Origin of the sequence: Streptomyces sp. NPDC056527 (assembly GCF_042794475.1) — a bacterium.
In the GTDB taxonomy this organism is placed as follows: Bacteria; Actinomycetota; Actinomycetes; order Streptomycetales; family Streptomycetaceae; genus Streptomyces.
This window is the reverse complement of record NZ_JBHTTQ010000024.1, coordinates 1-57,671: the sequence shown is the minus strand read 5'-3', so window position 1 is coordinate 57,671 and position 57,671 is coordinate 1. Positions and strand designations below refer to the sequence as shown.

44 protein-coding genes (1 of these 44 running past the window's edge) are annotated in these 57,671 nt (G+C 71.2%); 19 read left to right on the top strand and 25 right to left on the bottom strand.

Annotation, left to right across the window (positions count from 1 at the left end):
- The 6 genes from panD to ACFQ7Q_RS15165 form a co-directional block, all read right to left on the bottom strand.
- On the bottom strand, window positions 1–256 hold the 5' portion of the coding sequence (gene panD, locus ACFQ7Q_RS15190; protein WP_383554480.1) for an aspartate 1-decarboxylase. The gene continues 170 nt to the left of window position 1, outside the view; the window shows 256 of its 426 coding nt (coding positions 1–256); it begins with the start codon at window positions 254–256; its stop codon lies beyond the left edge, outside the window.
- Between the two features lie 321 nt (window positions 257–577).
- Window positions 578–2,383, bottom strand: coding sequence for a choline/carnitine O-acyltransferase (locus ACFQ7Q_RS15185; RefSeq protein ID WP_383554477.1), 1,806 nt, complete (start codon window positions 2,381–2,383; stop codon window positions 578–580).
- Window positions 2,384–2,403: 20 nt separating this feature from the next.
- Window positions 2,404–3,249 carry a class I SAM-dependent methyltransferase gene (locus ACFQ7Q_RS15180; RefSeq protein ID WP_187621306.1) on the bottom strand — a complete coding sequence of 282 codons (846 nt, stop codon included), beginning with the start codon at window positions 3,247–3,249 and terminating at the stop codon, window positions 2,404–2,406.
- A 61-nt stretch (window positions 3,250–3,310) separates the two neighbouring features.
- The gene (locus ACFQ7Q_RS15175; protein WP_383554474.1) at window positions 3,311–4,180 is read right to left on the bottom strand and encodes an arpA protein; all 870 of its coding nucleotides are present in this window, start codon (window positions 4,178–4,180) and stop codon (window positions 3,311–3,313) included.
- On the bottom strand, window positions 4,177–5,094 hold the full coding sequence (locus ACFQ7Q_RS15170) for a trehalase-like domain-containing protein (protein WP_383554472.1): 918 nt from the start codon (window positions 5,092–5,094) through the stop codon (window positions 4,177–4,179). Before ACFQ7Q_RS15170 ends, ACFQ7Q_RS15175 begins: the two co-directional genes overlap by 4 nt.
- A 177-nt stretch (window positions 5,095–5,271) precedes the next feature.
- Window positions 5,272–5,706, bottom strand: coding sequence for a hypothetical protein (locus tag ACFQ7Q_RS15165; protein ID WP_383554469.1), 435 nt, complete (start codon window positions 5,704–5,706; stop codon window positions 5,272–5,274).
- 83 nt (window positions 5,707–5,789) lie between these two features.
- Between ACFQ7Q_RS15165 and ACFQ7Q_RS15160 the strand changes: the two genes are divergently transcribed.
- Window positions 5,790–6,467 carry a helix-turn-helix transcriptional regulator gene (locus ACFQ7Q_RS15160; RefSeq protein WP_383554542.1) on the top strand — a complete coding sequence of 226 codons (678 nt, stop codon included), beginning with the start codon at window positions 5,790–5,792 and terminating at the stop codon, window positions 6,465–6,467.
- Window positions 6,468–6,591: 124 nt separating this feature from the next.
- Here the strand turns inward: ACFQ7Q_RS15160 and ACFQ7Q_RS15155 are convergent, their stop codons facing one another.
- Window positions 6,592–7,764 carry a PP2C family protein-serine/threonine phosphatase gene (locus ACFQ7Q_RS15155; RefSeq protein WP_383554467.1) on the bottom strand — a complete coding sequence of 391 codons (1,173 nt, stop codon included), beginning with the start codon at window positions 7,762–7,764 and terminating at the stop codon, window positions 6,592–6,594.
- Between the two features lie 308 nt (window positions 7,765–8,072).
- Here ACFQ7Q_RS15155 and ACFQ7Q_RS15150 point away from each other — a divergent pair, with 308 nt between their 5' ends.
- Together ACFQ7Q_RS15150 and ACFQ7Q_RS15145 are read left to right on the top strand one after the other, a co-directional pair.
- The gene (locus tag ACFQ7Q_RS15150; protein WP_383554464.1) at window positions 8,073–10,739 is read left to right on the top strand and encodes a SpoIIE family protein phosphatase; all 2,667 of its coding nucleotides are present in this window, start codon (window positions 8,073–8,075) and stop codon (window positions 10,737–10,739) included.
- A 122-nt stretch (window positions 10,740–10,861) separates the two neighbouring features.
- Window positions 10,862–12,007 carry an ABC transporter substrate-binding protein gene (locus ACFQ7Q_RS15145; RefSeq protein WP_383554461.1) on the top strand — a complete coding sequence of 382 codons (1,146 nt, stop codon included), beginning with the start codon at window positions 10,862–10,864 and terminating at the stop codon, window positions 12,005–12,007.
- Between the two features lie 469 nt (window positions 12,008–12,476).
- Here the strand turns inward: ACFQ7Q_RS15145 and ACFQ7Q_RS15140 are convergent, their stop codons facing one another.
- The 5 genes from ACFQ7Q_RS15140 to ACFQ7Q_RS15120 form a co-directional block, all read right to left on the bottom strand.
- The gene (locus ACFQ7Q_RS15140) at window positions 12,477–14,294 is read right to left on the bottom strand and encodes a hypothetical protein (RefSeq protein ID WP_383554458.1); all 1,818 of its coding nucleotides are present in this window, start codon (window positions 14,292–14,294) and stop codon (window positions 12,477–12,479) included.
- A 32-nt stretch (window positions 14,295–14,326) separates the two neighbouring features.
- The gene (locus ACFQ7Q_RS15135) at window positions 14,327–15,961 is read right to left on the bottom strand and encodes a serine/threonine-protein kinase (RefSeq protein ID WP_383554455.1); all 1,635 of its coding nucleotides are present in this window, start codon (window positions 15,959–15,961) and stop codon (window positions 14,327–14,329) included.
- On the bottom strand, window positions 15,958–17,727 hold the full coding sequence (locus ACFQ7Q_RS15130; RefSeq protein WP_383554453.1) for an FHA domain-containing protein: 1,770 nt from the start codon (window positions 17,725–17,727) through the stop codon (window positions 15,958–15,960). The genes ACFQ7Q_RS15135 and ACFQ7Q_RS15130 overlap by 4 nt, the downstream gene beginning before the upstream one ends.
- An 18-nt stretch (window positions 17,728–17,745) precedes the next feature.
- A complete protein-coding gene (locus ACFQ7Q_RS15125) occupies window positions 17,746–19,449 on the bottom strand; it encodes a hypothetical protein (RefSeq protein ID WP_383554451.1) in 1,704 nt (567 codons plus the stop codon).
- A 729-nt stretch (window positions 19,450–20,178) separates the two neighbouring features.
- A complete protein-coding gene (locus tag ACFQ7Q_RS15120; protein WP_383554449.1) occupies window positions 20,179–22,101 on the bottom strand; it encodes a serine hydrolase domain-containing protein in 1,923 nt (640 codons plus the stop codon).
- A 115-nt stretch (window positions 22,102–22,216) separates the two neighbouring features.
- On the opposite strand from ACFQ7Q_RS15120, the gene ACFQ7Q_RS15115 reads away from it, so the two are divergent.
- Window positions 22,217–24,133: a sensor histidine kinase gene (locus ACFQ7Q_RS15115; protein ID WP_383554446.1), complete on the top strand. Its 1,917-nt coding sequence runs from the start codon at window positions 22,217–22,219 to the stop codon at window positions 24,131–24,133.
- Window positions 24,134–24,140: 7 nt separating this feature from the next.
- Here ACFQ7Q_RS15115 and ACFQ7Q_RS15110 read toward each other — a convergent pair whose 3' ends face one another.
- The gene (locus tag ACFQ7Q_RS15110; RefSeq protein WP_383554443.1) at window positions 24,141–24,749 is read right to left on the bottom strand and encodes a DNA-binding response regulator; all 609 of its coding nucleotides are present in this window, start codon (window positions 24,747–24,749) and stop codon (window positions 24,141–24,143) included.
- Between the two features lie 460 nt (window positions 24,750–25,209).
- Here ACFQ7Q_RS15110 and ACFQ7Q_RS15105 point away from each other — a divergent pair, with 460 nt between their 5' ends.
- On the top strand, window positions 25,210–25,803 hold the full coding sequence (locus tag ACFQ7Q_RS15105) for a hypothetical protein (RefSeq protein ID WP_383554441.1): 594 nt from the start codon (window positions 25,210–25,212) through the stop codon (window positions 25,801–25,803).
- Window positions 25,800–27,449, top strand: coding sequence for a transporter (locus ACFQ7Q_RS15100; protein ID WP_383554438.1), 1,650 nt, complete (start codon window positions 25,800–25,802; stop codon window positions 27,447–27,449). The genes ACFQ7Q_RS15105 and ACFQ7Q_RS15100 overlap by 4 nt, the downstream gene beginning before the upstream one ends.
- Window positions 27,450–27,544: 95 nt before the next feature.
- Here the strand turns inward: ACFQ7Q_RS15100 and ACFQ7Q_RS15095 are convergent, their stop codons facing one another.
- Entirely contained in the window at window positions 27,545–29,737 is a 2,193-nt protein-coding gene (locus ACFQ7Q_RS15095) for an MMPL family transporter (protein WP_383554435.1), read from the bottom strand.
- Window positions 29,738–29,846: 109 nt separating this feature from the next.
- Between ACFQ7Q_RS15095 and ACFQ7Q_RS15090 the strand changes: the two genes are divergently transcribed.
- The 3 genes from ACFQ7Q_RS15090 (at window position 29,847) to ACFQ7Q_RS15080 (ending at window position 32,424) form a co-directional block, all read left to right on the top strand.
- Window positions 29,847–30,449, top strand: coding sequence for a TetR/AcrR family transcriptional regulator (locus ACFQ7Q_RS15090; protein WP_383554539.1), 603 nt, complete (start codon window positions 29,847–29,849; stop codon window positions 30,447–30,449).
- A gap of 86 nt (window positions 30,450–30,535) precedes the next feature.
- The gene (locus ACFQ7Q_RS15085; RefSeq protein WP_383554432.1) at window positions 30,536–31,039 is read left to right on the top strand and encodes an SRPBCC family protein; all 504 of its coding nucleotides are present in this window, start codon (window positions 30,536–30,538) and stop codon (window positions 31,037–31,039) included.
- Window positions 31,036–32,424: an NAD(P)/FAD-dependent oxidoreductase gene (locus ACFQ7Q_RS15080; protein WP_383554429.1), complete on the top strand. Its 1,389-nt coding sequence runs from the start codon at window positions 31,036–31,038 to the stop codon at window positions 32,422–32,424. The genes ACFQ7Q_RS15085 and ACFQ7Q_RS15080 overlap by 4 nt, the downstream gene beginning before the upstream one ends.
- Here the strand turns inward: ACFQ7Q_RS15080 and ACFQ7Q_RS15075 are convergent.
- The 6 genes from ACFQ7Q_RS15075 to ACFQ7Q_RS15050 all read right to left on the bottom strand — a co-directional run bounded on the left by ACFQ7Q_RS15075 (window position 32,410) and on the right by ACFQ7Q_RS15050 (window position 40,180).
- Window positions 32,410–33,672 (bottom strand): PucR family transcriptional regulator, encoded by a 1,263-nt coding sequence (locus ACFQ7Q_RS15075; RefSeq protein ID WP_383554427.1) that lies wholly within the window; start codon window positions 33,670–33,672, stop codon window positions 32,410–32,412. The genes ACFQ7Q_RS15080 and ACFQ7Q_RS15075 overlap by 15 nt on opposite strands.
- Window positions 33,673–33,820: 148 nt before the next feature.
- A complete protein-coding gene (locus tag ACFQ7Q_RS15070; RefSeq protein ID WP_383554425.1) occupies window positions 33,821–34,732 on the bottom strand; it encodes an alpha/beta fold hydrolase in 912 nt (303 codons plus the stop codon).
- A gap of 12 nt (window positions 34,733–34,744) precedes the next feature.
- The gene (locus tag ACFQ7Q_RS15065; RefSeq protein ID WP_383554422.1) at window positions 34,745–36,283 is read right to left on the bottom strand and encodes a flavin-containing monooxygenase; all 1,539 of its coding nucleotides are present in this window, start codon (window positions 36,281–36,283) and stop codon (window positions 34,745–34,747) included.
- 69 nt (window positions 36,284–36,352) lie between these two features.
- Window positions 36,353–37,780, bottom strand: coding sequence for a flavin monoamine oxidase family protein (locus ACFQ7Q_RS15060; RefSeq protein ID WP_383554420.1), 1,428 nt, complete (start codon window positions 37,778–37,780; stop codon window positions 36,353–36,355).
- Window positions 37,781–37,915: 135 nt separating this feature from the next.
- Entirely contained in the window at window positions 37,916–39,352 is a 1,437-nt protein-coding gene (locus ACFQ7Q_RS15055; protein WP_383554417.1) for a gamma-aminobutyraldehyde dehydrogenase, read from the bottom strand.
- 204 nt (window positions 39,353–39,556) lie between these two features.
- Entirely contained in the window at window positions 39,557–40,180 is a 624-nt protein-coding gene (locus ACFQ7Q_RS15050; RefSeq protein WP_383554414.1) for a helix-turn-helix domain-containing protein, read from the bottom strand.
- 203 nt (window positions 40,181–40,383) lie between these two features.
- Here ACFQ7Q_RS15050 and ACFQ7Q_RS15045 point away from each other — a divergent pair, with 203 nt between their 5' ends.
- The 7 genes from ACFQ7Q_RS15045 to ACFQ7Q_RS15015 all read left to right on the top strand — a co-directional run bounded on the left by ACFQ7Q_RS15045 (window position 40,384) and on the right by ACFQ7Q_RS15015 (window position 48,205).
- Complete coding sequence (locus ACFQ7Q_RS15045) at window positions 40,384–41,529, top strand: zinc-binding dehydrogenase (RefSeq protein ID WP_383554412.1); 1,146 nt, start codon at window positions 40,384–40,386, stop codon at window positions 41,527–41,529.
- A gap of 320 nt (window positions 41,530–41,849) precedes the next feature.
- The gene (locus ACFQ7Q_RS15040; protein WP_383554408.1) at window positions 41,850–42,023 is read left to right on the top strand and encodes a hypothetical protein; all 174 of its coding nucleotides are present in this window, start codon (window positions 41,850–41,852) and stop codon (window positions 42,021–42,023) included.
- Between the two features lie 45 nt (window positions 42,024–42,068).
- Window positions 42,069–44,312, top strand: coding sequence for a SpoIIE family protein phosphatase (locus tag ACFQ7Q_RS15035; RefSeq protein ID WP_383554404.1), 2,244 nt, complete (start codon window positions 42,069–42,071; stop codon window positions 44,310–44,312).
- Window positions 44,313–44,409: 97 nt separating this feature from the next.
- Window positions 44,410–44,544, top strand: a complete 135-nt coding sequence (locus ACFQ7Q_RS15030; RefSeq protein ID WP_383554401.1) for a hypothetical protein — start codon at window positions 44,410–44,412, stop codon at window positions 44,542–44,544.
- Window positions 44,545–44,890: 346 nt separating this feature from the next.
- The gene (locus ACFQ7Q_RS15025) at window positions 44,891–45,283 is read left to right on the top strand and encodes a molybdopterin-binding protein (protein ID WP_383554398.1); all 393 of its coding nucleotides are present in this window, start codon (window positions 44,891–44,893) and stop codon (window positions 45,281–45,283) included.
- Between the two features lie 92 nt (window positions 45,284–45,375).
- Complete coding sequence (modA, locus tag ACFQ7Q_RS15020) at window positions 45,376–46,185, top strand: molybdate ABC transporter substrate-binding protein (protein ID WP_383554396.1); 810 nt, start codon at window positions 45,376–45,378, stop codon at window positions 46,183–46,185.
- Window positions 46,186–46,261: 76 nt separating this feature from the next.
- Window positions 46,262–48,205 (top strand): ABC transporter permease, encoded by a 1,944-nt coding sequence (locus ACFQ7Q_RS15015; RefSeq protein ID WP_383554393.1) that lies wholly within the window; start codon window positions 46,262–46,264, stop codon window positions 48,203–48,205.
- Between the two features lie 76 nt (window positions 48,206–48,281).
- Here the strand turns inward: ACFQ7Q_RS15015 and ACFQ7Q_RS15010 are convergent, their stop codons facing one another.
- From ACFQ7Q_RS15010 to ACFQ7Q_RS15000, 3 genes are all read right to left on the bottom strand, one after another.
- On the bottom strand, window positions 48,282–48,701 hold the full coding sequence (locus tag ACFQ7Q_RS15010; protein WP_383554390.1) for a molybdopterin-binding protein: 420 nt from the start codon (window positions 48,699–48,701) through the stop codon (window positions 48,282–48,284).
- 166 nt (window positions 48,702–48,867) lie between these two features.
- On the bottom strand, window positions 48,868–50,124 hold the full coding sequence (locus ACFQ7Q_RS15005) for a glycosyltransferase (RefSeq protein ID WP_383554387.1): 1,257 nt from the start codon (window positions 50,122–50,124) through the stop codon (window positions 48,868–48,870).
- 46 nt (window positions 50,125–50,170) lie between these two features.
- Entirely contained in the window at window positions 50,171–51,586 is a 1,416-nt protein-coding gene (locus ACFQ7Q_RS15000) for an amidase (protein WP_383554385.1), read from the bottom strand.
- 297 nt (window positions 51,587–51,883) lie between these two features.
- Here ACFQ7Q_RS15000 and ACFQ7Q_RS14995 point away from each other — a divergent pair, with 297 nt between their 5' ends.
- Window positions 51,884–52,462: a snapalysin family zinc-dependent metalloprotease gene (locus tag ACFQ7Q_RS14995; RefSeq protein ID WP_383554382.1), complete on the top strand. Its 579-nt coding sequence runs from the start codon at window positions 51,884–51,886 to the stop codon at window positions 52,460–52,462.
- Between the two features lie 278 nt (window positions 52,463–52,740).
- The gene (locus ACFQ7Q_RS14990; RefSeq protein WP_383554379.1) at window positions 52,741–53,577 is read left to right on the top strand and encodes an endonuclease I family protein; all 837 of its coding nucleotides are present in this window, start codon (window positions 52,741–52,743) and stop codon (window positions 53,575–53,577) included.
- A gap of 40 nt (window positions 53,578–53,617) precedes the next feature.
- Here ACFQ7Q_RS14990 and ACFQ7Q_RS14985 read toward each other — a convergent pair whose 3' ends face one another.
- A complete protein-coding gene (locus ACFQ7Q_RS14985) occupies window positions 53,618–53,839 on the bottom strand; it encodes a hypothetical protein (protein ID WP_383554376.1) in 222 nt (73 codons plus the stop codon).
- 101 nt (window positions 53,840–53,940) lie between these two features.
- The gene (locus tag ACFQ7Q_RS14980; RefSeq protein WP_383554373.1) at window positions 53,941–55,158 is read right to left on the bottom strand and encodes a cation:proton antiporter; all 1,218 of its coding nucleotides are present in this window, start codon (window positions 55,156–55,158) and stop codon (window positions 53,941–53,943) included.
- A gap of 276 nt (window positions 55,159–55,434) precedes the next feature.
- Here ACFQ7Q_RS14980 and ACFQ7Q_RS14975 point away from each other — a divergent pair, with 276 nt between their 5' ends.
- Window positions 55,435–57,666: a SpoIIE family protein phosphatase gene (locus tag ACFQ7Q_RS14975; RefSeq protein WP_383554370.1), complete on the top strand. Its 2,232-nt coding sequence runs from the start codon at window positions 55,435–55,437 to the stop codon at window positions 57,664–57,666.
- Window positions 57,667–57,671 lie beyond the last annotated feature (5 nt).

Here is a 57,671-nt window from a genome sequence, read left to right as displayed (position 1 = left end):
TCACCAGATCGCCGGGGTGGACCAGATGGGCGGCCGCCCCGTTGATGCCGATCACCCCGGACCCCCGCTCGCCCTCTATGACGTAGGTCTCCAGCCGCGCGCCGTTGTCGATGTCGACGATGTGCACGAGCTCCCCGGGCAGCAGATCGGCCGCCTCCATGAGGTCGGCGTCGACGGTGACGGAGCCGACGTAGTGCAGATCGGCCTGGGTCACGGTGGCCCGGTGGATCTTGGACTTGAACATTGTCCGGAACATGAAGAAACTCCCGAAATGTCTGCTCCCTGCCTGCTTCCTGCAGGTCAAAGGCGGTCTTGGGAGGCTACATCGTTTCGCATGTGCGGTCAGCTGCTGTCCGGTGTTTCAGGACTCACACTGACCCGTTGCCGACCTTTCGGACGCCACGCCACTCGCACGAGCACGCGCGTCTTTGCGCTCGGCACGTTCTCCACACCAGGCAACAGCGAGTACCCGACCACCCATAGGGATACGCGATGCGATCGCCGAGTAGGCCAACGTCGGTGTCGGCCGTGCCCTTCCCCCCGGAGGGCACGGCCGACGGTCCGTTCCGTGCGCCGGTCAGTCCTCGGACCGCACGGACGTCAGCAGTTCGCGCAGTTCGGCAACCGCCTCGCGGAGGTGGCCGGCGAAGGCGTGCATCTGGTCGGCGACCGGCAGCGGGGTGCTCAGGTAGATGTTGAAGCGCTCGGGCAACAGCACGTACGCGACACCGATGCACCGGCTGCTCGTGGAGCCGAAGCCGAAGAACTGGATGTTGGCCGACGGCGCGGAGCTGGTGCTCAGGTAGTCGTCCCGCATCGTCAGCCAGCCCGGCGTTCGGTACACGGAGGGCTGCTCGTGCACCCCGAGCTCCGCCCCCCGGCGGCGCTGGATCAGCTCCAGCTCCCACAGGTGCTGCTCGGGCACCTGGCCGGCCTGGCTCTCCTTCGCACGCGCCACATGGGCGTCGGCGGCGGCACGGAAAGCGACGTGCCGAAGGTTGGTGTCCGTCGACGGGTCGTCCATCGCGGCGACGAACGCGAGCATCTCGGGGGTGACGACGCGCATCGCCTCCGTCCGCCCGTGCTGGTACTGCCGCGTCGCGATCGATTCGTACGTCGCACCGAGCCGGCCCTTCGCCCGCTGGTGGGCCAGCTGATAGGCGACCTGGACGAACGCGTCCGGCGAAACCCCCAGCGCCTTGGCCGCACTGCTGCCGAAGTCCTCGAAGGACACGGTGCTGGTCGCGGTGTTCCGCCCGTACGCGGCGAATGCGTCGGCGGCGGCGCGCACCTGCGTGCGCAGCGCGTCGTCGAGCGCGAACACGACCGGCTCCAGTACGGGCTGTCCCTGAGAGCGGGCCCCGGACCGGCGTGAGAACTCCTCGGCGGGGCTCGTGAGCAGGGCGTCGGTGAAGCTGAGGATGGTGGTGCCGTCCAGCTCGCAGTGCTCGACGTTGATGCCGGCGCGCCCGTCGGCGAAGACGACGAACGACACGGCCTTGTCGAACCACCGGTTGCCGCGGTCGCCGTACAGCAACTGGTCGCAGGCGTCCTGAGTGCTCTCCGGTGCGAAGTCCTCCAGACAGACGCAGAACAGTGCGGTCTCGACGGTGTCGAGCGCGTCGGCGTTACCTGGGTGGACGGCGACGAGAGAGGCCCGGGCTGCGGCCCATTCGGCACGAGCCATGGTGGTCAGGTGACCCACCGACGTGTCCTCGCCGGCTCGCTCGTCGCCCGCGTTCATCACCGCGCGAAGCCCCGCCTCGAGTTCGTCCAGGGCGTGCGGGACGCCGTCGGGACCGATGACGTCGAGCCGGAAGATCCGGCCACGGAAGAACACCACGATGTGAGGGGCGTCGGACGGACCAGGCCAGGCGTCGGTGTACGGGGCGCGGACGGTGTCCTGCTGTGCGCCGGGGATTCTGGTGGTGGAGAACAAGAACTTGTTCTGCACCATCGACTGGTGTGCTCCGCGCTGCACCACTGGCGCGATGAGCCCGTCGTCGAGCTGCCGCTTGTGGTCGAGGGCCCCCGCGATGAGCCCGGCCGCCCGCTCCACCTGAGGGCGGCCCGTGTCCCTGAACAAGAAGAAGAAGTTGGCGTTCAGAGCGATCCGGTCCCGGCGGCCCAGGTAGCGGTAGGGCCAGAAGGTGTCGAGCCAGCTGTGCACACCCTCCGTGGCGTCGTACTCCTCCAGCGCCGCGTGCAGGACCCGGCCGGGGCCACCGGGTCGGAGGAAGGCGGCCACCTCCGCCTCGGTCGCCGCCCGCTCGTCCGGCGTCAGCAGCGGCGCGCACCAGGCGAGGAATTTCTCGCAGCTGGCTTCCAGGGTGGGCAGCGGCACCCGCGGCAGGTCGGCCTCCCGGGCGAAGGTCGCGTTCACCACAGCATCCTGACTGGTCTTCAATTCTGCTCTCGATTCGGATCGTCGATACCTGGGGTGTCGTGCGGGCGGGAAAGATAGAGCTGTGCGTAGAGCCAGCCTTCCGTTTCGAGGCCCCTCGCATCCACTCCGGCGGCCGACATGCTCTCGAGCACGAGCGCCTGTTCCTGCGGGGAGGCGAAACGGCGCTGTTTGAACACCTCGTCGACGCGGATCGTGCGGTAGCCCAGTCCTCCCAGTGCCTGCTCCACGGGGTCGAAGGGGAACATTCGCAGCACGAAGTGCGCCATCCAGGGCCGCCGGGGGCCCTGCGCCTCGACGATCCGTACGAGTGTCCGCTCGGTGACGTAGCCGAGGCAGCCGGTCGAGATCACCAGGTCTGCCCCGGCGAGCTGGGCGCGCTGTCGCGGCGTGGGCTCGTTCGCCTCCAGGTCGGCGTGCACCGCGTCGTCGAGGAACCCGGCCTCGTGCGCGTAGGACAGTGCGTGATGGGAGGTGTCGAGGCCGGTGAAACGGATGCGCTGGGCGGGCTGGTGCGAGCGGGACAGCTTCCGGTCGCGGACGAGCAGGGCTTCGCGGCTCTTCCCGTCGAGGCCCTCGTCGTCGTAGCGGGCGTAGAGCTCGTCCATGGTCACGTCGTACTTGAGCAGTGCGGCGTTGATTCCGTACGAGCAGCCGATGTCCACGATGTGGGGCACGGTGACGTGCAGGGCCTCCCGGTACTCCTTCACGAGCTTCGCGAAGTAGGGCTTCGCCTGCTGTGGAACGCAGTAGCCGAGGGGGCGCAGCAGGCGGAAGTAGGCCCGGGGATCGGGCTGTGTGTAGATGTGGTCGAGCGTGACTTTCCCGGTCGCGTCGAAACGCACAGGGCTTACTCCTCGTCGATCGCAGAGTGGGGGGCGGCGGCTGTGCCGGTCGGTGGGTCGGTCAGTCCAGCAGCGCGTCGCCCCGGACGGCCCGGCCCTCGGCCGCCAGATGCTCGGGCAGTACGCGGCCGAAGAGCTGCCTGGTGCGGGCCACGCTGCCGACGACGCCGGGGCGCTCGCTGTAGGCGAAGATCGCAGAGTGGCGTGCGACGCCGCCCCGGACGGGGCTGACCCGGTGCAGCGAGTAGCGGCCCTTGAACAGCTGCAGGTCACCCGATTGCAGGGGGAGGCTGCGGACGAGTGCCCCGCCCCGGCCTTCGAGCACGGCCCGGACGTCGTCGAATCTCTCGTCGTGCGCGGACCGGATGCCCGGGCAGTATTCGAAGTCACCGCCGAACTCGGCCTGTTGGGTGAGCATGCTGACCGTGTACTCGTTGGTGTCGAAGTGCCAGGGGTGTTCCCTGTCCGGCGCCACGACGTTGAGGACGAGCCCGGAGAGCGGGTCCGCGAGTTCGTAGAGCTCAGGAAGTCCGAAGCACAGTGCGACGAAGCGGTGGAACAGTTCGTCGGAGTAGAGCCGGCTGATGACGGCGTCGTCGGGGATGCGGTCCCGGGCGACGAAGGCGTTGCCGCGCTCGAAGGTCTTCCGGCCCGGATGGTCGTCCGGCAGATCCGCGTCCACGGCGATGTTGTAGACGTTGACCGTTTCGGTGTCGAAGTGCGCCCGGGACGCGATGGTCGAGCACTCGCGGCTCAGCGTGTCGCGCAGTGACGGACGGATGAAGTCGGGCAGCACGGTGCAGCCGAGGGCGGACAGTTCACGCCGGGCACGGGACACCACTGCGCGGCCCTCGGCGCTGTCGAGTTCCGACAGGGGGTAGCGGGCGGTGTCGACGACCTGGTCCAGTGTTGCGGCTTCCAAAGAGCTCACTCGATCCTCTCCACGTGGCGGGCAGACCGTTCCGAGGTGTCCTGCCCCCACCTCGGCTCTTCAGTAACTGAACTGACTAGTAACTGAGTTGAAGCTCGCACATCGCCGCCGGATTGTCTGTGACACGCCCCACTGAACCCTGGGGTGTCATTGGGCGGAGCGCCGGTCCTCCCTCGACGCCGCGCCCTGCTCGCGCAGCCCCGGACGACGTCGTCGGCGCCTTGGGCCCCGGCGGCGTCGAGCGGCGTCACGTCGTCCCAGCCGACCCGGACGATGTCGGCTGCCGTGCTCGGGGAGCAGTCGGGCGGTGGACAGTCCTCCGCCATGGCAGGCCGCCCCAGAAGGCGCGGGTGATGTCCGCGGTGTGGGGGTTCGGCGGCGGAGAGGTACGCGCGGACCTGCCGGGCGCTGAGTCCGCACCATGCGCGGCAGCCACCGCCGGCACCATCAGCACCCGGACCGGCTGTCGCCACCGGCGCACCCGCGCGCCGGGCCAACCGCGTTGCACGGGCCCCGTAGCCGAATCGAGGCCGCACCCTCCACCGCATCGGCACGGCCCCCGATTCGTCGTCGATACGCCGTTGCAGCTCGCACATCGGGGCGAGCGCGCCCTCGTCGTGCAAGGTCAGCGCGTCGGTGACCCGCGCAGTGCCCTGCGGGGTGACGAAAGTCGTCTCCAGGACGTTCGTGCCGGGCAGATAGCGGCGTTCGCCGCGGTAGTGCACCGCCGGTTCGAGGAGGAACCGGCCGCCCCGGTCGGCGTCGAGCACGGCACCGAACACCGAGGGCGAGTCCAGATCCGGCAGTCCGAGCCAGTCCACCGACCCGTCGCGGGCGACCAGCGCCGCGGCGCGGCCATCGCCGATCACTGCGTAGTCGCGCAGCGGAACGTAGCCATCGCTCCGCGATACCACCGGGCGATGGTGATCGGCTCTGGGAGACGTTCACACGGCTTCACCACTCATCGGGCCCGCTCCATCGCTCTCGCACCCGGCTGAGAAGGATTCCAGGCGATCCGAGGAGGCCCGGCGCGGGCGGGTGGTTCCGTGAGGCTCCACCCGCCGGGTGGATTCAGTGCGCTCCGCGCCTGTTCACCGCTGCTGCTCGGTGTGGTAGCGCTGGGCGAGCCGGGCGAGCGCGACGGCGCCGAGGAGCAGTCCGAAGTCGCGCAGGGCGACGTCGTAGTGGCCCGGGATGGTCAGCAGGTTGACGATGATGCCGGCCAGCCAGCCGGCCACCAGCCAGCCCCCGAATCGGGGAGCCAGCGCCACGGTGACACCGGCCACGATCTCGATCGCACCCACCGCGTACATGGCCGCCTGGGCGCTGCCGGGAACGATGCCGTCGATCCACGGCGCGAGGTAGATGGGCCAGTCCACGAGCAGGTTGGTGAACTTGTCCAGCCCGAACACGATCGGCGCCACCGTGAAGCCGATACGCAGGATCACGAACGCCTGGTAGCCGGGGTCGGCCAGCGCCGCCCGCCGCCGGGAGGTGGCGCTGGTGCTTGTGGTTACGGAGGACATGTCCCTCTCCTTCTATCGGCAAGGTTCATTTCCTATAGAAGCCCCCTCTCGCTCTTTAGTCAATGGCCGTGGGTTTTACACTGGTGTTCGTGGACACCCCGAAGGAAGTGCGCGACCCCGACGTCTCCGCCATCGCCGCCCTCGACGAGCCGACCCGCAGGAGGCTGTACGACCACGTCGTGCGCCAGTCGAGCCCCGTCAGCCGGGACGAGGCAGCCGCCACCCTCGGACTGGCCCGGAAGACCGCCGCGTTCCACCTGGACCGGCTCGCCGACGAATCACTGCTCGACGTCATCTACGAGCGCCGCAGCGGACGCTCCGGCCCGGGCGCCGGAAGGCCGGCCAAGCTCTACCGCCGCTCGACGAAGCAGGTCGCCGTCAACCTGCCGGACCGCCGCTACGAGCTGGCCGGCCGGCTGCTCGCCCAAGCCGTGGAGGAATCCGACGCGACCGGTGAGCCAGTGCGCCAGGTGTTGCACCGCAAGGCCGAAGAACTCGGCACGCAACTGGGCGAACAGAGCAAGACGGACGTCTTCGAGCTGCTGGATCGGTACGGCTTCGAGCCACGCCGCGAGGACGATGCCATCGTTCTGGCCAACTGCCCCTTCCACGCGCTGGCCCAGGAACACACCCAGACGGTCTGCGGCATGAACCTCCACCTGCTGCGCGGTGTCCTCAGCGGTCTGGACGAGGCAGGACTCGAGGCATGCCTGGCACCCAGCCCCGGACGATGCTGCGTCCGACTGCGGCAGGCCGCCTGATCAGACCGAGAAGTCGGTCGGGCTGCCGTGCCGGCGGCCCATTCCGCCGCGGCCGAAACGGTCATCGGCGCGGCAGCCGGTTCCGGCCCACCTGCCACAGTCGGGCTTGACGTGACGACGGGGCCTACCGCGGACCCTGGGCCGGGCCTCCGGTCGACCCGAGCCCCTCGTCTTCGCGCCGGTCGAGAAGGATGACCGCCACATCGTCCGCCAGGCGGCCCTGAGTGTGGCGGACCAATGCCTGGCGCAGGCCCTCCAGGAACGCCTGCCGGGTGTGTTCCCGCATGGCCACCATGGCCTCGGGCAAGTCGAAGAAGGTGCTGTCCCGGTCGCGGGCCTCGATGACGCCGTCGGTGCACAACAGCAGCCGGTCCCCCGGTGCGAACGGATAGCTGTCCATCCGCCCGGGAGGACCGCTGATGAATTCCTCGAGACCCAACGGCGGCAAGGGGGCGGTGGGCATCAAGGACCGGACCGTGCCGTTGCGCAGCAGCAGCGGCGGCGGATGGCCTCGGTTGATCACCTCAACGTGGGGGTTGTCCGGGATCTGGGCGACGAGCGCGGTGACGAATCCCTCGAGAAGGGCGTCGTCACTGCCGGCCACGCCCGCGACCGCGGCGTCCCGCCGCAGGGCCGCTTCGCAGTGGTTGACGACCTCCACCAGGTCGTCCTCGTAGTGCACGGACTCCCGGAATGCGCTCAGCACGACCGCGGCGGCCCGTACGGCGGGCAGTCCCTTGCCCCGGACATCCCCGACGATCATCCGGACCCCGTACCGGGTCTGGACCGCGTCGTACAGATCGCCGCCGATCTGCGCGCCCGTCTCAGCCGCCAGGTACATGCTGGCTGCCCTTACGGGGCCCAGCTGGGCCGGCACGGGCCGCAGCAGGACCTCCTGGGCGGCCGTGGCGATCCGGCGGACCTGGTTGAGCTCTTTCTCTCGGCGCGTGCGCGCGGTGCGGCTCATCATGAAGCTCGCCACCGAGACCAGGAACAGGGCGAGGAAGTTCGTGTAGACCTGCTGACCGCCCCAGGCATGGTTGTAGGTGGCGGTGGTCACGCTGACGCCGACGGCCACTCCCGTCGCCGCGAGCGTGCCCTTGGGACCCATCGTCACCGCTGCCAGAGCGGGTGTCGCCACCAGCAGGGGTCCGGTGTACACGACGTGCGCCGGCGTGAGCTCGACGAGGAGCACCAGCAGGGCGACCGCGAAGGGCAGGCACTCCGCGAGGGCGAAAAGGACCTGGTGGTGGCCGTCAGCTCCCGGTCCCGGGGGCGAGCGCAAAGGCGCTCTCATGAGTACAGCCTGCCTCGCCCGGACGCATGGCCGCCACTCCGGTTCACCGGTCCCGTGGGCGTCCGGTCGCTGCCGGAACCGGTGATCGCTCCTGCTCGGCGACCGTCGCTCCCCGCTGCCTACGACCCATAGAGGTTAGAAAATGGAGTATGAGCAACCTACTTGAACATTTCCGGCGTCGGCTGCTCGGCTGGACCACGAGCTCTTCCTCTCCCCCTCGGCGTCCTCGCTCAGGACACCACCAGGAGCGTCAGGAGCACCCCCCGCCCCCCAAGGGAAGGGCGCGGCGTCTGTCCTCCCTGCTGAGCGTGCGCAGCGTGGCCGGCGAGGTGTTCCTTGTGCAGCTGGCCGTCGTAGTCCTTCTCGTCGCCGCCGCGGTGGTGGCGCTCGTGGTGCAGGCCCGGAGCGCAGGCATGCTGGACGCCCGGCACCGTACGCTCGCCGCCGCCGGAACGTTCGCCGAATCTCCGGGAATCGTCGCGGCCCTGCGCAGCCCCCATCCGAGCGCGGTGCTACAGCCGAGCGCCGAGGCGGCCCGGAAGATCGCCGGGGTCGACGGCATCAACGTGTACTCGCTCGACGGGGTCACCCTCACCCACAGCGACCCGGAACAGATCGGGAAGCACGTCGTCGGCCCCTTCTCCAAGGCTGCGGCCGGCAAGTCCTTCACCGAGACGTTCGAGGGGTCCCTGGGGCGGTCCGTGGTCTCGGTGGTCCCCGTCAAGGACCCCTCCGGCTCCGTCATCGCCATCGTCTCCTCCCCGGTCACGGTCCAGAACGTCCAGAGCATGGTGAACCGGCAGCTGCCGGTCGTCCTCGGCAGCGCAGCCGCGGTGCTCGCCCTCTCCGCGGGCGGGACGGCTCTGGTGAGCCGTCGGCTGCTGCGCCGGACGCATGGCCTGGGACCGGCCGAGATGACGAGGATGTACGAGCACCACGACGCGGTGCTGCACGCGGTGCGGGAGGGCGTACTGATCGTCGGCGACGGCGGACGGCTGCTGCTGGCCAATGACGAGGCGCGGCGGCTGCTGGATCTGCCGGCGGACGCGGAAGGACGCCCCATTACGGACCTGGGTCTGGAGGAGGGGATCGCCGAGCCGATCGCATCGGGCCGTTCCGCGACCGACGAGCTGCACATGGCGGCCGATCGGCTGCTGGCGGTGAACGTCCGGCCCACCGCCCCCTACGGGCAGGCCGGGACCGTCGTCACGCTGCGGGACACCACCGAGCTGCGGGCACTCACGGGCAGGGCCGAGGTGGCCCGCGAGCGGCTGAAGTTGCTCTACGACGCGGGGATGCAGGTCGGAACGACGCTGAACGTGGAGCGCACCTCGGAGGAACTGGCGGAGGTGGCGGTCCCGCGGTTCGCCGACGTGGTCACGGTCGACCTCCTGGAACCGGTGCTGCGCGGCGAGGAGCCGCCCGAAGCGAGCACCGAGATGCGCCGCACCGCCGCCGTCGGCCTTCAGGGCGCCCACCCCCTCTACCCCGTCGGCAAGCTGATCCGGTTCGTTCCCACCAGTCCCATGGCCGCCGGGCTGGCCGGCGGCCACGGGGTCCTGGAGGCGGACCTGCGCGCCACCCGCGGCTGGCGGGCCCAGGACCCGGCCAACGCCGTGCGGATCCTGGAGCGCGGCATCCACTCCCTGATCGCCGTACCCCTGCGGGCCCGGGGTGTGGTGCTGGGGATGGCCGGCTACTGGCGGGGGCAGGACTCCCCGCCCTTCGACGAGGAGGACGTGTCCTTCGCCGAGGAGCTGACCGCCCGGGCGGCCCTGTCCGTCGACAATGCCCGCCGCTACACCCGCGAGCACACCATGGCCGTCACCCTGCAGCGCAGCCTGCTGCCCCGCGGCGTGCCGGAGCAGTCCGCCGTCGAGGTCGCACACCGCTATCTGGCCGCCCAGGCCGGGGTGGGCGGTGACTGGTTCGACGTCATCCCGCTGCCGGGCGCCCGGGTGGCCCTGGTGGTCGGCGACGTCGTCGGCCACGGCCTGCACGCCGCCGCCACCATGGGCCGCCTGCGCACCGCCGTGTACAACTTCTCCACCCTCGACCTGCCTCCGGACGAGCTCCTGAGCCACCTGGACGAGCTGGTCACCCACATCGACGCCGACGAGCAGGAATGGCAGGGGATCACCGGAGCCACCTGCCTGTGCGCCATCTACGATCCCGTCTCGGGGCAGGTAGCGGCCGCCACCGCCGGCCATCCGGGCCCCGCTCTGGTCCGTCCCGACGGCACCGTGTCCTTCCCCGAGGTGCCGGTCTCCCCGCCGCTGGGCCTGGGCGAGGGCCTGCCCATGGAGACCATGACGATCACCCTGCCCGAAGGCTCCCGGCTGGCACTGTTCACCGACGGGCTGATCGAGAGCCGCGACCGCGATCCGGACGCGGGCCTTGCAGCGCTACGCGCCGCTCTGGCCGGGCCCGGGCGCACCCCGGAGGAAACCTGCACCGTGGTGATCGACGCGATGCTGCCCACCAGGCCCAGCGACGACGTCGCGCTGCTGGTGGCGCGCACCCGCCGGCTGGACCCCGCGCGGATCGCCGAGTGGGACGTATCCCCCGACCCCGCGGCGGTGTCCCCAGTGCGCAACGCCTGCGCCCGCCGACTGGCGGACTGGGGCCTCGAGGACATCGCCTTCACCACGGAACTCATCCTCAGCGAACTGGTGACCAACGCCATCCGCTACGGCACCGAGCCCATCCGGGTGAGGCTGCTGTACGACCGCAGCCTGATCTGCGAGGTCTCCGACGGGTCCAGCACCTCCCCGCACCTGCGCCGGGCCGAGGCCACCGACGAGGGCGGCCGCGGCCTGTTCCTCGTCGCGCAGTTCGCCGAGCGCTGGGGCACCCGCTACACCGCTCGAGGCAAGATCATTTGGAGCGAGCAGGCCCTCCACGACGGGGCCGCACCGCCCGTGATGGATCTGGGGGATGCGTTCCTGGCCGACTGGGACGACGAGGCGTTCTGAGAACGCGCCGGTTCGGCAGCCGCAGGGAAGGCAGCTGGCACCACCGGCTGGATCTGCGCTGCCGAGGCCACCGAACGTACGCTGGTCTCGATCAGTACGCGACCGCCCGTTATGGAGCCTTTGTGCCCGCACCTCGTCTCCGGACAGCCGCCGTCGCCGTCTGCCTGGCCTTCGCGGCGGCGCCGCTCGGCGCCTGCGGAGAGACACCCACCGCCGCACCCAGAGCACCCTCGGTGGCCACCTCCGCCGCGGACGCGGGCGGCACGGCCGCACTGACCGCGGCGGCGAAGAAGGAGGGCTCGCTCAACACGATCGCGCTCCCGAGCGACTGGGCCAACTACGGCGCACTGATCGACGGCTTCGAGAAGAAGTACGGGATCAAGGTCTTGGTGGAGAACCCGGAAGGTACCAGCCAGGACGAGATCAACGCTCTGAAGGAGCGCAGGGGCGAAGGCCGCGCCCCCGACGTGATCGACGTGGGGAGCTCGTTCGCGCAGTCCGCGGCCCGGCAGGGTCTGCTCGCTCCGTACGAGGTCGCCCCGTACGACCAGATCCCCAAGGAACAGAAGGACCCGAAGGCCCGCTGGTACAACAACTACGGCGGCTACATCTCGATCGGCTGTGACGCCAAACGCGTCAAGACCTGCCCCTCGACCTTCGCTGATCTGCGCAAGCCCGAGTACAAGGGTCAGGTCACGCTCAACGGCGACCCCACCAAATCCGGTTCCGCCTTCGCCGGCGTGTATGCGGCGGCCCTGGCAAACGGGGGTTCCTTCGACGACATCCAGCCCGGTATCGACTTCTTCGCCGAGCTCAGCAGAAACGGCAACTTCATCCCCGTCGAATCCACCCCGGCCACGATCGCGAACGGCCGGACCCCGATCAGCATCGACTGGGACTTCCTCAACCTCGGATACGCCGACGAATTCCGCGAGAAGGGCGTGGACGTCGACTGGCGGACCGCCATCCCCTTCGACGGCAGCTTCGCCCAGTACTACGCGCACGCGGTGAACAAGGACGCCCCGCACCCCGCGGCGGCACGTCTGTGGCAGGAGTACGTCTTCAGCCCGGAAGGCCAGAACATCCGGCTCGGCGCCTATGCGCGCCCCGTCCTCATGGACGCCATGGAGAAGGACGGCACACTCGACAAGGCCGCCGCGGAGAAACTGCCGACGGTCGAGGGCACGCCGACGTTTCCGACAGAGGCACAGACAGAGAAGGCGAGAGAGACCGTCAACCGCGGCTGGGCCGAGGCAGTCCCAGGCTGAGGACCGGGGGCGGTCCTGGCCGGGCGTGCGCCCGCCCGTCCGGGCCTCACACCGGTGGCCACAGCACTCGCGGCTGCCGCCCGGCCCAAACTGCAGGCCATGCTCACCGTTTGGCGATGAGATCGAGGACCTCGGCGAGACGGCCCCTGACCGCCTCGCGGTGGTGTGCGTCCGGTGTCGACTCAGCGCTCGGCTCCGAGGCGGGCGGCGATCGCGTAGTCACGTCGCGTTCGCCCATGTCGGGTCGAGTGAGGATGCGGGCGACCGCCCCGCCCAGGCGGCCGTCCTCCAACTGGTCGAATACGTGACCGGCAGGAGCCGTCGGTCGCGCGGCTGCGATGTCCGGCATCCGCGCCGGCCCACCTCGGAGTGGCAACCGAACCGGCCCAGCGTGTCCGCGCCGTGCGCGACCCCATGGAGCCGGCCGAGCTTCTCGTCATGGCCGCGCAGATCCTTCTCCGCCCTCGCCTCATACGCAGGAGTAGCTGAAGGTGCCCTCGCCCTCGATCGGTGAGCCTGCGGGGCCCAGGACCTGGAGCCGGGCGGTACCCCGGAACAGGCCGGGGCCGCGGACCGTCCATTGGAGATGGACGGTGACCTTGTGGTCGCCGCGGCGGACTGTGTGGGTCAGCTCACCTGACTCCTGCCCGTCGCTGCGCAGCCAGCGGTAGGTGATCGGCCCGCCACTACCGTCGGTGGTCATGATGCCGATCAGGTCGGCTGTCTGGCCGCAGCTCAACCGCTGCGTGGGTGCTTTGACTTCGACCGTGGCGACAGTCGGGCCGGACGTCGGGCGCAGCAGCAGCCACAGCACGACGGCGAGCGCGGTCAGCACCGCGGCCGCCCCGAGCCGACCGGCTCGCCGTCGGCGAAGGCGACGGCGTCTGGGGACGGGCGCGGCAACCGGCCACACGGCGCGGAGGCCTTCCTGCTCGCCGCGGGGAACTCCGGGGCCGAAGCGCAGCAGAATGTCGCGGTCGCCGACTCCGGCGGGCGCCGGGGCAGGAAACGATCCGGGACGGCGATTCCTCTTGCCGAGGACGGTCGCCTGCTCGTCGGTGGCAGCGGCGGACCGCGAAGCCCGACCACGGCGGCCGAGGGCGGTGGCCTCAAGGTCGGTCCCCTCGGTGCCGGTAGCGGCGGGGTCGGTCGTGTCAAGGCTGGTCGCCTCGATGCCGGTCGCGGCGGGGCTGGTCATGGCGGGGCTGGTCGCCTCGATGCCGGTCGTGGCGGGGCTGGTCGTGGCGCCGTCCCCCGGCTCACGGTCCCCCGTCTCGCCGTGCTTCGCCTCCGGGCCAGGGGCCTCGGAGCCGGGCGTCACCGGGCCGGGCGCCTCGCGGTTCACAGCCGTGCGGCCCGTCGCCTCCGGCGCGGGCGCCTCTCCTCGGTCGCTCGCGTCGGCGCCCATCGCTCCCCGGCCCGCCGCCTTCGGGCCGACGGCCTCGGAGCCCGCCGCCCCGCCGCCCGTCACCTGCGGCCCGGTTGCGTCACGGCCCGGCGTGTCGCGGTGGGCCGGCGACACGGTGAGGTCGGTCAAGGCGGCGGCTGCCGCCGCGCGCAGCGCGGTCCGGCGCAGGAAGTCCGCGGGAAGTGCCGCGCGCCCCGAGACGAGGGTCGCGCGGGCGGCTCCGAGGCCGTCGGACTCGGCGGTGGAGGAGCAGCGGGCGAACAGGTCCGCTGCCTCGGTGCCGACCGCTGTCCAGGCGTTGCCGAGCCTACGGGCGAGAGCCGCCCACGCGGTGATGTCGTCGTGACACGCGGAGGCCGTCGGCGTGCCGGACAGTGCCATGCTCAGCGCCACCTCGGCGAGCAGGGCGGTGCCGTCCGGGGCGAGTACGACGTTGTCCGACGTGAGCGATCCGTGGGCGAGCCCCGCCGCGTGCAGGGCGAGCAGTGTCTGCGCGGTCTCGTTGAGGATGCTCGCCACGCTGCCCGCATCCGCCTGTGCACGGTTGGCGCTCAGGACATCGGCGACCGTGGAAGACGGCGGGCGGGCGACGATCAGCCACACGTCCCCGGCTTCCTCCACCAGGTCGACCGTGGCCGGCACACCCGGCAGCCGGAGCTTCGCCACGGCGACCACCGCGGCCGCAAGGCGTGATCGTGCATCCTCGGGAGCGAGCAGGGCGCGGTCGATCCGCAGCACGCCGAGCGGCGGATCGCCGGCGGGGCCGGGCAGCAGGGCGTGCCAGGTGCCGAACCGCCCGTCACGTGACCAGTCCGACAGAGCACGCCCGGCGACGGTAGCGGGCGTCGCCGATGTCGCAGATGCCGCAGGCGTCGTCATCGCGTTCTGTTCTCCTCGGTGGTCGCTGTCGCTCAGCACGGGGGCGCGTCCGCGGAGGCCGTCTGACGTCCGCTCGCGGACTGCGGGCTGCTGCTGACGGCGATGTTCCAGGTGCCTCTGCACGGGTGGTTCGAGAAGTCGCCCGTGAAGGTGACGGAGTACTCCGTGCCGCCCGACAGCCGCCGGCTCTGCGAACCGTGGGGTTCGGCGGGCGTGTTGGCGTAGTAGTCCGCGGTGAGCGTCAGAGTCCCGGTGCCCGTGGTACGGACGGTCACGTCGGCGATCAGCGTGCTGTTCGGTCCCCGGCGCAAGGAGGCGATGGCGATGGTGATCGTGCCCGGTGTCGGCGGTACGGGGGAACTCGCCGTCGGGGGCGGAGCGGGGGTCGAGGGGGCTGGTCCGGGTTTGCCGCCTGAGGGAGGGGTGGTGGTCACGGGGGGAGTGGTGCCCGTGGAGTTGTCGGTCGGGGAGGCGCTCGGCGAGGGGTCGGCCGAGGCGGTGCGGGACGGTGATCCGGTCGGTGTCGGCGTGGTCGCACTCGGCGAGGGGGCGAGGGATGAGGAAGGACCGGAAGGCGAGCCGGAGGCGAAAGTCGAGGACGGTACAGAAGTGGCGGTCGTCGTCGTTGTGTCGGGCGTACGGGCTGTCACGACCGTCACCCCTCCGGCGACCACCGCGAGCCCGGCCACCCCGACGGCCGCCTTCCAGATGTGGGGCTTGAGCCGCCCGAGTAGAGTCAGCGCCGGTGTGGCCTCGAAGACGGCCGACGTCGTCGCGAACGGGAACAACAAGGCCAGCAGGGTGGTGAGTTCGGCGACTCTGCGGCGTCCCCGCTCCTCCCAGTCCGCTCCGTACGCGTCGGTGGCGGTGCGTTCGAGGTCGGCGAGGAACGCGTCGATGCCGGGCCGCTCCGCCGGGTCCTTCGCCATGCCCCTGCGCACCAGGTCGCGTACCGGCTCGGGTACGTCGTCCACGGCCACGGGCGCTCGCAGGTGCTGGAGCCGCAGGGCCGTCACGTCGTCGCCGCGGAACGGCCGCCGGCCGGTGAGGCACTCGAAGAACACTGCTGCCGCGGCGTACACGTCGCTCGCGGGCCCCGCGGGCTCGCCGTCCCACTGCTCGGGAGCCATGTAGGCGGGCGTGCCGGCGGCCTCCGTCTCGCGGCCGGTACGTACGGCGATGCCGAAGTCGGCGAGCGTGCTCGAACCGTCGCTGCGGACCAGCACGTTCTCCGGCTTGTAGTCGCGGTGTACCACCCCGGCCGTGTGGGCCGCGCCGAGCCCGAGGAGCGAGCCCTTGAGCAGGACCAGAGCCGCCTCCGGGCCCGTGGCCCGGTGCGCGCGCAGCAGTTCGCGGAGGCTTACCCCGTCCACCGCCTCCATGACGATGGCGGCGCCCAGGCGGGCCTCCACATACTCGTACAGCCGCACCACGCACGGGTGCCGCAGTTCGCCGAGCAGCCGTGCTTCGGCGCGGAAGCGGGCCAGGAACTCCTGGTCGGAGTGGAGCCGCTCGCTCAGGTACTTGATCGCCACGGGTACGCGCGTCGCCTCGTGCCGCGCCAGTACGACGCGGCCCCCGGCACCTTCGCCGAGCGTGCGGACGGCGACGTAGCCGGGCACGGCCCAGCCGCCGTCACGGTACGGAGCATCCTGTACGTCCCTCATGCCGCCCCCTCCACGGCCGCGCCGTCAACCAACCGCGCCGGACGCCGTCCGCCCTCCGCGCGACGCCGCTTCACCACTCGTATCAGCCACCGGACCGGGGCCGCCCATACGGGGAACGCCACCAGGCCGACGACCACGGCCACGATCACCGAATCCCACGGCGCGTCCACCCGTCCCTGGAGCCATTCCCCGAGCCGGGAGCGCCAGGCCAGCAGGGCGAGTACGAGGAAGCCGTACGTACCGACGATCACCGCAAGGCCGTACGCGGCCATGCCCGCCTGACGCGCCGCGGGCCGACGGCCCGCCCGCAGGTCCTTCCAGAGCCCCTTGCGGAAGTAGGCGCTCGCCTCCTCACGCAGGCGTGGCAAGCGCAGCGCGTCGGTCAGCGCCTGATAGCCGTCCAGCGGCATCAGCGGATTGAAGTTGTACAGGGTGTTCAGATACAGCCCGAAGGCCATGTGGAAGAGCGTGGCGGAGACCGGTCCGACCGGCAGGTACGCCGCGCCCACGGCGCACCAGCCCGCCAGGGCCGCGGTGGAGATCGGGCCCGACAGCGCCACCACGACCCGCGACCAGCGGGAACCGAACCACATGTCGCTCGTGTCCACGAACGCGAACGGCATCCCCATCATGATCATGAAGCCGCCGCGCCGGACCTTCCGGCCGTACGACTTCACCGCAAGCGCGTGTGCCAGCTCGTGCACCACCAGGGCCGAGATGTACCCGGCGGCCAGCGTCACCGGGCCCCAGACCCCGGCTCCGCCGAAGTCCAGCAGGTGCTGCCGCCCCTGCGCCACGCCGAAGAACGCCACGAGGCCGCCGACCACCGACAACCAGGTCAGCGTCACTCCCGTACGGGTGAAGAACCGCCAGCCGAAGCCGCCGTAGAGCCGGGTCACGGCGCCGTCGAGGCCGGGTACGGACACCTCCAGTTTGAGCAGGGCCCGGTACACCGCCCGCCAGAACCGGCGCCAGCCCTTGGTCTCCTCCTCGTCCTTCTGCCCCGGCAGACCGCGCAGGAGACCCGCTCCCGCGAATGCCGCGAGGGCGGCCTCGATCCGTGGCAGCGCCAGCTCACCGAAACGGTCGGCATAGGCGAACAGCAGGTCCCGTACGGTGGCGTCGCCGTCGATGGCGTTCCACAGGAACACCTCGCGCTCGTCCAGCTGAAGGTACACGCCGGTACGCGTGTTGCTCAGCACCGAATGCGGTTCGGCACCGCCGTCCGCGGGCACCTGCTTGAGCGCCCACCCGCTGCGGCGGCGCGGCCGCGCGGTGAGCGGGCCGGTCGCCTCCGGCACCTCCTCCTCGGGGACGGCGGCGGGCAGTTCGGTGAGCTGGGTGCCGACGACCATGGTGCGGGAGCCGATCCGGGCGTCGCGCGGCTGCTCGAACACCATGCGGACGTCGCCGACGGACAGCTCGACGCCGTCGGCGAGCCGCGTCGACCCTCCGTGCAGGTTCACTCCGGCGACGGCGATGCCGTTGAACGAGTCCAGGTCCTCGATCCGGAAGCCCGACCCGTCACGGACAACCCGGGCATGACGGCGCGACACACTGCCGTCGGACAGGACGACGTCGTTGTCGGCGCCCCGGCCGAGGGTGGTGACCTGACCGGTCAGCGGTACGAGGAGGGCGGGGTCGTCGACGCCGCGCAACTGGGGCGCGGCGAACGACGTCGGCGCCGCGCCGCGGCGGAGCGTGCCGCAGCGCAGGCAGTAGGGGAAGTCGCGCCGTACGTGGACGCGACAGGCGTGGCAGAGCATTCCGGTCGGTCCGCCGTCTCAGGAACCGGTGAGGAACGAACCGCCGGACCGGCCGCCGGGTGCGGCGTTGCCGGGTCCCGACGAGTGGAGGTGGCTGCCGAGGCGGTCGAAGCCCGAAGCGCCCGGACGGAACACTCCGCCACCCGTCCCGTCGGAGTCGGGGGCGGGGGTGTCCGCGTGACCGCCGCCGCGACCGCCCCCTTCACCGCCGTCGTCCCCACCGTCGCCGGGGGTGCTGGGGCCGTGGCCGGGTCGGCGCTCGTTCTCCTGGCTGCCGCCGCTGTTACCGCCGCTCCCGCCGGAGTCACCGCCACCACCGGTGTCGCCCCCACCGGTGTCGCCACCGCCGTTGCCTCCGCCCGAGTCACCTCCGCCGTTGCCCCCGCCACCGTTTCCGCCGTTGTTCCCGCCGCCGTTGCCGGAGTCGCCGCCGGGGGCGTTGGGGCCGTGGCCGGGCCGGCGCTCGTTCTCCTGGCTGCCGCCGCTGTTACCCCCGCTCCCCCCGGAGTCGCCACCACCACCGCTGTTGCCACCGCCGGAGTCACCTCCGCCGTTGCCTCCGCCCGAGTCACCTCCGCCGTTGCCCCCGCCACCGTTTCCGCCGTTGTTCCCGCCGCCGTGGCCGGGTCGGCGCTCGTTCTCCTGGCTGCCGCCGCTGTTGCCGCCGCTCCCGCCGGAGTCACCGCCACCACCGCTGTTGCCACCGCCGGAGTCACCTCCGCCGTTGCCACCGCCGCTGTTACCGCCGCTCCCGCCGGAGTCACCGCCTTCGCCGCGTTCATAGACGCCGCCGTGCCCGAAGCCATCGGGGCCGCCGCCTTCACCGCCAAAACCGCCTTCGGACCCGCCGCCGAATCCGCCGCCACCGCCGTGGCCGGGGCCGCCGATGCCGCCGAAGCCATCGCTGTCTCCGCCGCCGTGGCCCCCGAGACCCCCTCCCAGGCCACCTCCGAAGCCGCCTTCATCGCCGCCACCGAAGCCGCCGCCGAATCCGTCGCCACCGCCGTGGCCGGGGCCGCCGATGCCGCCGAAGCCATCGCTGTCTCCGCCGCCGTGGCCCCCGAAGCCACCTCCGAACCCGTCACCGTGGCCGTCGCCGAATCCTCCGCCGAAGTCACCGCCAGGGCCACCAAGGTCGCTGCCACCGTCACCGAAGCCACCCGGCCCGTCAACGCCCAGGCCGCCGGGACCGTGGTCGCCGAAACCCTCGGCGTCTCCGAAGTCCCCGAAGTCCCCGAAGTCGCCCGGGTTGCCGAAATCGCCCGCGCCGCCGAGGTCGCCGCCCGGGTTGCCGAGGTCGCCCAACAAGGAGCCCCCGTCACCGAAGGACGTGTTGCCGAGCGCATCACCGAGCAGACTGCGGAAGTCGTCCGTTGCGGCGTCGATGTCGCCGGTCAGGTCCCGGGCGTCGCCCGCGTCGGCCGTGTCCACGTGCGGCGCCGTGCTGTCGGCGGCCGCGGTATCCTGCGCCCCGGCGTCGACTACAGCGGGGTCGGGGGACACGTCGTGGTGCGCCAGGGCGTGTGCCGCGTTACCGAAGAAGAGCGACGACTTGGACAGCCGCGCGTCGAGGGTGGCCGGCCCGTCGGCCGTGCTGGAGTCCACGCGGAGCCGACGCAGCTCGGTGACCTGCTCGGGCGTCAGCCCGAGTCTTCGTGCCACCTCTTCGATGTCGCCATCGAGTTCGGCCGCGAAGGCGGGGTCGACCGCCAGGCGGGTCATGGCATCACGATAGGCGTTGTTGGTCATGGCCCCTCACGTTCTCCGTCGTCTGCGCACGCTGTGTTGATCCCGGCGGGAAAGTGGAGGGTCCCCCTGGTCGGCGGCATGGATGCCTTTCCGGCCATCCCAACCGATGCCTGCAGGACCCTTATAGGGGCGAATGCCCGACCCCCGCAAGGCCCGCGGTGCTCATCGACCAGGTGATCCAGTCCCTTCTGTCAGAGGTCAGCACCGCTTTCCGGACTTCGTGCGCCATGCAGACGCAAAGCGCTGGACACCTCGCCTGAGACGAGTTCCGGCCAAGGTGTACACGCGTGGCTCTCCGTGGTGTCCGTCACGTTTGCACAGGCAAGCAGAGTGACACCGGAGCCGGCGTCCGGTAAGGCCCGCGACGAGGGCGACGAGGAGGGCGGCGCGGCCGGTCCGCGGGGATCTGCCGCACCCCGCGCCCGGCCACGCGGGTTCGGTGCTGACTTTCGCCGTCCAGTTATGGGGATCCGCAGGTCTGGCCCCGATCGGATGAGTTGTCGTACCACTTGATGCGTCGGTCGGGGCCCACCGTCCCGTACGCCGGTGCCTCGAGCCAGCACTGCCTGGGATAGCACCAAGATCCGGACCATGCCTGGACCAGCTTGCCTGCCAGGAATACCGACCGTTCCGGGGGTGGGCGACCGGCCGGGCACGCACGGGCCGGGGCCCCGCCCGACCGTGCTGCGGCGTTCCGGGAGTTCACTTGGCCAGCCAGGCGAACGGGCTGCCCACAAGGTGGTACTGGAGCAGCATGCTCGCCATGGTGACCGCGGCCGCCGCGGTGACGGTGAACAGGATGCGGCCGGTGACGTTCCACCAACCGCGCAGCCAGGCCGCGATCGCCCCCGCCACCACACCCAGCGCCAACGGCACGAGTGCTGTACCCAGCGCCGTCACGGTGGACAGCAGGGGCGACCCCAACGGCACCATTTCCATCATCGCGTTGCTGTCCGAGACGACCACGGCGAGTGCCGCGGTGAACGCGACCGCGGTCAGCCCGGTCGCCGTGGCCGTAGCGCGAGCGGCTCGCGCTGCGGGAGGGTGCGGGGTCCGGCCCCTGAGCCGCCGTACCAGGGCGATTACGGGAAAGGCGATCACGGCGAGTACCAGCATGCCCGTACTGATTCCAAGCAATCCCAGGTGCAGAGCCGGAGACTGACGCCATGCCAGCTTCTCGTAGGCGGTCGAAGGCACCGCCGACGAGACGAGCACGCCGCCCTTGGCGAAGGCCAGCGTCGCGCGGCTTCCGCCGCGCTCCTGGAACAGGCCGTCGCCGAGCGCGAGCCAGCTCTGTTCGGGCTGGGCGGGGTCGAGGGAGAGTCCGGTGGTGCGCAGGCCGTTCTTGCCGTCCTTCCGGACGGTGACACGCGCGACCAGGCCCTCCACGGCCATGAGACTGGTGCGGCTGACCCGGGCCGGGCGGTAGGAGCCGATGTAGGAGTCGAGGGACGGATCCGTCGCGGCGTCGGGGGCGTCGGATGCGGGTTCGTCCGGGACGAGGGCGTCCACGATCCGGTTGATCAGGTCCTTGCCGTCCCAGGAGGCGCGTCCCTCCGTGCCGTCGCCGTTGAAGACGACGAACACGCCCACGTCGTGGCCGGGGACGAGCAGCAGGTTGGAGTGGAAGCCGGGGATGTCGCCGTCCTTGAACCACCCGGTGTGCCCGCCGCGTCGCCACTCCTCGAATCCGTATCCCAGGCCGGGCATGCGGGGATCCTGCCGGTAGTGCACACGCTGCATGAGGCGGTTCGCCTCTGTGTCGTCGGTGAGCTGCCCGGTCATCCAGCGGCCCATGTCGACGGCGGTGCTGACCGCCCCGGGCCCGGTCGGGCTCCACGCGCCGTACTGGCCCTCGTCCTGCGTCCAGCCGGACGTACCGCTGGGTCGGTAGCCGCGGGCGAGGCCGGCGGCGATCGGGGCCGGCTGCGGCTGGGCGAACGTGGAACCCGTCATGCCCAGAGGCTTCAGAATGTGCTCGGCCACATAGTCGGGGAAGGACTGGCCGGAGACATCTGCGACGAGCTGGCCCGCGAGCGCGTAGCCGTAGTTGTCGTAGGCGGCGATCACGCCCGGGGCACGGACCCGGGGCGGGCGGCGCGTCACGAGGCTTTCGGCGAGCGGTTCGACGTCGCTCGCTCCGGTTCTGTTGCGGCCCACGAGGTCGCTGTCGAACCCCGCGGTGTGGGTGAGGAGCTGGTCCAGCGTGACGGGGTGTCCGGGGTACGTGTCGGGGACGGTGAGCGCACGGAGGTGGTCGTTGACGTCTGCCTTCGGGTCGACCTCCCCCTCGGCGACGACCTGGGAGGCGGCCTGCGCCGTGAACAGCTTGGCGAGTGAGCCGAGGAAGAAGCCGGTGTGCTGCGGGTCGACCGGCGTCCGGGAGCGGACGTCGGCGACGCCGTAGCCCTTGGCCAGGACGGTCCGGCCGCCGGCCACGACGGTGACGGCTGCGCCGGGGATGCGGTCGTGCTCCAGGTAGTCGGCAACGGCGGAGTCGACGAGGGAGTCGAGACGGGGCGGAGCGGCAGCGTGAGCGGGGACCGCGACGGAGAGCAGCGCGGCGGAGGTGATCGTGATCGTGGCGGCCATCGTGGTGAGGGTCCGTGTCGAGGTCGTACGCATACGTCGACGATCTCGTCCGGGGACCGGTCGGCGGCAGTGTGAGGCGCATCGGCCGATGTGTATTTCACATGGGTGGGGCGGGTACGGCGCACGAGCGTGCGTCTAACGTGACCTCATGAACGTGTGGGGCTGGGCGTTTCGGCGCGGGCGGAGAATCGGGGCCGGAGGCACCGAGCCCGGAATCGGGGAGGCCGCCGGCCCGCCGGGCGAGCCGGCCGGTGGCCCGGCCCGGGAGGAGCACGGCCTGGGATCCGGACCTTTCACCGATACCGATGCCGACGCCGGTCCGACGCCGGCGGTCGTATCGGTGATCCTCGTCGTCGTCATTCTCGGCTTCTCCTTCGAGCCCGGCGTCGTCCTGCCACGCCCGGCCGCCGTACCGATGCTGCTGCTCCAGCTGGCCACCTGCCTGCCGTCGACGCGGCGGCTGCGCGGGGCCTGGACCCTCGCCGCGCAGATCCTCCTCACACCCTGGTCCGGGCTGCCCGGATTCCTCGGCGCCTCCGTGCTGCTGGTCGTCGAACGGCACGCCCGATGGGCTCTGTTCACGGTCGTCGTGCTGGCGGCGGGGCCGCTCGCACCCGGCGACGGCAGTATCCATTCCGTCCTCAACGGCATCGGCAACGCCCTCGCCCACGGATTGATCATCTATGCGCTGACCCGGCTGACCGACCTCTACACCGAACTCCACGTCACCCGTGGTGCACTGGCGGAGGCCCTGGTCACAGCCGAGCGGGAGCGCGCCGGCCGCAACCTGGACGCGGCGCTGGGAACGGCCCTGGCGGAGATCACCCGGCTGGCCGGGCAGGGTACGCGGGCGGCGCGGGAACTCGTGACGGTCGCGCGGGCGGCGACGGAGCGCGTGCGCACCGCTCCGCCGGTGCAGTCGGCCGACGTGGCTGACATCCCTCGGGGTGCCCTGGCACCCCGGCTCGTGTGGCCCATCGTGGTCGCCACCCACGTCGAGTACCTGATCGTGGGCACTGCGTTCCTGCTCGGTACCGGGGTGCCGGGCGGGCGGGTCCTCGTGTACGCGGCCGCGTTGGGGGTTGTGGTCGGACTGCAGGCGTACCACTCCCTCCCGCGTCCGCCGGGTGTGCGTCCCCCGTACGTCGCGTGGACACTGGGCGTGCAGCTCACCATCGCCCTGGGCATGCTGGCCGCTCCGGACGGGCCGTACCCTCAACTGGTGGGTTTCGCGGCCGCCTCGGTGCTGATCGTCCTTCCCGGGCGTACCGCCCGGCCGGCGGCCGGGGCGCTGATCGCACTGGCAGCGATCGCCATGCTGCTGGGGCCGGACGGGCCCGGGGCTCGTGGCACCGTTCTCCTCCTGCTGGACATCGTGGTGATCGCTTCCGTCTTCTACGGCCTTGCCCTGCTCACCGGCCTTGTCCACCAGGTGCGGGAGGCCCGCGGAGCACTGGCAGCGCTGGCCGTGGCGCGGGAGCGCCGCCGCATCGCCCGGGACGTCCACGACCTCCTGGGCTACGGGCTGTCGGCGATTGCCCTGAAAGGCGAGCTGGCGGTCCACGACCCTGACCGGGAGCGGGCCGATCGGCATCTCGTCGATGCGGCGGCGCTGGCGGACCGGGCTCTGGCGGACCTTCGGGCGATCCCGGGGGAAAGCCCGGACATCACTCTGGCCGAGGAAGTGGCCTCCGCCCGGAGGATACTGGCCGCCGCGGGCGTCGCCATGCAGGTACGGGGCGAGGCGGACGGGGCACGGGAGGCGCTGTTCGCCACGGTGTTGCGGGAGGCTGTCACGAACGTCCTGCGCCACGCGGCGGGAGCTCGCCGGTGCGAGGTGGATTTCGGCCCCGGGCTACTGCGGGTGGCGGACGACGGCCGTGCGGTTCCCCTGCCGCCACGAGGGGAAGGCGACCAAGCGGGTACCGGCGGCAACGGGCTGAGGAATCTTCGTGAGCGCGCGGCCGCACTCGGCGGGATCCTGGAGGCCGGGCCCGCCCCGGACGGCCGCGGCTATGTCCTGACCGTCCGTCTGGAATCCGCTCCCGTCTCCATCGTCGTATGACGCCGTGTCACCCCAACCAGCCGTGCTCCCGGGCGATCCGCACCGCGTCGAGCCGGTTGCGGGCATCGAGCTTGGTGACGGCCGCGCCAAGATAGTTTCGTACGGTGCCCTGCGAGAGGTGCAACTCGCGGGCGATCTCGTCGAGCTCGGCGCCAGTGGCGGCCAGCCGCAGCACGTCGGTTTCGCGTGGGGTGAGCGGGCTCTCCTTGGCAGTGAGCGCTGCGGCAGCCAATCGCGGATCGATGACGTGCTCCCCCGCGGCCACGCGGCGGATCGCGGCGGCAAGCTGAGCCGGCTGGGCGTCCTTGAGCATGAACCCGCCCACCCGGGCGGCGAGTGCCGACCTCAGTGCCTCGGGCCGGCCCAACGCAGTGAGGATCAGGATCCGGCAGTCGGGAAGCGCGGCCCCGAGGTCGCGGGCGGCAGAGAGTCCGTCGGCGCCGGGCATGTCCAGGTCGAGCACCGCGACGGTGGGGTGGTGGGCGAGGGCGGCGGAGACGACGGCATCCCCGCGGGCCACCTCGGCGACGACGTCCATGTCAGGCTCCAGACCCAGCAGGGCGGCCAGCGCCCCACGGATCATGTGCATGTCCTCGGCCAGCAAAATGCGGATCACAGTCCCTCCCCGGAAGATCGTAACGGCCGACGGCGGTAGGGCTCGGCCCACTGATCGTCGGCAATCCGTCCGGAGCGTGGTGGAGCCTGCCCGGCTTGGCGGGCCGCGGCAGCTGCCAGGCTCGGCCCCAGGCTCGGGCTCAGGGCCTGACGTGATCGTGGGCCGGTGCGCGGTGTAACGGCCGGACCTGATCGGGACCGATGCTGACCACTTGCTGACCTGGCCCGCGACAGCACGCCGCTGACCTGCGGAAACACCCAGATGTCAGTGTCCGCCCCCTGCCTGTTTCGCGCAGGTCAAGGGCGGTCTTCGGAGCCCACAGCGATTCGCATGTCGGGTCGGCCGCCCCCAGGTGTTGCAGACCTCACGCCGACCGATCGCCGACCGCCCTGACGCATCGCCAGATCGATGCGGCGCGGCTGCCCACGTCGATTGATCACACCATGCGCATCTCACATACATGCCGAATGTGATATTCATGCTGCACGATCCGTTGCGGGCGGCGCTCTCGGACACCACCTCTTCCCTTGCGCAGGCGAGTGGGTGGGTGCCGACCAGAGCGGCCGCGTCCGAGCGCACCGAAGACCCGGGTCTGCCGCCGCCGATGCCGGCCGTTCCCCTGATCGCCGCACCCGAGCCCGTCCCGCACGCCCCTTCACAACCCGGAGGTTCCGTGTCCCCTCAGCCACCCCCGCCGACGCCGGGATCGCCGCTCGACGCCCGGCAGCTGCAGCAGAGCGCGCGCCTGCGCGAACACGTGCACCGTGCCCAACGCGGATTCCTCGTCGCCAACGGCGTTCCCCTTGCCGCCGGGATCTCCTTGTCCTCCTTCACGGACGTCCCCGCAGTACCGGTGTTCGGACAGCTCACCGTCGGTCTGCTTTGGGGGCTGCTGCAATGCGGCCTCCTCGTCGCCACCGCATGGCGGTACGAGACGCGTTCCGCGCGCACGTGCGATCCGCTTGAGGAGTCCCTGACGTCCGGCCTCCCCGACGCCGCGACACTGACGTTCGGCGCCCATCGCATCAACGGACGGCGGGCGGTGGATCGATGACCCCCTACCTCCTGAGCTCGGACCAGGGGATCGCCGCCTCCATCGGTTCCGGCGCACGAGGCCCCGTGATCACGGCATTCCTCGTCTTCATCGGCCTGTCTCTGCTGTGGCTCATCACCCTCACCACGAAGGAAGACCATCCGGAGAAGCTCTACCTCGCCGGCCGATCCCTCTCGCCCCTCTTCAACGGGTTCGCCATGGCGGGCGAGCAGATATCCGTCATCACCCTGTTGACCGTCCCGGGCGCCATCGCCCTGTTCGGATACGACGGGTACACGGCCGCCATCGACGGCCTGATCACCCTCGGCGTCCTGCTGCTGCTCGCCCAGAAGATCCGCAACAGTGGCCGGTACACGTTGGGGGGCCTGTTCGGCCTGCGCGCGTCGGGCACGGCTCCTCGCATCGCCGCGGCCGTGGTGACGCTGATCGTCACCCTTCCCCTGATCACCATCCAACTGCGGGCGGCCGGTATCAGCGCCGCCTTTCTGATCGGCATGTCGGCCAGTCATGTCCAGGTGATCTGCACGGTGCTGATGGGGTGTCTCGTCGTGTGCTTCGCGGCGGTGGGCGATCTCCGGGGCACGAGCTTCATGCAGGTCGTGAAGGTACCCCTGACACTGCTGACGCTGGCAGTGGTCACGCTGCTGGCCCTCGGGAAGTTCGACTGGGACCCCGAAGCCCTGCTCACGGCCGCGGTGAACGACAGCGTGGCTCCGGACGACTATCTGAGCCCTGGACTCTGGGTCTTCTCGGCGGACCTGGAGCCGCTCAACGCTCTGAGCGGTCACGTGGTCGTCATCCTCGGTACGGCTGTGGCGCCTCAGCTGATCCTGCGTGTCGGCGCGTCCCGCACGGGGCGCTCGGCGCGCCGGTCCATGAGCATCGCCACGGGACTGGTCGGCGCCTTCGTCCTGCTGCTCACGACGACCGGCTTCGCCGCGGCGGCCGTGGTGGGCAGCGGCACCATCCGGTCCGTCGACGCCATGGGGCAAGCGTCACCGATCCTGCTGGCCGCCGGCGTGCTCCCCGACCACTCCACCGCGCGCAGCGCGCTCATCACCCTCGTGGCCTGTGTCGCCTTCCTCGCCGTGCTCACGACCGTGACCAGCGTGGCCTTCGCCGCCGCCGTCTCCTTCGCCCACGACGTGCTCGCTCCGCGGGCCGTACGAACCGGGCGTTCGGACACGAGCGCAGGCGAGGTGTGGGCGCTGCGTCCGGGCGTTGCCGTCCTGTGCCTGGCAGGCGTATCGCTGGCCGTCGCCACCCATCGGTATCCGGTCGAGTTCCTGGTCACCTTCGCCACATGCGTGGCCGCGACCTGTGTCTTCCCCGTGCTGCTCTACTCCTTCCTCTGGCGCGGATTCAACCGTCGAGGGCTCCTGTGGTCCGTCTACGGCGGGCTGCTGCTCTGTGTCGCGCTCACGGTCTTCTCTCCCACCGTCTCCGGGACCGCGTACGCGGTGTGGCCCGAGGCGGAGTTCAACTGGTATCCGCTGCAGAGCCCGGGCCTGGTGTCCGTACCGGCGGCCTTCTTCCTCGGGTGGCTCGGCAGCATCACCTCGTCGGAAGGTTCCGCACGCGATTTCCAGCACGTCGAGCACCGCGTCCTCACGGGACACGAGATCGGGGCCGGGGACCCCAAGTAGCCTTTGCGGACGGGTCGACGGCGGTGCGAGACCGCCCCCGCGACAAGGACCGCCGCCGTCGATCACTTGACGGCGGCGGCTCCGCGGCCTCCGCCTCAGACGCGCTCCCTGGGCTTCGCATGCTTCCCGACCGGGGGCTTTCGCAGGCTCGTGCCTTCCACATCGAGGTCGGGCAGGAGCCGGTCGAGCTCCTTCGGCAGCCACCAGGCGTACCGGCCGGCGAGCGCGAGCACGGCGGGCACGAGGGTGATACGGACGGCGAAGGCGTCGATCACCACACCCACCGCCAGGGCGAAGGCGATGGGCTTGATCAGGGCGTCGTCCAGGGGGACGAACCCCGCGAAGACCGTGAACATGATCAGCGCCGCGGCCGTGACGACCCGCACGCTGTGCCGTACCCCGTCGACCACCGACCGGCGCGCCCGGCCCGTGTGAACCCATTCCTCTCGTATGCCGGACACCAGGAACACCTCGTAGTCCATCGCGAGGCCGAACAGCACCCCGATCAGGATGATCGGCAGGAAGCTGACGACCGGTCCGGTGTGCGGGACGCCGATCAGGTCGGCGAGCCAGCCCCACTGGAAGACCGCGACCACGGCACCCAGCGAAGCGGCCACCGAGAGCAGGAACCCGAGAGCGGCCTTCACCGGAATGAGCAGTGAACGGAAGACGACGGTCAGCAGGACCAGGCTCAGCCCGACGACGATCAGCACGAAGGGCAGCAGCGAGTCGCCGAGCCGGTTGGACAGGTCGATGGTGACGGCGGTGGTACCGGTGACGGCGAGGGAGGTCTCGGTGGTCTTCTCGATGCCGGACGCCGCCTCCCGGATGTCCCGGACGAGCCGGTCGGTCCCGGTGCTTTCGGGGCTGCTCGCCGGGATGACCTGCACGACGGACTGCGCCGGGTCGCGGGTGGGCTCGGGCGGCAGTACCGCCGTGACCCCCTTCAGGCTCTGCAGCCGCTGCGCCACCTCGGGCCCGGCCTTGCCGCCGGACCCGTCGCGAGAGTCGACCAGGACCAGCAGGGGGCCGTTGAAGCCTGGTCCGAACTTGTCGCCGACGATGTCATAGGCGGTGCGCTCGGTGGAACCGGTCGGGGCCGAGCCGTTGTCGGGCAGGGCCAGGCGCAGGCCGGCGGCCGGCAGTGCCATCGCGGCGAGGACGCCCGTGACGACGAGGATGGTGATCAGGGGCTTCTTGACGGCCGTACGGATCCAGCGGGTGCCCACACCGGGCTTGCCGCTGTCCGCGTCGGCCGCCCGCCGGGCGGCGAGGCTGCCGGGCGAGGGGGCCAGGCGCGCTCCGGCGAAGCCCGCGAGCGCCGGTGTCAGGGTGATCGCGGCCAGGACGGCGATGAGCACCGCCCCCGCAGAGCCCAGACCCATGGTGGTCAGGAATGGAATGCCGATGACGCTCAGGGCGGCGAGCGCGATGATCACCGTGCTGCCGGCGAACACGACGGCGCTGCCGGCCGTTCCCACAGCCAGGGCGATGGACTCCTGCGGTTCGGCGCCCCGCGCGAGCTGCTGCCGGTGCCGGGCCAGGATGAACAGCACGTAGTCGATGCCTACGGCCAGGCCCAGCATGAGCGCGAGGGTGAGGGCGGTCGAGGAGACGCCCAGCAGCGGCGTCAGGGCGAGCAGTCCGGTCAGTCCCACGGCGACGCCGAGGAGGGCGGACGCCAGCGACATCCCGGCGGCGAGCAGCGAGCCGAAGGTCACGACGAGCACGATGACCGCGACGGCCACGCCGACGATCTCCGAGGGGCCGATATGGATGCCCGAGCTGGCGTAGACGGTGCCGCCGACCGAAGTCTCCAGCCCGTCACGCTCGGCGTCCTCGGCGATGTCCTCGATCGCCTCTACGGACGGGGCTTCGACGTCGACGTACTCGACCGGGTACAGCACTTGGACGATCGCCGTAGTCCCGTCCGGCGAGACGGCGCCGGAGGCGGCGGGCTCGATCACGGCGCTGACCTGCGGCGCCTTCTGAGCCGCCGCAGCGGCCTGCGCGAGAGCGGCACCGTACCGGGAATCAGTGATCCTCTGGCCCTCGGGTGCGGAGAACACGATCTGCGCGTTCGCGCCGACGACTTCGGGCAGCGTCTCGCGAAGGTGGTCCAGCGCCCGCTGCGACTCGGTCCCGGGCACGGAGAAGCGGTCGTCGGGACTGCCTCCGAAGACGCCGACGCAGGCGATGAGAGCGGCCATCACCGCCAGCCACACGCCGAGGACGAGCTTTCGGTACGTGTAGGCGCTATGGCCCAGCCGGTACAGCAGGACAGCCATGGGTGACTCCAGAGATGAGGAAGGGACGACGCGCAGGCGGGCAGCGATCACCGCTCATTCAAAACGCATCTGACATACAGACTGTATGTGATATTCATGCCGGGTGGAAATGCTGAGAGACAAGTACGCGGAGAACACTCGCCGGGCCCTGCTCGACACGGGCCTGCGCCTCTTCACCGAACGGGACTTCTCGGCCGTCTCGGCCGAGGAACTGGTGCGCACGGCCGGACTGACCCGCGGTGCGCTGTACCACCACTTCAACGGCAAGCCCGGCCTGTTCGAGGCCGTCTTCGAGGAACAGGAGCGCCAGGCCACCGAGCGCATCAGCACGGCGGTCGCCACCCTCACGGACCCGCTCGAACGCGCCGATCGAGCCGTCCGCGCACTCCTCGACGTCTGCACCGAGCCCACGTACCGGCACATCGTGCTCCAGCAGGGCCCCATCGCCCTGGGATGGCCGCGCTGGCGGGAGCTGGACCAGCGTCACCTCGGCGGTCTGCTCCTCGGCATCGTCGACGCGGCGCTGGCAGCCGGCCGGGTCCGGTCCTACCCGGCCGAGCTGATCGCCGGAGCGTTCTACGGCGCCCTCACCGAACTGGCGCTCACGATCGCGGAGTCCGACGACCCCGAACAGGCCCGGAGCCAGGCCGCGAACCTCGTCGCGGACCTCGTCGGCGGGTTGGCGACCGGCGGCGGCTCGGCCCCGGAGTGACGGCAGTGCACTCTGTCGCACCACCCGGCACGCCCCGGTGCACTCCTGCGTAGAGGGGGGATTAGCGGCCTCGGCACTGTTGAGGCATGCCAACCTTCTACGAATTCAGCGCCTCCCGGCTGATGCCGGTCCCCGTATCAGCTGTATGGGCGGTCGCCAGCAACCCGCGCCGCAACGCCGAGTGGTGCAACAACGTGCAGAGGGTGACCCGGGCCGACCACAGGCTGGAGGTCGGCCAGAGCTTCGAGGAGCGGAGCGTCGTGCTCGGCCCCTGGACGTCCATCACGACGTGGACGCTGCTCAGCAGCGACCACCACCGCGAGCGGACGTTCACGGGGAAGGGATTCCCCGGTGTCAGCGAGGTCCGTCCCTTCCTGCGGTTCCAGCCGATGCTCGACCCGTCCGGAGCGGAACACACCCACGTCACCTACGGGTCGTCGCTCGGGCTCCCCTTCAAGGGCTTCAACCGGATCGCGGCGCGCCTGCTGAAAGGCATGCTCGTCGCGGAGTTCACGACGTCCCTGGCCGGTCTGGAGCAGCTCGCCGCCCGCCAGGCCGTGGCCTCGAACAGGAGTGGAGACGCAGCATGACTGTCGACGGCATGGGGACAGCAGGGATCCGGCACTCGTCGTTCAGCGGATGGATCGATCGCCCCTCCGACCCCGCGCCGGCGTTGGAGGGCGTGGTCGACACCGACGTGGCGGTCGTCGGCGGCGGCTACCTCGGCATGGGCACCGCCTTGCGACTGGCCGAACGGGGCATCGACGTGGCCCTGCTGGATGCGCAGTTCTGCGGCTGGGGCGCGGCCTCACGCAACGCCGGATACCTGACGAACACCCTCGCCGGGGATGCCCGGATGCTGGCCGCCCTCCACCCGCGACGGCTGCGCAGGGCCATCCGGTTCGCCGATTCCTCGGTCGAGTTCTCGAACGGCCTGATCGAACGGCACGGGATCGAGTGCGACTACGAACGCACCGGCAACGTCATAGCCGCCGTGACCGAGGGGCAGCTGAAGCGGTCGCGGCACAACGCCGGGATTCTGGTCGACGCCGGGGCCGACGCCGAGTTCGTCGACGGCCGCGAGTTCGGGCTTCCGGACGCCTTCCTCGGCGGGATCTTCGAACGGGCGGGCGGACTGATCAATCCGGGCAAGTACGCTCGCGGTCTGCGCGACGCAGTGCTGATGTCAGGTGCCAAGGTCTTCGAGAACAGCCCGGTCGGATCGATCCGGCCCGGCCGCGCCGGCATCGTGGTCACCACGCCGAACGGGCGGATCCGGGCGGAGCGCGTCGTGATCGCCAACAACGCGCACTCCCGCGACCTCGCGATCGCCCCGCCCCGGATGACCGCACCGCTGTGGGTCTCCCTCGTCGAGACCGAACCCATCGCCCCCGAGCGCCTGCGGGCGACCGGCTGGACGAGCCGCGTCGGCATCTCCACCCACCATCTCGTCCTGGAGAGCTACCGCATCACCCCACGGAACACGATCCTCTTCGGCGTCCGCCGGCCGGAGGTCGCCCGTGGTGCCCTCGGCGCCCGCGAGGTCGATCCGCGCGTCACCGCCGACCTGGTGCGCGCCTTCCGGCAGCGCTTCCCCACCCTGAGCGACGTCGAACCGCGACGCGCGTGGGGCGGATGGATCGCGATGACCCCGTCCTGGCTGCCGGTGGTGGGCGAAGCCACCGACAACGTCTCCTACGCCATCGCCTGCAACGGACACGGCCTCGCCCAGGCGCCCTACCTCGGCGCCCTGCTCGCCGACCGACTCGCCGGTGACGCCCCCCACGAGGATCTGGAGACCCTGTGGCGCCGGCGACCGTGGTTCTCGCCCTCCCCCGCCTCCAGCGCCCTCGCGGTGCGTGCCGCCTGGGCGGTGGACAGGCTGTCGGACCGGCTCGGCCGCCGGGAGAGCCGATCCCCCGACGGGAGCGCTGATCCGCGCACTCCTCACCCCCGCCGGTCACCCTTCGCGTAGTTGTACGAGCATCAACGCGGCGGCGACACCGGGCGCGTTCTGGCCCAGCGGCAGCGGCAGCAGCTGATCGGCGCGGGCGAGGCGGCGTTCGACGGTGTTCCGGTGGGTGAACAGGCGCTCCGCGGTGCTCGACGCGTTGAACCGTTCGCTCACGTAGGCGAGCACCGTCTCGCGCAGCTGGCTGTCCGCTGTGGCGAGTTCCCCGAGTGTGTCGGTGACGAACTGCTCCGCCTGCGCCAGGTCGGCCGTCAGGACGGACACCAGCTGGATGTCCTCGTAGCGTGCGACGGCGCGTACGGAACCCAGGCGGGCCAGGACCCGCTGCGAGGCGGCGGCGTCGAGGTGGCTGCGACGAAACCCCTCCAGGTCCTTCCCCGGCCGCCCCAGCGTCACCCGTACGCCCGGCAGGTCGGCAAGCTCACGCTCGATGACCGCCACGGGCGGGGTACGGCCGGCGGGCATCCAGAGCCACAGGGCGGCCGTGCTCGCGACGAGCGTCAGCCGACGATGGGCACCGCAGGCTCGCATCACCCGTTCCGCCGCGGGCTCCAGACGGTGTGCCCGTTCGATGGTGTCGACCCACACGATCGCCGCGACGTGGTCGCCGGTCAGGGCGTACCCGAGCTGGGCCTCCGCCCGCGCGCGGCTGATCGGGGCACCTTCGAGCAGCAGCTGGACCGTCGCCTGACGTTCGGCCTGTACGCCGCGGGCGAGGTCCTGGCGTTCCTCGTCGATGTGGGCGGACAGCGCGCCGATCGAGTCGTCGACGTAGGTCGCTATCGAGTACGCCGACACCTCCAACAGGTCCCGCAGGTCGTCGCGGTCGTCCGTGGCCGCGAAACAGGCGTCGATCCACAGGCGCCACGCGGCCCGCTGCGCCGCCCGCCAGGAGCCGAGGTCGTTGATGTCCATGCCCCGCCGCACCAGATCGCGGGCGAAGACCAGGCTCTCCTGCTCGACCAGGGGCGGCACCCGCCGCCCCGGGCTGTGCATGTTCGCGGTGAGCCAGTGCACCACACTGGCCTTGTTCATGCGCCGGTCGCTCTCGGCGAGGACCGGATCGTCGACGATCGCCCGGTACCGGGTGCCTCTCTGCGAGGCCGCCAGCAGCTCGTCGACGATCCCGGGGGACGCCTGCAGGAGCCGCTCGGCGACAGTGCGCATCAGCGCACCCACCGCCTCCCGCGGCGGAGGCCACAGTTCCTCGGCCTCCGGTGCTCCTTCCGGAGCCGGTCCGGTCTCGTCCATATGTGCATGGTGCACCATCGCCCCCAGGCTCGGTGTCAGGCGGGCCCGGCCACGCCGGACGGCCCGGCGGGGCACCGATCGCAGGAGGCCTCGGTGCCCAACGCCGGGCCGCGGCGCCCGCGTTCGTACGCGTCCGGCCGGAGGTCCGCTACGTGCGCGCGATGTGGCCGGCGATCTCGGTGATCACGTGATCCGCCAGGGAGTCCGGAAGATGGTGGCCCATGCCCGGGACGACGACCAGCCTCGCACCCGCGACGGCCATGGCGGTGGCCTGGCCGCCCGTCGGATGGACCATGAGGTCACGGTCGCCGTGGATGACGAGGGCCGGGGCGCTGACACCGCCCAGCTGCGCCGTACGGTCTCCCGACGCCTGGATCGCCTGGATCTGGCGAGCGATGCCGGCAGCCCCGTCACCGGCTGTCCGATCCCAGGTGCTGACCGCGTGGGCGGCCTCGGCAACCTCGTCCGCCGGATAGCGCGCCCCGGCCAGGTGGGCGGTGAGCCGCAGGTGCGCCCGGACCGCCTGTGCCCGGGTGCGGGGCGGCGGGCTCGCCAGAAGCAGCTTGGTGGAAGCGGCCGGCCGGCCGACCTTGGGATCGCCGGTCGTCGAGTAGATCGAGACCAGTGACCTCGTGCTGTCGGGGAATCGCGCGGCGATCGACTGCGCGATCATGCCGCCCATCGACCTCCCCACCAGGTGGGCCGGCCCGACGCCCAGGTGCTCCAGCAGCAACGCACCGTCCGTGGCGAGGTCGGCCAGCGTGTACGCGTCGTCGCGGGGCCGTACGAGCAGCTGACGGAGGACGCTCGGCGGCGGGTCCGGGACGAACGTCGACCGGCCGCAGTCCCGGTTGTCCATGCGGATGACGAGGTGTCCGTGCGAGGCGAGGGTGCTCACGAATCGCGGCGACCACGCGGTGAGGTCCTCGCCGAGACCGCCGAGCAGCAGGACCGGCGGCGCACCGGCCTCGCCGTCGAGGCGGTAGCAGACCCGGGTGCCGTTCGGCAGCCGGATGAAACGATCGTGTGAAGGGGTGGTGGCTCTGCTCGTCGTGGACATCGACCCACCCCTCTACGCGCCGACGTGCGGGGCGGTCCGTGCCGGCTCCCGGAACGTCTGGTCGGCGCGAGAGCTGAACCGCAGGCTCTCGTCGAACAGCGGTCCCCGCAGCAGCCTGGCGTCCTCCGGGTAGGACAGCGCCATCTTCCAGGGCTGCTTCGTCCCCTGTCGCGGGGTGATGCCGCTGGAGCGCTGCGCGTATCCGGCGCTGATGTCCATGACGGGCCGCGTCTCCATGCCGGGCTCGGCCACGGCGACCGCGGTGTCGTGGCCGAACGCGTCCATGTGCTGGACCAGACTGCAGAAGTAGCGGCAGACGAGGCTGATCTTCAAGGTCCATGACGAGGTCGTGTATCCGACGGCCATGGCCCAGTTGGGAATCCCCGACATCAGCGTTCCGCGATAGGCGATCGCCTGCGAGGTGTCGATGGGTTCGCCGTCCTTGAAGAGGCTGATTCCTCCCAGCACGCGCATGTTCAGGCCGGTCGCGGTGACGATGACATCGGCCTCCAGCTCGCGGCCGGATTCCAGCAGGATTCCGTTCCCGGTGAAACGGACGATCTTGTCCGTGGCCACATCGGCATGGCCGTCCCTGATCGCCTTGAAGAAGTCCCCGTCCGGCGCCAGACACAGACGCTGGTCCCACGGCTTGTACGGAGGGTTGAAATGCGTGTCGACGTCGAAGCCCTCCGGGAGCGCCTTCTTGTTGACGTAGCGGATCAACGCCCGTCCCGCACGGGGGTACTTGCGGAGGCCGACCACGATCCCGCGGTCCATCCAGATGTTCTTGAAGCGGGTCAGGGCGTACCCCCGCTGTTCGCCGAAGAACCGGGTCAGCAGCAGCGCCAGGGAGTCCACCCGCGGAGCCGGCAGCACATAGGTGGGCGTGCGCTGCAGCATCGTCACGTGCGCGGCCGCGCCCGGGCCCGTCGCCATCGACGGGACGATCGTGATCGCCGTGGCTCCGCTGCCGATCACCACGACCTTCTTGCCCGCGTAGTCGTAGCCCTCGGGCCAGTGCTGCGGATGCAGGATGTCGCCGGTGAAGTCCTCACGGCCCTCGAAGTGGGGCGTGTACCCCTCGTCGTAGCGGTAGTAGCCGGTGCCGGCGAAGACCCAGTTCGTCTTGATCTCCTTGCGCGTCGGCTCCTCGCCCGCCGCGCCGTCGACCTCCACGGCCAGGGTCCACGCCGCATCCGCGGTGGACCAATGGGCGGAGACGACGCGGTGCCGGAGCCGGATCAGCCGGTCGAGCCGGTTCTCCTCGACGGTCTCGTGCAGGTAGTCCCGGATGAGGGGGGCGTCGGCGATGGCGGCCCTGTCCTTCCACGCCTTGAACTCGTATCCGAAGGTGTGCAGATCCGAGTCCGACCGGATGCCGGGATAACGGAACAGGTCCCACGTGCCCCCGATGTCGTCCCTGCCTTCGAGGACGAGCACCCTCTTGTGAGGGAAGGCCTCGGTCACATAGCGGGCGGCGCCGATGCCGGAGATTCCGGCACCGATGATCACGATGTCGAATTCCTCGGTCGTGCTCTTCGATTTCCTCATCAGATTTCACCCCTTGTTCGGCTCGCTTTCGCGATGTGGCCAACCTTGCCCGCGAGGATTCGGTGGCCACTACGCCGTCGTGCGCCAGCTTGCGGCCGCTGATGGTGCATCTTGCACACGTACCGCACGCCGGACCTCGTCGACGGCCCGCTCGGCCGCGCTCACCGCACCGTCGATGTAGCCCTGATTGAGGACAGCCGTCTCCGTACCGGCCCAATGGATCCGCCCGACCGGCCGCCGATCGGCGTCGGTGTACTGGGTGATCACGCCGGGAGGGCGGGAGCTCACGCATCCGCTGATCCAGGGCTCGTGCGTCCAGTCCTGTTCGAGGTACGCGGTGGGGCGGGCGGCCTCGGGGCCGAACAGGGTGGTCAGGTCGGCCAGGAACGCCGCCCGGCGGGCCTCCGGGTCGTCCAGGACCTCGTCCGTCCAGCGAAGGCCATAACCGGAGCCGGCCGTGCCGACGAAGGTGAGCAGGATGCCGACGCTGCCGTCGGGCGGCGAGTTGTCGACGACGTAGCTCGCGACCGGAAGATCGGTGACCGCCTGGCCGCTGAAGCCCCGCTCCCGCCAGAACGGCCTGTCGTAGACCGCGAATATCTTGCTCTCGGTCCCGTTGCACCACCGCCGCTGGAGCATGGCCCGGCGCGTGGGCAGATCGGGCGTGAAGCGGATGCGGTTGGCGTCGGACGGAGCCATGGCGACAATGACCCGGTCGGCTCGTACGTCGATCCGCTCGGACCTCACCAGGACGCCCTGGTCGCCCTGGTGGATCTCGGAGACCGGGGAGTCCAGGACGACCCGCCCTCCGAGCTGCTCGGCCATCCGGAGGGAGATCAGCTGGGTGCCGCCCACGACCCGGGATTCCTGGGCTCCGCCGGTGATGTTGACCAGATGGTCGATCCCGCCGCAGCCCGCGATGCGGGAGAGCTGGACAAGCAGCGACGTGCTGTGGAGGTCCTCCCCGTCGGTCACGGAGAACGCGAGGGTGAACAGCGAGCGGACCTCTTCGGTGAACGTGTTGGCGTCGAGCCAGTGGCCGAACGTGGTGTTGTCCCACTTGCGCGCGTTCTTGGCGGTCCACGGTGCATCCAGCGGTACCGACTTCGCCATGCGCTCGAGGCGCAGCTGCGCCTGGGCGTAGTCGGCGAGGACGACGGGGCTGAGGGGAGGGACCGTCCCGTTGTAGAGCTTGGTCTTCCCGTTGCGGAGATAGATCGACTTCCCTTCGACGTAGGTCTTGAAGATCTCGATGCCGAGCTCGTCCAGCAGGGCCAGGATGCGGTCCTGCCCCGGACCGACCCACTGCCCGCCGCCCTCGGTGATCACGCCGTCGCCGACGTCGAGGTTGACGGTGCGCCCGCCGACCCGGTCGTTCGCTTCGATGACGATCACTGAACGACCGGCCTGTGTCAGCCGACGGGCCGCGGTGAGACCCGAGACGCCGGCGCCGATGACGACGACGTCCGCGCTCTGCGGTGTGAGCGAGTAGTTCATGGTGTTTCCTCCCGAGGCTTTCGGTGATGCACTGTGCAGCCTGCTGCCCTTGGCGGCCGCCTCTCTACGCCGAACTGCTCCGGCTTGGAGGCGCGGGGTGTGCAGGCTGCACAGTGAGCCTGGGGAGAGGGGGATCTAGCCCTCGAGGGACGTCATCACGTGCTTGATGCGGGTGTAGTCCTCGAAGCCGTACGCCGAGAGGTCCTTGCCGTAGCCGGACTTCTTGTAGCCGCCGTGCGGCATCTCCGCCACCAGCGGGATGTGGGTGTTGATCCACACGCAGCCGAAGTCCAGCGCGCGCGACATCCGCATCGCGCGGGCGTGGTCCTTCGTCCAGACCGAGGAGGCGAGGGCGAACTCGACGCCGTTGGCCTTGCGGACGGCGTCGGCCTCGTCGGAGAAGGACTGGACGGTGATGACCGGGCCGAAGACCTCGTTCTGGACGATCTCGTCGTCCTGCTTGAGGCCGGAGACGACGGTCGGGGCGTAGAAGTAGCCCTTGTCGCCCACCTGGTGGCCGCCGGCCTCGACCTTGGCGTGGGCCGGGAGGCGGTCGATGAAGCCGGAGACCTGCTTCAGCTGGTTGGCGTTGTTCAGCGGGCCGTACACCACGTCCTCGTCGTCCGGCAGGCCGGTCCTGGTCGCGGCGGCGGCCCTGGCCAGGGCGGCGACGAACTCGTCGTGGATGGACTCGTGGACGAGGACGCGGGTGGCGGCGGTGCAGTCCTGGCCGGCGTTGGAGTAGCCGGCGAGGGCGATGTCCTCGACGGCCTTGGCGATGTCGGTGTCCTCGAAGACGACGGCCGGGGCCTTGCCGCCCAGCTCCAGGTGGACGCGCTTGACGTCCTTCGCCGCGGAGGCCGCGACCTGTATCCCGGCGCGGACCGAACCGGTGACGGAGGCCATCGCCGGAACGGCGTGCTCGACCATCATGCGGCCGGTCTCGCGGTCGCCGCAGATGACGTTGAGGACGCCCGGCGGGAGGATCTCGCCGATGATCCCGGCGAGCAGCACGGTGGAGTCCGGGGTGGTGTCGGACGGCTTGAGGACGACGGTGTTGCCCGCCGCGATGGCCGGGGCGAACTTCCACACGGCCATCATCATCGGGTAGTTCCACGGCGCGACCTGGGCGCAGACACCCACGGGCTCGCGGCGGACGATGGAGGTCATGCCCTCCATGTACTCGCCGGCCGAACGGCCCTCGAGCATCCGGGCGGCACCCGCGAAGAAGCGGATCTGGTCCACCATCGCGGGGATCTCGTCCGACGCGGCGAGGGCGAGCGGCTTTCCGGTGTTCCTGGACTCGACGGCCACGAGCTCCTCGGCATGCGCCTCGATCGCGTCGGCGATCTTCAGCAGGGCGAGCTGGCGCTGCGAGGGGGTGGCGTCACGCCATGTCTCGAACGCGGCAGCGGCGGCGGCCATGGCCGCGTCGACGTCGGTCTGGGCCGAGAGCGGCGCGGTGGCGTAGACCTCGCCCGTCGTCGGGTCGATGACGTCGACGGTGCGGCCGTCCACCGCATCGGTGAATGTGCCGTTGACGTAGTTGCGCAGGGTCTTGAGCTTGCTCACGGAATCGACTCCTTACAGTCGCGGCCGCGGTCGCCGCGTTCGACGACCGCGAATCGGGGGATCGTTGACCGGCACGAGGCATGGCGGGACCGGGCGGCGGCCGCCGGAGCGACTGCCGCCTCCCGATGAGGTCGTGTCAGGTTGTGGGTGAGAGGGGCCGGTGGACGCGAAACCGGTCCGGCTGCAGAGGAGGTGCCCCTGGTCTCAGGAGCCGTCGTGGACGCGCTGGGACGTTTCCCGAGGAATGGGCGGGGCAATGGACCACAGCACCTCGGCCTCCTCCGCGGCCGGGTTGTCCCAGGCATGCGCCGAGCGGGCGGAGAAGGTGTGGGAGTCCCCGGCCTCCAGCACGATCTCCTGGCCGTCGACGGCCAGGTGCAGGCTGCCGCGGACGACGACCACGAAGACGGTCTCCGAGTCCAGGGTGTAGGCGCCACCCGAACCGCCGCCCGGTTCGAGGACGGTGCGCATCACCTGGACGTGCCGCTCGGTCGCGGGCGTGAGGAGGTACTCGCGGATCCTCTCGCCGCCCATCTCCAGCGGAGCCCCCACGCCGCTGCGGACCACGGCCTCTTCCGGGTAGTCGAACAGCGAGCCGACCGAGATGTCGAGGGCTTCACAGACGCGCAGCAGGGTGGGCACCGAAATGGTGGTGCGGCCGCGCTCCACGAGGCTGAGGAAGCCTTTGGTGACCTCGGCGGAGCCCGCCACCGCCTGCAGCGTGAGGCCCCGTTGCTGCCGGAAGGCGCGCAGCTTGGGTCCGAGCCGGGACATGCGCGGGTCCGCGCCGTCCTGGTCGGGTTCCTGGGGCTGCGGGGTGGAGGGCATGACGCTGCCTCGCTTCCTGCTGACGGCCGGTGCCGGGCGCGATGGGGCGGTGGGTGCGCCGGTGGGGTCTTCCCACGAGCGAGTTTAGCGGTGTAAAACCAATCTAGGAAGTTTAGTGGTGCTAAACCACCGCCGGCTCCGGCCTGGCCCCCCGTCCCCCGCTCCCCGCCGTCCTCGCAACGGCCGAATCCTTGGAGTACGCCATGAGCACGCCCCTCAGCTCCGGACGCACCGTCCGCGCCGCGGTCTTCACCCGCCCGGGAGCACCCATCGAGATCACTGACGTCCAACTGGCCGCCCCTGGCCCCGGAGAGGTCGAAGTGGCCGTCACCGCCGCCGGTGTCTGCCACTCCGACCTGCACGTCCTCAAGGGCGAATGGGAGGTTCCGGCGCCCGTCGTACTCGGCCACGAGGGCTCCGGCGTCGTCACCGCCCTGGGCGAGGGCGTGACCGGCCTGGAGATCGGCGACCACGTCGTGCTCTCGTGGGTCCCCAGCTGCGGAGCATGCCGCCAGTGCCGCCTCGGCCGCCCGTGGCAGTGCGAACCCGTCGCCTCCGTCATCGCCTCCGACGGCGTCCTGTTCGACGGCACCAGCCGCTGGAGCCGCGACGGCGGGACCGTCCACCACTACCTGGGCGTCTCGTCCTTCGCCGAGCGGGTCGTGGTCCCGGCTTCCGGCGCCGTACGGATCCGGCCGGACGCGCCACTGGACGTCGTCGCCCTGGTCGGCTGCGCGGTCGCCACCGGCGTCGGCGCCGTCCGTAACACCGCCGCGGTCGAGGAGGGCGCCACCGTCGCCGTGATCGGCTGCGGTGGAGTGGGCCTGTCCTGCGTCCAGGGCGCCCGCCTGGCAGGCGCCTCCCGCATCGTCGCCGTCGACATCGACACCGCGAAGCTGGATGCCGCACGCCATCTGGGCGCCACCGACACCGTCGACTCCTCACAGGTGGATGCCGTCCACGCGCTGAAGGCCGCCGTGCCCGAAGGCCTTGACTACGTCTTCGACGCCATCGGCAAGATCGCCACCACCGAGCAGGCCATCGCCGCGCTCGGCCAGGGCGGGGCCGCCGTCATCGTCGGCCTGCCGCCGACCGGCTCCACTGCCCGGTTCGACCCCCTGGCCCTGGCGGAGGCCAACCAGCGCGTCCTCGGCTCCAACTACGGATCCGTGGACCCCCAACGGGACATCCCCCGCCTGGTCGACCTCTACATGGACGGTCTCCTCGACCTGGACTCCATGATCTCGGCGCGCCGCCCACTCGACGAGGTCCAGGCCGCACTCGACGACCTCGCCGCCGGCCGCGCCCTGCGCACCCTGCTCACCACCACCGCCGGACAGCCCGCTTGACCCCTGTGTCACCGCTACGGCCCTCGCGACGACGTCGGCCGACCAGGCCGACGGGAACGAACACGAAGCAGGACGTGGACGACTGCGGACGGGCGTCACCCGTTCGTACGACGGGGCAGGCGCTCGTCCGACCCCGCCGACAGACTGCAGGCAAGCGCCCGTGCCGTGACGCGGCCACGAAGGGGCAGGGAGCGGCATCCACTCGCAAGGGGCTGAGTCATGTCCGACACGTTCCGTGGTGTGATCGACCTCGACGCGACTCGCTGCCCGAGCGGGCCCTCTACCGGCAGCCGAAGGCGCCGGAGGGGTCCCCCGACGTCGTGTACACCGCCCTGGAGGACGTCGGGTTCGGAGCGATGAGCTGCTACGGCGGGCAGATCGAGACGCCGAACGTCGACCGGATCGCCGCGAACGGCCTCCGTCACTCCGGCGTGGGCAAGGACGGTGGCGACGCCGTCACCGCCGAGGCCATGCTCGCCCGCGAGCAGGCGTAGGCAGGGCCGGCACTTCGGCTGCGACATGGGCGGGTGACGATTTCAGTGCCTGATGACCCCCTCTTCACGCTGGACGTCCACGGCCAGGTCGTGGAGTGGAGCAAAGAAGCGGAGCACCGCTTCCGCCGCCCGGCGGCGGAGGTCCTGGGGCAGGGCGTGTTCGACCTCCTCGGCTCCGAGGGCTCCGGGCGGCCGTGGACGATCACGCCGCTCACGGAACGGAGCCCCGAACGCGGCTGGGCGGTCCGGGCCGAGGACGAAGGAATGCCGGGCCTGAGCGAGGCGATCCTGGACGCCGTTTTCACCCAGGCGGACATCGGCCTGCACATCCTGGACCCGCAGCTGCGGGTCCTGCGGATCAACCCGGTGGCCATCGGCATGCGCGGTGTCCCCCAGGAGAGAGTCATCGGCCTGCCGGCGGTCGAGGCGTACGCGCCGTTGGGGATCCACCTCGACGAGTCCCTGCTGCACGAGGTGCTCGTCACGGGGAGACCGGTCCGCGACATCCTCCTGAGCAGCAGGCCGTTCGCGGACCCCGAACGCGAGCACATCGTCTCGATGTCTGTCCACCGCCTCAGCGACCAGGCGGAACGGGCTCTGGGGCTGGTGGCGACCACGGTCGACGTGACGGACCGGGAGCGCGCACAGGCCCGACTACGCCTCCTGCACAAGGCCCGGGAACGGATCGGGACCAGTCTCGACGTGGAGCGCACGGCCGGCGAACTGGTCGACGTCGCCGTACCGGACTTCGCCGACAGCGCGGTGGTGGCGCTCACCGACGGGGTTCTGCAGGGCAAGGCGCCCGAACTGCTGTCCCGTGGCGGTGAGATCCTGCTGCGCTGCACCGCGGCGGGCAGCTCCCACCACGACTGCCCTGTCCCACCGGCGGGTTCGATCCTGCTGCCCGGACTGTTCGGCGCACAGTTCCCCACCTCCCCCGTCATCCTGGCGCCCTCCGCGCCGAAGCGCCCCGGCCCTGCGGACAGTGTCGCCACCCCGCGACTGGTCGCGCCGCTGTCGGCGCGAGGCCAGATCTTCGGAATGGTCGCCTTCGAGCGGCGGCCCGGCGGCAGCCCCTTCACCGCCGGTGACGTGGACCTGGCGAAGGGCATCACCACGCGCACCGCCGTCCATCTGGAGAACGCTCTGCGCTTCACCCGCGAACACATCGTCATGACGGCTCTGCAGAGCTGGCCCCTCAGGCCGGAGCGGCAGACGCAGCGGGCCGCCGAGATCGCCCAACGGCACCGCGCGGCCGGCAGCGGGGGCGGATCCTGGTTCGACACGCTGCCGCTCCCGGGCGCGCGCGTGGCCCTGGTGGTGGGGCAGGTCGAGCACCCGGGGCTGAGTACCGTCGCCACGATGAGCCGAGTGCGGACCGCCGTGCACAGCCTCACCACCCTGGATCTCGACCCGCACGAACTGCTCGCGCGCTTGCAATCCACGGTTCTGCGACTCGCCCGGGAGCAGGGCGACGTGGAGAGGCTTCACGAGCCGACGGTCCACTGCACGTTCGCGGTCCACGACCCCGTCAGCGGACGATTCGACATCGCCCGGGCAGGCCGCTCACTCTTCGCGATCGTCCGTCCGGACGGCACTGTCGACACCAGCCCCGTGGACGAGGGACCTCTTCTCGGGGAGGAAGGCCCCCCGTTCGCCAGCGCCGGCCATGTCCTGCCGGAGGGGAGCACCATCTGCCTCGCCTCTCCCTCGCTGTCGGAGCAGGAGGGGCCCACCGTCGATCGGCTGGCCGCCGCCCTCGGCCACCCGGCCCGCAGCCCGGAGGACATGGCGGACGACGTGGAGGGGCTGCTCGCGCCCGACCGCGTCCTGCTCGTCGCCCGCACACGGCGGCTGCCCGCACGGGACGTATGGGAGTGCGATGTGGCGACGGAGTCCCAGGCGGTCAGCGACGCCAGAAAGCGGGCGGAGGCATGCCTACGCGCATGGGGGCTGGCGATCGACCCGTTCGCCGCCTCACTCGTCGTGAGCGAACTGGTCACCAACGCCGTCCGCTACGGGGCCGCCCCGATCACCCTGCGCCTCGTCCGGGGAGACTCGACACTGACCTGCGAAGTCGACGACAGCGCACTCACGGCACCACACCTGCGCCACGCCAGGGCGGTGGACGAGGGCGGCCGCGGACTCCACATCTGCGCGACGCTCGCGGAGAGCTGGGGCGTGCGTTACGGGGAGGAACACAAGACGGTCTGGGCCGAACTCCACGAACCGTCCGTCGAAATGACGGCGTCCCCGTCGCCGGACGAGACGGGAGACGTCGGTGGCTGAGCCGTCGATGACGCCGCCGGGGTGCATGAGCCGTCGATGACGCCGCCGGGGCGGGGGCGCGGTCGTACGACCGTCACCGCCCCGGCCGTCACACCCGGTGCCCTGGGTTCGGGCGAGCGCGGACCCGTCCGCGCCGTTGTCCGCCGGCGACGCCCAACTGGCGGCCGCCGCCGGCATGGCGCACGTCGCCGCCGTCGAGGACTGGCCGGCCAACGGCCTCCCGACCGAGTGACCAGCCTCCGGGCACGCACACGTCGCACGCGCACGATGCCGGGCGTGCCGTAGGAGGCGGGGATGCCGACGCGGTGAGCTCGGCATCGCCGGCCGCGGGGGAAGGGGCGGAGGGGTCGGCCGCTGCCGTGCCCGCCACGCCGATCACCAGGGGAACGGCGGCCGGGAACGGACCGCGGAGGCCGGGCCGCGCGGTCGCCGCCCGCTCGACGTCGCACCCGTCCCGTCCGGCAGGTGAGACCACGGGCGCCTTCCTTCGTCCCTTCCTCCAACGCCTCTCTCATTCGCGATGGAGAGTCGTACGGCTTTGTTGCAGATGCGAGCCCCATCGCCCTACCGTGTCGCACATGCAGTCCTACACCATCGGCCAGGCAGCGCGGCTGCTGGGCGTCAGCCCCGACACGGCGCGGCGCTGGGCGGACGCGGGCCGTGTCGCGACCCATCGCGACGAGAGCGGACGGCGTCTGATCGACGGCAAGTCGCTGGCCTCGTTCTCCGTGGCGATCGCCCACGGCGACGGCGACGACGACGCGTCCTACACCTCGGCGCGCAACGCGTTCCCGGGCATCGTCACCGCCATCAAGCTCGGCGACATCGCGGCCCAGGTCGAGATCCAGGCCGGACCGCACCGCCTCGTCTCCCTCCTCACCCGGGAGGCCGTGGAGGAGCTGGGGCTGGAAGTCGGCATGCAGGCCACCGCCCGCGTGAAGTCGACCAGCGTGCACATCGACCGCACCTGATCCCTCTCGCAGTACCGGGTGTCCGCGGCCGTCGGCGCGGCCGGCCCTTCCACCCGCACCTTCCCCTTCGTCCTCAAGGAGTTCAGACCCTCATGTCCCTCACCTTCACCAGACGCCGTGCCGCCGCTGCCGCCCTCACCGCCGCCCTTCTCGTCCCCCTCGCCGCCTGCGGCAACGACGACACCAAGAAGGACGCGGGCGGGTCCACGGCCTCCGGTTCCGCGGGCGCCGCGCCGAAGGCCGATCTGACGGTGCTCGCCGCGGCCTCCCTCACGGACGTGTTCAAGACCGCGGGCGCCGCATACGAGAAGGCGCACCCCGGCACGAAGATCACTTTCTCCTTCGCCGGCTCGCAGGAGCTCGTGGCGCAGGTCTCGCAGGGCTCCCCCGCCGACGCCCTGGTCACCGCCGACACCAAGAGCATGGACAAGGTGAAGGCCGACACCGGCACGCCGACGGTCATCGCGAAGAACCGGCTCGTCATCGCCACCGGAGAAGGCAACCCCCACAAGGTCGACGACCTCAAGGACCTCGCGGACACCAAGCTCAAGGTCGTCCTCGCGGCGCCCGAGGTCCCGGCCGGCAAGTACAGCAAGCAGGTCCTCGACGCCCAGAAGATCACGGTGAAGCCGGTCTCCCAGGAGCCCAACGTGCGCGCCGTGCTCAGCAAGGTCGAGCTCGGCGAGGCGGATGCCGGTCTCGTCTACAAGACCGACGCCGAGAGCGCCGAGGACAAGGTCGACGCCGTCGAGATCCCCGACGGCCAGAACGCCATCGCCAAGTACCCCGCCGCCACCCTCAAGGGCTCCAAGAACGCCGAGGCCGCGGCCGCGTTCGTCGCCTGGCTGAGCTCGCCGGAGGCGCAGAAGATCCTTCAGGACGCCGGCTTCCAGAAGCCGTAACCTCCTCCGCACACGAGGGGCTGCCCGTATCGGGGGGACGGGCAGCCCCTTTCTTCCTCCGTCTCCAGGACATTCGATGAAACGATCAGGCGCCCCTACCTCCGGAGCCCGCCCGCCCCTGACGCTGGCCGTGCCCGCGTTCCTGGCCGTGGCGTTCCTGACGCTCCCTCTGGTCGGCATCCTCGTACGGACGGAGTGGGGCGAGCTCGTCGACCACCTCACCGCCCCGGGGACGGTGGAGGCCCTGAGCCTCTCGATGGTGGTGTCGTTCTGGGCGCTGGGGCTCTCGCTGCTCCTCGGCGTCCCGCTGGCATGGCTGCTGGCCCGCGTGTCCTTCCCCGGCAAGGCGTTCGTCCGGTCGCTCGTCCTCCTTCCGATGGTGCTGCCGCCGACGGTCGGCGGTGTCGCCCTGCTGCTCGCCTTCGGCCGTCGCGGGCTCCTCGGCCCGTGGCTGGAGGACACCTTCGGCATCACCCTCCCGTTCCACACCTCGGGTGCCGTCCTCGCCGCGACCTTCGTCGCCATGCCCTTCCTCGTCATCAGCCTGGAAGGCGCGCTGGGCGGACTCCGCCCGCGCTACGAGGAGACGGCGGCGTCTCTCGGCGCCTCACCGGTCCGGGTCTTCTTCACCGTCACGCTGCCCATGGTCGCGCCCGGTCTGATCGCCGGTGCGGCACTCACCTGGGCGCGGGCGCTCGGCGAGTTCGGCGCCACGATCACCTTCGCCGGCAATCTCCCCGGCACCACCCAGACCCTGCCGCTCCAGGTGTACCTGCTCCTTCAGGACGAGCCGGAGGCGGCCACCTCGGTCTCCCTGCTCCTGCTCGCCATCGCCATGGCCGTCCTCATCGCCCTGCGCGGCCGCTGGACGGGGACACCGTCGGACCGCCGCACCCTCCGGGTGCCCGATGCCCGGGCCGAGGAACCCGCCGCTGCCCCGGAGGACGTCCCCCGCGTGGTCACCGCGGAGGAGGACGGCGGGGAACGCTGGTCCCTGCACTCCGAGGTCACCGGGTTCACCCGGCTCACGCTGGACGCCGAGCCCGGCACCACCATCGCCGTCGTCGGCCCCAACGGCGCCGGAAAGACCACGCTGCTCCGCGCCCTCCTCGGGCTGACCCCCCGGGCCCACGCCACGCTGCGGCTCGGCGGCATCGACGTCACCGACATGCCCCCGCACCGCCGTCGGGTCGCCTGGGTCCCTCAGGACGGTGCGCTCTTCCCCCATATGACGGCCTTGGCCAACACCGCGTACGGGCGACGTGCCCAGGGCGTCTCCCGCGCCGAGGCCCGCCGTGAGGCCCAGCGGTGGCTCGACCGACTGGGCGTCGGCCACCTCGCCCACCGGCGGCCAACCCAGCTGTCGGGCGGCCAGGCCCAACGGGTCGCCCTGGCCAGGGCCCTGGCCGCGCGGCCCCGCCTCCTCGTCCTCGACGAACCGCTCGCCGCGCTCGACCAGACCACACGCGCCCACGTACGGCACACCCTGCGCACCCACCTCGCCGGGTTCGGCGGCGTCTGTCTGATCGTCACCCACGACCCCGTCGAGGCGGTCTCGCTCGCCGACCGCGTCCTCGTCCTGGACGAGGGCCGCGCCCTGCAGGACGCCTCCCCCGCCGAGGTCACCCGCCATCCGCACTCCCCGTGGGTCGCACGCATGCTCGGCCGCAACGCCTGGCCCGGCACCGCCACCACCGACGGCCTCACCCTGCGCGACGGCGGCCTGCTCATCACCGCCGACCCCCTCCCGCCCGGCACCGAGGCCCTCGCGGTCATCCCGCCCGAGGCCGTGGCCGTCCACCGCGAGAAGCCCGGTGGCAGCCCCCGTAACGTCTGGCCCGGCACCGTGCGCGAGATCACCGGCAGCGGCAGCAGACTGCGGGTGCTGGTGACGTCGGACCAGGCACCCGATCTCATCGCCGAGATCACCCCGCAGGCCGCCGCCGAACTCGGGCTCGCCGACGGGGTGTCCGTCTGGACCAGCGTCAAGGCCACCGAGGCGACGGTCGTGACTCTCTGACACGCCCCCGCCGCCGTCCACACGGAGTGGCCGGCCGCGACACGCGTCCGGCCCTCGGCTGAGCCGCGGAGGGTGGTCAGGCGGAGGCGAGGGAGATCTCGGTCGCCTTGATCAACGCGACGACCGAGGTGCCCGCACTCAGGCCGAGGTCCTCGACGGCGTCCTTGGTGATCGCGGCGGTCAGGTCGCCGCCTTCGACGGTGACCCTCACCGAGCCCATGGCGCCGCCGGTCGACACATCGGTGACGGTGCCCGCGAGCTGGTTCCGGATGGAGATGCCGTCGACGGGTCCGGTCGCGAGGGCGACCTCGGTCGACTTCACCAGCGCCTTGACCGCGGAGCCCGCGGCCAGTCCCAGCTCCTTGACGGCGTCGGCGGTGATGGCGGCGGTGATGTCCTGGCCGCCCGCCAGGCGCACCTTCACCGACGCCATGGCCTCACCGGCGGTGACGGCCGTGACGGTGCCGGGGAGCTGGTTACGAATGGACAGGGTCATGGAAACACGCCTCGCAAAGCCGGAAAGCGGAACAGCCGTCACTTCTGTGAGCTGCGTCACGACCGACGCTAGCGGACCTGAAAACGCGTGGGGCAACACGCGTCGCACCCGCCAGTCGAATGGACGCACCGTCCTCGCGTATCCGACTGCGGGCTCGTGCCCGCGCCTACGCGCCGGCCCGCCCGGCCAGGCGCTCCAGGGTGTCCAGCACGGGCTGCGCTCCGTCCTCCTCGGCCAGTTGTCCGGCGAGGAGGCGGGAGCGCATGCGCAGGGCGGGGTCGCGGGTCGCGGTGGTGATCGCGGCCGCGAGGCGCTCCGCCGTCAGGCGCTGGAAGCGCAGCGGTGGCGGGGCGACGCCGAGGCGGGTGAGGCGGGCGGCCCAGAAGTGCTGGTCGAGCTGGACCGGGACCGGGACGGCGGGGACTCCGGCGCGCAGACCGGCCGCGGTCGTACCGGCGCCGGCGTGATGGACGACGGCGGCGGTTCTCGGGAACAGCCAGGCGTGCGGGACCTCCTGGACCGTGAGCAGGTCGTCGCCTTCCGCGTACAGGCCGCTCCAGCCGGCCTGGACGATCCCGCGTACCTTCGCCCGGCGCAGGGCCTCGGCGAGGAGGGCGCTCAGCCGCTCGGCCTCGGCGGTGACGCAGCTGCCGAAGCCGACGAAGACCGGCGGCGGGCCGGCGTCGAGGAAGTCCACCAGCCGCGGGTCGGGCCGCCACCCGGGCGCGGTCCCGGGCCACCAGTAGCCGCAGACCCGGTGGCCGTCCGGCCAGTCGGCGGGACGCGGGACGATCCGGGGGCTGAAGCCGTGCAGGACCGTCCGGTCGCGGGGCAGGGCCAGCGGGCCGCCCCACCGCCGTGGCGGCAGGCCGAGTTCACGCCGGAGACCGCCGACGGCGGGGGCGAAGATCCGGTCGGTCGCGGCCCACAGCGCATGCGTGGCCAGCCGGTTGCCGTACGGTCCGAACGACCGGCGCCCCGTCATCATCGGCGGAAACTCCGCGGTGGCCTGGAGCGGCTGGAGGTGGAGACCGATGCTCGGCAGGCGCAGCGCCTCGCCGAGCACCGAGCACATGGGTTCCGTGACGGTGGAGCTCAGCAGGACGTCGGCCCCCTGGCGTACGGCGTCCGCGACCCCGGCGCTCAGCCGGGGCATGAACGCCGCCGCCATGCGTACGATCCGCGCCATCTCCACCGGGGCGCTCACCGCTCTGGCCAGCCCCTGACCGCTCGCCGACGCCAACTCCTCCCGGGGATCGACCGGCAGCGGCCGGAAGCCGAGCCCGTGGGCGGTCGCCGCCTGCTCGAAGCGCTCATGGGTCGCGAGCACCACGTCGTGGCCCGCCGAGCGCAGCCGCACGCCCAGGCCCGTGTAAGGGGCGACGTCGCCCCAGCTTCCCGCCGTCACGATCAACACGCGCACCGGGGCAGCTTGCCAGACCCGCCGGGGCGTTGTCGGGGACGTGCCGTCACACGTCCTGAATACGCCGGAAGGGCTGCTCCGCCTCCAGTGCGAACGCGATCTCCAGCAGCGTCCGTTCACCACCGGGGCGGCCGGAGAACATGACGCCGATGGGCAGGCCCTCCTCCGTGGCGCTCGCGGCGGGCAGCGAGATCGACGGCGTACCGACGACGTTGTTGACCGGCGTGAAGGCGACGTACGCGAGGATCCGTTCGATCAGCGTGGCGTACGGAACGGTGGGGCTGAGGTGGCCGATGGCCGGTGTGGTGTGGGCCAGCACGGGAGAGAGGACGAGGTCGAGACCGCGGAACGCCCCCGCGTACGCCCGCACTGTCCGCTTCAGCCTCCGCAGCACGCCCGGGGTGCTCTGCCAGCGTTCGAGGTAGGACTCGCGCAGGCCCTGGCTGAGGCCGTCCATGCGGCGCCGGTCGAAGTCCGTGCCGAGGGTCCGGCCGGTGATGCCGAGGAGGAACGACAGCATCCCCCAGTAGGCGAGGAAGTCTTCGGTGAAGCTGGGGTCGAGGGCCAGCTCCACCGGCTCCACGGTGTGGCCGAGTCGTTCGAGGGTGGCCACGGTCTCCGTGACGGCCGTCCGCGTGGCGGTGTCGGCCTGGACACCGTTCGGCGAGTCGATCAGGAACCCGATCCGCAGACGCCGCTCCGAGGGGCCCTCGACCAGGCCCAGGGGAGGCAGCTTCGGGTTGCGCCAGTGGCTCTCCGCGGCGGCGAGGAACGCGGCGGTGTCCCGCACGGAGCGGCTCACGACGCCGTCGGAGACGAGGTCCAGCGGCAGTTGACGGCTCTGGGCATTCGCCACGACCCGGCCGCGGGTCGGCTTGAGTCCGACGAGTCCGCAGCAGGCCGCGGGGATCCGGATCGAGCCGCCGCCGTCGTTGGCATGCGCGATCGGTACGGCCCCGGCGGCGACGAGCGCGGCGCTGCCGCCGGACGAACCGCCCGCCGAGTAGCCCGTGTTCCACGGGTTGCGGACGGGCTCGGCGCCCTCGTACTCCGTGGTCGGGCTGAACCCGAACTCGGGCAGCCGGGTCTTGCCCAGCACCGTGACCCCGCTGCTCAGGAACTGCCGGGTGAACGGCGCATGCCGCCGGGCGGCCCGCGGGACGAAGGCCGCGCTGCCGTGACCGGTGGGCAGTCCCTGGTGGTCGGTGTTGTCCTTGACGAAGGTCGGCACCCCGGCGAAGACACCGCCTGCGCCTGCCGTGGGCACCGGGGGGTCGACGTGCACCTGGACCGCGTTGAGCCGCGCCTCGACCGCCCGCACCCGCTCCGCCGCGTCCCGCGCGACCTCGCCGGCGCCGACCTCGCCCCGTCTGATCGCCGAGGCGAGGCCGACGGCGTCGTGCTCCCCCAGGGCGTCGTCCCGGAAGGCATGCACCGTCGTTCGTTCGTCGAAAGTCGTCACCGCTACCTCAGCCCCGGCCGTGTGAATGGTCGTCCACCATCATTCCTTACCGCCAAGTAACACGCGAGGGGTTCACGACTCGCCACGCCACGACTATCGAACCCCTGGGTACCGCACATGACTTGACGGACAATCAGTAATGACAGGTGCATGACGAATGAGGGTGTGAGGGCATACCTTCGGAGGGCCCCGGGAGGATCGGCGACCGACCACCCCGGTCGACAGGTCACCAGGGCCGCTCTTCCCGCACTCTCGGTTCCGCGACGGTTCCGAGCCCCCACGAGTGAAGGAGCAGCAATGCCGTTACGCACTTGGCTGAAGGCGGGAACCACCGCCGCGGCGGTCATCCTGGCCACGGCGACGGCGGCGACCGCCGCGCCCGTCCCGACACCGTCCACGGCGAGCGCCGCGGCGGTGGTGACACTTCGTTACGACGACAGCCGGGCCGGCGGCTGGGAGGCGGCGATCACCGCCGGAGTCGCCTCGTGGAACGCGAGCGTGGCCAATGTGAAGCTCGTCGAGGCCGCGCCGGGCACGCGCGCCGAGATCGTCATCGTGGCCACCACCGGATGGCCGCAGGCCACGCTCGGTCCCGTCCGCCCGGGCCGGCAGGTCCGTGTCGAGCTCGGGAGCCAGGCGGTGGCCCAGGGGTACGACAAGACCCGCATAGCCGCGCATGAACTCGGCCACAGCCTGGGCCTGCCCGACACCAAGCCCGGCCCGTGCTCGCAGCTGATGTCGGGTTCGAGCGCCGGCACGAGCTGCGTGAACGCGGTCCCGAACGCCACCGAGCGGTCCCGCGTGGAGTCCGCGTACGCCAGCGGCGCCGCCTCCCTCGTCCGCACCGACGGCCGGATCCTGGTTGACGCCCCGTAGCCGGGAGCCCGAACGGCGGGGTGCCCGACCGGGTTCACCGGCCGGGCACTCCGCACTCGCCCCGCTCTCGGCGCGACACCGGACACTCCGCGCGAAGCCGACGCTCTCCACAATGTCATCACAGGACGGGTGCGCGGTGTCCACTTGCTGATGGTCGGGACATGCCAAGCTCTCGCCTGAACCACCCACCGTGATCCGTCTGTCGGGCACCACGTCCGGGCCTGCCGATCGCCGGAACGAGGCGCCGTGCCCGCCGAGCGAGAGGACACCCCCCACACATGTCCGCTCACCACAGGCAGCGCCCTTGGCGGCGTCCCGTCCTGAGCATCGCCGCGATAGCCGCGGTCGCCGTCTCCACCGCGGCCTACGCCTCCGGCGCCCAACCCTCACCGGCCGCCGCCGGCACGTCCGCTCCGGCCACCGCGCCGCTGGACGACACGTACTACGAAGGAGCCCTCGGCAAGACCGGCGCCGAGCTGAAGAGCGCCCTCCACACGATCGTCAGCGAGCAGACCAGGCTCTCGTACGACGAGGTCTGGGACGCGTTGAAGACCACCGACGAGGACCCGCGGAACCCGGACAACGTCGTCCTGCTCTACTCCGGGCGCTCACAGGCCAAGGACACCAACGGCGGCGACGCGAACGACTGGAACCGCGAGCACGTCTGGGCCAAGTCGCACGGCGACTTCGGTACCTCCACGGGCCCGGGCACCGACATCCACCACCTGCGCCCCGAGGACGTCACCGTCAACTCGACCAGGGGGAACCTCGACTTCGACAACGGGGGCGACCCGGTCGACGAGGCCCCCGGCAGCCTCTCCGACGGTGATTCCTTCGAGCCCCGGGACGAGGTCAAGGGCGATGTCGCCCGCATGATCCTCTACATGGCCGTCCGTTACGACGGCGGCGACGGCTTCCCCGACCTCGAACCCAACGACCAGGTCGACAACGGCTCCGCGCCGGCGATGGGCCGCCTCTCGGTCCTCAGGCAGTGGAACGACGAGGACCCGCCGGACGCGTTCGAGAAGTCCCGCAACGACAAGATCTTCGGCATCCAGAAGAACCGGAACCCGTTCGTCGACCACCCCGAATGGGTGGCCGAGATCTGGAAGTAGCGGCTGCTCCCCCGCATGGGGGCCGTGTCCGCGAGCGGGCTCAGGCTCCCATGCCGAGGACGGCGAGGTTCAGCGCGCGCAGGTCCGGGACGGGAGGGAGGTCGTGCGGCTCGTCGCCCCGCCCCTCGTACATGGCCCGGACGGGGCGCAGGCCGTCGACGCCCCCGGTGGCCCAAGGAGCGTCGAGCGGAGGCAGGGACAGCGTCATGCGCCGGCCGTCGGGGAGGCTGGTCTCGAAGGTGGTGGCTTCACTCGACTGCATGGGCGGCTCTCTTCCGTGAGTGGTGCATGCGTCGGCGATGATCGCCCTCGTCCTGTGTGACGCTCCACGACGGCCGTAGGTTCCCGAGGCGCGCGAGGTCGTCACGTCGGGGACGAGCCGCGCCGGCGCGCGTAGAGGCGGCCGATGGGCTCGGCGCTCAGGCCGTGCAGCACGATGCTGACCATGACGGTGACCACCATCACCCGGGAGATGAAGTCACCGCCTCCGGCGGCGGGCAGCTGGATCGCCGCGAGGAGGCCGAAGACCACCGAGGTCACGCCTCTGGGCCCCATCCACCCGAGGAAGAGCCGGTCGGTCGGGGACAGATCCGTACCGATCAGCGCGAGCATCACCGGCACCATGCGGACCAGAGTGACGGCGAGGACGGCGTAGACGATGACGGAGAGGTGGAAGCCGTCCCAGAACTCGTCGTTGACGATCTGGCCGAAGAGGAACCACAGGGCGAGCGTCATCAGGGTGACCAGGTCGTCGGTCATCTCCACCGCGTCCTTCGGCAGGTGCCGCATCGCGGGTGCGATGCAGACCCCGGCGACGAAGGAGGCGACGAAGCCGTTGCCGTCCAGGGCCGAGGAGAGGGTGTACGCGGCGATGGGCACGCTCAGCACCGCGAGCCTCGTCGCGGCGGGCTGCGTCCAGCCTCGGGCCCAGGACCGGCGCAGCAGCCATCCGGCCACGTAGCCGACGAGCGAGCCGGCCGCGATGGCCCAGCCCGCCGATACGACGGCGTCGAGGACGGCCTCGGCGTAGTCGTCGCTCTCCGTATGGGACTCGGCGGCCGCGGCGACGCAGAGCAGGAACACCGGGGAGACGATTCCGTCGTTCAGGCCGCCTTCGACGTTGAGGATCTCCCGCAGGCGTGCCGGGATGCGCTTGTCCCGCACCACGGCCGCGGTGGGCGCCAGGTCGAGCGGGACGACGACCGTCGCCAGCGCCGCGAGCACCCATCCGGGCTGGTCGGGGAAGAAGGCGAGCGCTGTCAGGAAGGCGGCGACCAGGGTGAGCGGCAGCGCGCCGCCCAGGAGCCGGGCGACGACCTTCCTCTCCCGGCGGATGACTCCCGCGGGAACCTCGGTCGCGTCGACGAAGAGCAGGAGAGCGAGGACGACCTCCACCGCCCGCTCGAAGCCCTCCATGTCGCCGAAGTCGAAGACGAGCGGCGGGTCCGAGCCGCTGGTGAGGGCGATGCCCGCCACCATCATGGCGATCGGCGCGGTGATGCTCCATCGCGCGAGCCGGTGCGACAGGACGCACCAGGTGAACAGAATGCCCGCGATGATGGTGACGGCAAGCAAGGGCATCCGCGCTTTCGATGGGGCCTTCGGACAGCCGCAGCGTACGGCGAACGTCCCCCCGGCCGGCGCGAGCACGCCGACGCCGTGACGGTCACACCCCCGAGCGGCCGCTTCGGCGTCCGGCCCGGCCATGCGGCCGGGAGTTCGTTCATGTCGCCGTCGCCTCGGGCCGCGCGAGCCGGATTCGATCTCGCATCGTGTTCGAGTCCGCGACACGGTCGCCGCGAAACCGTCAGGATTCCCTGAGGGGCGCTTGCCCCGGTCCTTCGGTACGTTTCCGGTATGGCGACAGATGTCGATGTCTTTCTTCGTCGTCTGGCTCAGGAGCTCAGGCCACGGGCGCACCAGTCCGCCGACATGCTGCTGCGGCGTATGCGCGGCGAGCTTCCCGAGCTGTGGGAGTACGAGGAGCTCGCCTCCCTGGCCCTGGAGGAGACGGCCGCACACGTCACCGCCTTTCTGGACGTCCTGGAGAACGGCCTCGACGTGACCCTTTCCGAGACTCCCCCCACCGCCGTGGAGGTCGCTCGCGGGTTCGCCCGGAGCGGGGTGCCGGTCAGCATGCTCCTGCGCGCCTACCGGCTCGGCCACGTCGGCTTGTTGCAGCTGGCGCAGGAGACGGCCGCCCGTCTCACCGACGACTGGGAGCTGATCAACGCCGCCTGGATGAGACTGATGTCGATGGGTTTCGAGTACGTCGACCGCGGCTCCGAGCAGGTCGTCGCCGCCTATCAGAAGGAGCGCGACCTGCTGCTCCAGCGGCGGCTCATGCTGACCAACGAGGCGAGCACGCGGATCGGGACGACGCTCGACACCGCCCGTACCTGCCAGGAACTGGCGGACGTCGGTACCGAGGACTTCGCCGACCTCGTCACCGTGGACCTCCTCGACTCCGTCCTTCGCGACGAGACCGCGTATCCGTCACCGGACGCGCCGGTGCTGTGCCGCATCGCCCAGCAGTCGGTCCTCGAAGGCTGCCCGGACTCCGCGGTCGCCACAGGTGCCAGACACACCTACCCGGAGGGATCTCACCCGGCGCGCGCGCTGGCCGACAGGCAGTCCCTCCTGCACCGCATCACGGCCTCGGACGTCCCCGCGTGGCTGGCGCCGTCCGAGGACGAGCGACACGCCCTGCGCGTGCATGGATTCCACTCGGCGCTGCTGGTGCCCCTGCATGCGCGCGGGCACACCCTGGGCCTCGCCGAGTTCTTCCGCCATCGCACCGCGGCCCCCTTCGACGACGACGATCTCCTCCTGGCGCAGGAGATCGCCTCCAGGGCGGCGGTGTACATCGACAACGCCCGCCGGTACACCCACGAGCGTTCGACCGCCCTCACCCTCCAGCGCAGCCTGCTGCCGCAGCGCGCGGTGGAACAGTCGGCCGTGGAGACGGCCTCCCGCTACCTGCCCAGCGGGTCCCGCGCGGGTGTGGGCGGCGACTGGTACGACGTCATTCCGCTGTCCGGCGCCCGCGTCGCCCTCGTCGTGGGCGACGTCGTCGGCCGCGGCCTCCACGCCGCCGCCACCATGGGCCGCCTGCGCACGGCCGTCCGCGCCTTCGCCGACATCGATCTGATGCCCGACGAACTGCTCACGCATCTGGACGACGTGGTCATCCGCCTTCAGCGCGAGGAGGCGCAGGAGGCGGGCGAGACCAGCGCCACCTGCCTGTACGCGGTCTACGACCCCGTGTCCCGGCTGTGCTCCCTGGCCAGCGCCGGGCATGTGCTGCCGGCCGTGGTGACTCCCCCTGCCGCCGGCGCCGACGCGGTCGACTCGCGCGCCGTGGACTTCCCGGACATGCCGATCGGCCCGCCTCTCGGCCTGGGCGGACTCCCCTTCGAGACCACCCAGTTCGAACTGCCGGAGGGCAGTCTTCTGGCTCTGTACACCGACGGCCTCATCGCGAGCCGTACGCGTGACGTGGACACCGCGCGCACGTTGCTGTGCGACATCCTCGCCGAGGCGTCGGCGTCGGCGTCGGCGAAGTCCGCGGTGTCTCCGGAGTCGCCGGAGTCGCCCGACGAGATCTGCGACCGTGTCCTGGCCGCGCTCCTGCCCAGCCACCCTTCCGACGACGTGGCCCTGCTGGTGGCGCGAACGAGGGCGCTCGACCCCGGCCAGGTGGCCACGCTGGACATCCCGTCCGACGCCGCGGCCGTCGCGGAGGCCCGCGGCTTCGCGTCCGAGAAGCTGACCGGGTGGGGGCTGGAGGAGCTGTCCTTCGTCACGGAACTCGTCGTCAGCGAACTGGTGACGAACGCGATCCGTTACGGCAAGGGCCCCATCCAGCTGCGGCTGATCCTCCAGTCCACGCTCACCTGCGAGGTCTCCGACGCCAGCAGCACCGCACCGCACCTGCGCCGTGCCCGGACCTTCGACGAGGGCGGGCGCGGCCTGCTGCTGGTCGCCCAGCTCACGGAGCGCTGGGGCGCGCGGCACAACCGCGAGGGAAAGGTCATCTGGGCGGAACAGGCCCTTCCCGCGAAGGAAAGCGCCGCGAGCCTCGTGTGACGGCC

Coding starts and splice junctions, on each gene's coding strand:
- ACFQ7Q_RS15165 (WP_383554469.1), bottom strand. CDS start 5,706: ATGTCCTCCGTAACCACAAGCACCAGCGCCACCTCCCGGCGGCGGGCG.
- ACFQ7Q_RS15155 (WP_383554467.1), bottom strand. CDS start 7,764: ATGAGAGCGCCTTTGCGCTCGCCCCCGGGACCGGGAGCTGACGGCCAC.
- ACFQ7Q_RS15140 (WP_383554458.1), bottom strand. CDS start 14,294: ATGACGACGCCTGCGGCATCTGCGACATCGGCGACGCCCGCTACCGTC.
- ACFQ7Q_RS15135 (WP_383554455.1), bottom strand. CDS start 15,961: ATGAGGGACGTACAGGATGCTCCGTACCGTGACGGCGGCTGGGCCGTG.
- ACFQ7Q_RS15130 (WP_383554453.1), bottom strand. CDS start 17,727: ATGCTCTGCCACGCCTGTCGCGTCCACGTACGGCGCGACTTCCCCTAC.
- ACFQ7Q_RS15125 (WP_383554451.1), bottom strand. CDS start 19,449: ATGACCCGCCTGGCGGTCGACCCCGCCTTCGCGGCCGAACTCGATGGC.
- ACFQ7Q_RS15120 (WP_383554449.1), bottom strand. CDS start 22,101: ATGCGTACGACCTCGACACGGACCCTCACCACGATGGCCGCCACGATC.
- ACFQ7Q_RS15115 (WP_383554446.1), top strand. CDS start 22,217: ATGAACGTGTGGGGCTGGGCGTTTCGGCGCGGGCGGAGAATCGGGGCC.
- ACFQ7Q_RS15105 (WP_383554441.1), top strand. CDS start 25,210: ATGCCGAATGTGATATTCATGCTGCACGATCCGTTGCGGGCGGCGCTC.
- ACFQ7Q_RS15100 (WP_383554438.1), top strand. CDS start 25,800: ATGACCCCCTACCTCCTGAGCTCGGACCAGGGGATCGCCGCCTCCATC.
- ACFQ7Q_RS15095 (WP_383554435.1), bottom strand. CDS start 29,737: ATGGCTGTCCTGCTGTACCGGCTGGGCCATAGCGCCTACACGTACCGA.
- ACFQ7Q_RS15090 (WP_383554539.1), top strand. CDS start 29,847: ATGCTGAGAGACAAGTACGCGGAGAACACTCGCCGGGCCCTGCTCGAC.
- ACFQ7Q_RS15085 (WP_383554432.1), top strand. CDS start 30,536: ATGCCAACCTTCTACGAATTCAGCGCCTCCCGGCTGATGCCGGTCCCC.
- ACFQ7Q_RS15080 (WP_383554429.1), top strand. CDS start 31,036: ATGACTGTCGACGGCATGGGGACAGCAGGGATCCGGCACTCGTCGTTC.
- ACFQ7Q_RS15075 (WP_383554427.1), bottom strand. CDS start 33,672: ATGGACGAGACCGGACCGGCTCCGGAAGGAGCACCGGAGGCCGAGGAA.
- ACFQ7Q_RS15070 (WP_383554425.1), bottom strand. CDS start 34,732: ATGTCCACGACGAGCAGAGCCACCACCCCTTCACACGATCGTTTCATC.
- ACFQ7Q_RS15065 (WP_383554422.1), bottom strand. CDS start 36,283: ATGAGGAAATCGAAGAGCACGACCGAGGAATTCGACATCGTGATCATC.
- ACFQ7Q_RS15060 (WP_383554420.1), bottom strand. CDS start 37,780: ATGAACTACTCGCTCACACCGCAGAGCGCGGACGTCGTCGTCATCGGC.
- ACFQ7Q_RS15050 (WP_383554414.1), bottom strand. CDS start 40,180: ATGCCCTCCACCCCGCAGCCCCAGGAACCCGACCAGGACGGCGCGGAC.
- ACFQ7Q_RS15045 (WP_383554412.1), top strand. CDS start 40,384: ATGAGCACGCCCCTCAGCTCCGGACGCACCGTCCGCGCCGCGGTCTTC.
- ACFQ7Q_RS15025 (WP_383554398.1), top strand. CDS start 44,891: ATGCAGTCCTACACCATCGGCCAGGCAGCGCGGCTGCTGGGCGTCAGC.
- modA (WP_383554396.1), top strand. CDS start 45,376: ATGTCCCTCACCTTCACCAGACGCCGTGCCGCCGCTGCCGCCCTCACC.
- ACFQ7Q_RS15015 (WP_383554393.1), top strand. CDS start 46,262: ATGAAACGATCAGGCGCCCCTACCTCCGGAGCCCGCCCGCCCCTGACG.
- ACFQ7Q_RS15010 (WP_383554390.1), bottom strand. CDS start 48,701: ATGACCCTGTCCATTCGTAACCAGCTCCCCGGCACCGTCACGGCCGTC.
- ACFQ7Q_RS14995 (WP_383554382.1), top strand. CDS start 51,884: ATGCCGTTACGCACTTGGCTGAAGGCGGGAACCACCGCCGCGGCGGTC.
- ACFQ7Q_RS14990 (WP_383554379.1), top strand. CDS start 52,741: ATGTCCGCTCACCACAGGCAGCGCCCTTGGCGGCGTCCCGTCCTGAGC.
- ACFQ7Q_RS14985 (WP_383554376.1), bottom strand. CDS start 53,839: ATGCAGTCGAGTGAAGCCACCACCTTCGAGACCAGCCTCCCCGACGGC.
- ACFQ7Q_RS14980 (WP_383554373.1), bottom strand. CDS start 55,158: ATGCCCTTGCTTGCCGTCACCATCATCGCGGGCATTCTGTTCACCTGG.
- ACFQ7Q_RS14975 (WP_383554370.1), top strand. CDS start 55,435: ATGGCGACAGATGTCGATGTCTTTCTTCGTCGTCTGGCTCAGGAGCTC.